At 68.9% G+C, this 57,671-nt stretch carries 46 protein-coding genes and 2 pseudogenes (1 of these 48 running past the window's edge); 32 read left to right on the top strand and 16 right to left on the bottom strand.

Going from position 1 to position 57,671, the window contains the following annotated elements; all coding sequences use genetic code 11:
* The 4 genes from FHP25_RS17530 to FHP25_RS17515 form a co-directional block, all read left to right on the top strand.
* Positions 1-1,398, top strand: partial view of a penicillin-binding protein 1A gene (locus FHP25_RS17530; protein WP_147848242.1) — the 3' portion only. The gene continues 1,098 nt to the left of window position 1, outside the view; only the last 1,398 of its 2,496 coding nucleotides appear in the window; its start codon lies off the left edge, out of view; it ends in the stop codon at positions 1,396-1,398.
* A 29-nt stretch (positions 1,399-1,427) separates the two neighbouring features.
* Positions 1,428-2,544, top strand: a protein-coding gene (prfB, locus tag FHP25_RS17525) for a peptide chain release factor 2 (protein ID WP_147848241.1) whose coding sequence is annotated in 2 segments (ribosomal slippage) — positions 1,428-1,496 and positions 1,498-2,544 — 1,116 coding nt in all. Because the reading frame shifts where the segments join, the coding sequence is not laid out codon by codon here.
* A 232-nt stretch (positions 2,545-2,776) separates the two neighbouring features.
* A complete protein-coding gene (locus tag FHP25_RS17520; protein WP_218578424.1) occupies positions 2,777-3,754 on the top strand; it encodes a D-2-hydroxyacid dehydrogenase in 978 nt (325 codons plus the stop codon).
* Between the two features lie 17 nt (positions 3,755-3,771).
* A complete protein-coding gene (locus tag FHP25_RS17515; protein WP_147848240.1) occupies positions 3,772-4,971 on the top strand; it encodes a diaminopropionate ammonia-lyase in 1,200 nt (399 codons plus the stop codon).
* 20 nt (positions 4,972-4,991) lie between these two features.
* On the opposite strand, the gene FHP25_RS17510 is transcribed toward FHP25_RS17515, so the two are convergent.
* Positions 4,992-5,702 (bottom strand): GntR family transcriptional regulator, encoded by a 711-nt coding sequence (locus FHP25_RS17510; protein WP_178133593.1) that lies wholly within the window; start codon positions 5,700-5,702, stop codon positions 4,992-4,994.
* 122 nt (positions 5,703-5,824) lie between these two features.
* Between FHP25_RS17510 and FHP25_RS17505 the strand changes: the two genes are divergently transcribed.
* Positions 5,825-6,742, top strand: a complete 918-nt coding sequence (locus FHP25_RS17505) for a TauD/TfdA dioxygenase family protein (RefSeq protein ID WP_147848238.1) — start codon at positions 5,825-5,827, stop codon at positions 6,740-6,742.
* Between the two features lie 145 nt (positions 6,743-6,887).
* Positions 6,888-7,877, top strand: a complete 990-nt coding sequence (locus FHP25_RS17500; RefSeq protein ID WP_178133592.1) for a Bug family tripartite tricarboxylate transporter substrate binding protein — start codon at positions 6,888-6,890, stop codon at positions 7,875-7,877.
* A gap of 17 nt (positions 7,878-7,894) precedes the next feature.
* Here the strand turns inward: FHP25_RS17500 and FHP25_RS17495 are convergent, their stop codons facing one another.
* Positions 7,895-8,692, bottom strand: a complete 798-nt coding sequence (locus FHP25_RS17495) for an alpha/beta fold hydrolase (protein ID WP_147848236.1) — start codon at positions 8,690-8,692, stop codon at positions 7,895-7,897.
* A gap of 89 nt (positions 8,693-8,781) precedes the next feature.
* Here FHP25_RS17495 and FHP25_RS17490 point away from each other — a divergent pair, with 89 nt between their 5' ends.
* The 3 genes from FHP25_RS17490 to FHP25_RS17480 all read left to right on the top strand — a co-directional run bounded on the left by FHP25_RS17490 (position 8,782) and on the right by FHP25_RS17480 (position 11,708).
* Entirely contained in the window at positions 8,782-9,597 is an 816-nt protein-coding gene (locus tag FHP25_RS17490; protein ID WP_218578423.1) for a dienelactone hydrolase family protein, read from the top strand.
* Between the two features lie 118 nt (positions 9,598-9,715).
* Positions 9,716-10,825, top strand: coding sequence for an LLM class flavin-dependent oxidoreductase (locus FHP25_RS17485; RefSeq protein ID WP_147848235.1), 1,110 nt, complete (start codon positions 9,716-9,718; stop codon positions 10,823-10,825).
* Positions 10,826-11,174: 349 nt separating this feature from the next.
* A complete protein-coding gene (locus FHP25_RS17480) occupies positions 11,175-11,708 on the top strand; it encodes a sigma-70 family RNA polymerase sigma factor (protein ID WP_147848234.1) in 534 nt (177 codons plus the stop codon).
* 119 nt (positions 11,709-11,827) lie between these two features.
* On the opposite strand, the gene bcp is transcribed toward FHP25_RS17480, so the two are convergent.
* Both bcp and FHP25_RS17470 read right to left on the bottom strand, forming a co-directional pair.
* Positions 11,828-12,292: a thioredoxin-dependent thiol peroxidase gene (bcp, locus tag FHP25_RS17475; RefSeq protein WP_147848233.1), complete on the bottom strand. Its 465-nt coding sequence runs from the start codon at positions 12,290-12,292 to the stop codon at positions 11,828-11,830.
* Positions 12,289-15,243: a bifunctional [glutamine synthetase] adenylyltransferase/[glutamine synthetase]-adenylyl-L-tyrosine phosphorylase gene (locus FHP25_RS17470; protein WP_147848232.1), complete on the bottom strand. Its 2,955-nt coding sequence runs from the start codon at positions 15,241-15,243 to the stop codon at positions 12,289-12,291. The genes bcp and FHP25_RS17470 overlap by 4 nt, the downstream gene beginning before the upstream one ends.
* A gap of 83 nt (positions 15,244-15,326) precedes the next feature.
* Between FHP25_RS17470 and FHP25_RS17465 the strand changes: the two genes are divergently transcribed.
* Both FHP25_RS17465 and FHP25_RS17460 read left to right on the top strand, forming a co-directional pair.
* A complete protein-coding gene (locus FHP25_RS17465; RefSeq protein WP_147848231.1) occupies positions 15,327-18,521 on the top strand; it encodes a YhdP family protein in 3,195 nt (1,064 codons plus the stop codon).
* Between the two features lie 245 nt (positions 18,522-18,766).
* Positions 18,767-21,499, top strand: coding sequence for a valine--tRNA ligase (locus FHP25_RS17460; RefSeq protein WP_147848230.1), 2,733 nt, complete (start codon positions 18,767-18,769; stop codon positions 21,497-21,499).
* Positions 21,500-21,563: 64 nt separating this feature from the next.
* Here FHP25_RS17460 and FHP25_RS17455 read toward each other — a convergent pair whose 3' ends face one another.
* Positions 21,564-22,181 carry a glutathione S-transferase family protein gene (locus FHP25_RS17455; protein WP_147848229.1) on the bottom strand — a complete coding sequence of 206 codons (618 nt, stop codon included), beginning with the start codon at positions 22,179-22,181 and terminating at the stop codon, positions 21,564-21,566.
* A complete protein-coding gene (locus tag FHP25_RS17450; RefSeq protein WP_147848228.1) occupies positions 22,120-22,983 on the bottom strand; it encodes an AraC family transcriptional regulator in 864 nt (287 codons plus the stop codon). Before FHP25_RS17450 ends, FHP25_RS17455 begins: the two co-directional genes overlap by 62 nt.
* Before the next feature lie 124 nt (positions 22,984-23,107).
* Here FHP25_RS17450 and FHP25_RS17445 point away from each other — a divergent pair, with 124 nt between their 5' ends.
* Entirely contained in the window at positions 23,108-24,298 is a 1,191-nt protein-coding gene (locus FHP25_RS17445; RefSeq protein ID WP_147848227.1) for an MFS transporter, read from the top strand.
* 157 nt (positions 24,299-24,455) lie between these two features.
* Here the strand turns inward: FHP25_RS17445 and FHP25_RS17440 are convergent, their stop codons facing one another.
* The gene (locus FHP25_RS17440) at positions 24,456-25,406 is read right to left on the bottom strand and encodes a hypothetical protein (protein ID WP_147848226.1); all 951 of its coding nucleotides are present in this window, start codon (positions 25,404-25,406) and stop codon (positions 24,456-24,458) included.
* 182 nt (positions 25,407-25,588) lie between these two features.
* Between FHP25_RS17440 and FHP25_RS17435 the strand changes: the two genes are divergently transcribed.
* Both FHP25_RS17435 and FHP25_RS17430 read left to right on the top strand, forming a co-directional pair.
* Complete coding sequence (locus FHP25_RS17435) at positions 25,589-26,551, top strand: 2-dehydro-3-deoxygalactonokinase (protein ID WP_147848225.1); 963 nt, start codon at positions 25,589-25,591, stop codon at positions 26,549-26,551.
* Complete coding sequence (locus FHP25_RS17430; protein ID WP_147848224.1) at positions 26,548-27,201, top strand: 2-dehydro-3-deoxy-6-phosphogalactonate aldolase; 654 nt, start codon at positions 26,548-26,550, stop codon at positions 27,199-27,201. The genes FHP25_RS17435 and FHP25_RS17430 overlap by 4 nt, the downstream gene beginning before the upstream one ends.
* A gap of 139 nt (positions 27,202-27,340) precedes the next feature.
* Here FHP25_RS17430 and FHP25_RS17425 read toward each other — a convergent pair whose 3' ends face one another.
* Together FHP25_RS17425 and FHP25_RS17420 are read right to left on the bottom strand one after the other, a co-directional pair.
* The gene (locus tag FHP25_RS17425; protein WP_218578422.1) at positions 27,341-28,666 is read right to left on the bottom strand and encodes an MFS transporter; all 1,326 of its coding nucleotides are present in this window, start codon (positions 28,664-28,666) and stop codon (positions 27,341-27,343) included.
* A 151-nt stretch (positions 28,667-28,817) separates the two neighbouring features.
* On the bottom strand, positions 28,818-29,693 hold the full coding sequence (locus FHP25_RS17420) for a phytanoyl-CoA dioxygenase family protein (protein ID WP_147848223.1): 876 nt from the start codon (positions 29,691-29,693) through the stop codon (positions 28,818-28,820).
* A 155-nt stretch (positions 29,694-29,848) separates the two neighbouring features.
* Here FHP25_RS17420 and FHP25_RS17415 point away from each other — a divergent pair, with 155 nt between their 5' ends.
* Complete coding sequence (locus FHP25_RS17415) at positions 29,849-30,823, top strand: LacI family DNA-binding transcriptional regulator (protein WP_178133591.1); 975 nt, start codon at positions 29,849-29,851, stop codon at positions 30,821-30,823.
* Positions 30,824-31,018: 195 nt separating this feature from the next.
* On the opposite strand, the gene FHP25_RS17410 is transcribed toward FHP25_RS17415, so the two are convergent.
* The 3 genes from FHP25_RS17410 to FHP25_RS17400 form a co-directional block, all read right to left on the bottom strand.
* Positions 31,019-31,564, bottom strand: a complete 546-nt coding sequence (locus FHP25_RS17410; RefSeq protein ID WP_147848221.1) for a GNAT family N-acetyltransferase — start codon at positions 31,562-31,564, stop codon at positions 31,019-31,021.
* Positions 31,565-31,653: 89 nt separating this feature from the next.
* Positions 31,654-32,124, bottom strand: a complete 471-nt coding sequence (locus FHP25_RS17405; protein ID WP_147848220.1) for a hypothetical protein — start codon at positions 32,122-32,124, stop codon at positions 31,654-31,656.
* 215 nt (positions 32,125-32,339) lie between these two features.
* The gene (locus tag FHP25_RS17400; protein ID WP_147848219.1) at positions 32,340-33,317 is read right to left on the bottom strand and encodes an ornithine cyclodeaminase family protein; all 978 of its coding nucleotides are present in this window, start codon (positions 33,315-33,317) and stop codon (positions 32,340-32,342) included.
* A 144-nt stretch (positions 33,318-33,461) separates the two neighbouring features.
* On the opposite strand from FHP25_RS17400, the gene FHP25_RS17395 reads away from it, so the two are divergent.
* Positions 33,462-34,388 (top strand): alpha/beta hydrolase, encoded by a 927-nt coding sequence (locus tag FHP25_RS17395; RefSeq protein ID WP_147848218.1) that lies wholly within the window; start codon positions 33,462-33,464, stop codon positions 34,386-34,388.
* An 8-nt stretch (positions 34,389-34,396) separates the two neighbouring features.
* Here FHP25_RS17395 and FHP25_RS17390 read toward each other — a convergent pair whose 3' ends face one another.
* Both FHP25_RS17390 and FHP25_RS42630 read right to left on the bottom strand, forming a co-directional pair.
* Positions 34,397-35,995, bottom strand: coding sequence for an MDR family MFS transporter (locus tag FHP25_RS17390; RefSeq protein WP_147848217.1), 1,599 nt, complete (start codon positions 35,993-35,995; stop codon positions 34,397-34,399).
* A 160-nt stretch (positions 35,996-36,155) separates the two neighbouring features.
* Positions 36,156-36,326 (bottom strand): annotated as a pseudogene (locus tag FHP25_RS42630) (MarR family winged helix-turn-helix transcriptional regulator); the annotation flags it as partial.
* Positions 36,327-36,726: 400 nt separating this feature from the next.
* Between FHP25_RS42630 and FHP25_RS17380 the strand changes: the two are divergent.
* From FHP25_RS17380 to FHP25_RS17350, 7 genes are all read left to right on the top strand, one after another.
* The gene (locus FHP25_RS17380; protein ID WP_147848215.1) at positions 36,727-37,698 is read left to right on the top strand and encodes an ABC transporter permease; all 972 of its coding nucleotides are present in this window, start codon (positions 36,727-36,729) and stop codon (positions 37,696-37,698) included.
* Positions 37,699-37,748: 50 nt separating this feature from the next.
* Positions 37,749-38,777 carry a sugar ABC transporter substrate-binding protein gene (locus FHP25_RS17375; protein WP_147848214.1) on the top strand — a complete coding sequence of 343 codons (1,029 nt, stop codon included), beginning with the start codon at positions 37,749-37,751 and terminating at the stop codon, positions 38,775-38,777.
* Positions 38,778-38,945: 168 nt separating this feature from the next.
* Positions 38,946-41,063 carry an ABC transporter permease gene (locus FHP25_RS17370; protein ID WP_147848213.1) on the top strand — a complete coding sequence of 706 codons (2,118 nt, stop codon included), beginning with the start codon at positions 38,946-38,948 and terminating at the stop codon, positions 41,061-41,063.
* On the top strand, positions 41,060-42,157 hold the full coding sequence (locus FHP25_RS17365; protein WP_147848212.1) for an SMP-30/gluconolactonase/LRE family protein: 1,098 nt from the start codon (positions 41,060-41,062) through the stop codon (positions 42,155-42,157). Before FHP25_RS17370 ends, FHP25_RS17365 begins: the two co-directional genes overlap by 4 nt.
* The gene (locus tag FHP25_RS17360; protein WP_147848211.1) at positions 42,154-43,650 is read left to right on the top strand and encodes a sugar ABC transporter ATP-binding protein; all 1,497 of its coding nucleotides are present in this window, start codon (positions 42,154-42,156) and stop codon (positions 43,648-43,650) included. The genes FHP25_RS17365 and FHP25_RS17360 overlap by 4 nt, the downstream gene beginning before the upstream one ends.
* 414 nt (positions 43,651-44,064) lie before the next feature.
* Positions 44,065-44,247 carry a hypothetical protein gene (locus FHP25_RS17355; protein ID WP_147848210.1) on the top strand — a complete coding sequence of 61 codons (183 nt, stop codon included), beginning with the start codon at positions 44,065-44,067 and terminating at the stop codon, positions 44,245-44,247.
* Between the two features lie 31 nt (positions 44,248-44,278).
* Complete coding sequence (locus FHP25_RS17350) at positions 44,279-47,119, top strand: PAS domain S-box protein (protein ID WP_147848209.1); 2,841 nt, start codon at positions 44,279-44,281, stop codon at positions 47,117-47,119.
* A 31-nt stretch (positions 47,120-47,150) separates the two neighbouring features.
* Here the strand turns inward: FHP25_RS17350 and FHP25_RS17345 are convergent, their stop codons facing one another.
* Entirely contained in the window at positions 47,151-47,489 is a 339-nt protein-coding gene (locus FHP25_RS17345; RefSeq protein WP_147848208.1) for a hypothetical protein, read from the bottom strand.
* Positions 47,490-47,536: 47 nt separating this feature from the next.
* Positions 47,537-48,340 carry an SDR family NAD(P)-dependent oxidoreductase gene (locus tag FHP25_RS17340; RefSeq protein ID WP_147848207.1) on the bottom strand — a complete coding sequence of 268 codons (804 nt, stop codon included), beginning with the start codon at positions 48,338-48,340 and terminating at the stop codon, positions 47,537-47,539.
* 165 nt (positions 48,341-48,505) lie between these two features.
* On the opposite strand from FHP25_RS17340, the gene FHP25_RS17335 reads away from it, so the two are divergent.
* The 9 genes and pseudogenes from FHP25_RS17335 (at position 48,506) to FHP25_RS17295 (ending at position 57,504) form a co-directional block, all read left to right on the top strand.
* Entirely contained in the window at positions 48,506-50,137 is a 1,632-nt protein-coding gene (locus FHP25_RS17335) for an ABC transporter substrate-binding protein (protein WP_147848206.1), read from the top strand.
* A gap of 92 nt (positions 50,138-50,229) precedes the next feature.
* A pseudogene (locus tag FHP25_RS42625) lies at positions 50,230-50,587 on the top strand (endonuclease domain-containing protein).
* A 99-nt stretch (positions 50,588-50,686) separates the two neighbouring features.
* On the top strand, positions 50,687-51,856 hold the full coding sequence (gene argE / locus FHP25_RS17325) for an acetylornithine deacetylase (protein ID WP_147848205.1): 1,170 nt from the start codon (positions 50,687-50,689) through the stop codon (positions 51,854-51,856).
* Between the two features lie 96 nt (positions 51,857-51,952).
* Positions 51,953-52,975 carry an ABC transporter substrate-binding protein gene (locus tag FHP25_RS17320; RefSeq protein WP_147848204.1) on the top strand — a complete coding sequence of 341 codons (1,023 nt, stop codon included), beginning with the start codon at positions 51,953-51,955 and terminating at the stop codon, positions 52,973-52,975.
* A 9-nt stretch (positions 52,976-52,984) separates the two neighbouring features.
* The gene (locus FHP25_RS17315) at positions 52,985-54,049 is read left to right on the top strand and encodes an ABC transporter ATP-binding protein (RefSeq protein WP_147848203.1); all 1,065 of its coding nucleotides are present in this window, start codon (positions 52,985-52,987) and stop codon (positions 54,047-54,049) included.
* Between the two features lie 171 nt (positions 54,050-54,220).
* Positions 54,221-55,087, top strand: a complete 867-nt coding sequence (locus FHP25_RS17310) for an ABC transporter permease (RefSeq protein WP_147848202.1) — start codon at positions 54,221-54,223, stop codon at positions 55,085-55,087.
* On the top strand, positions 55,084-55,884 hold the full coding sequence (locus FHP25_RS17305) for an ABC transporter permease (protein WP_147848201.1): 801 nt from the start codon (positions 55,084-55,086) through the stop codon (positions 55,882-55,884). Before FHP25_RS17310 ends, FHP25_RS17305 begins: the two co-directional genes overlap by 4 nt.
* Positions 55,885-56,017: 133 nt before the next feature.
* Positions 56,018-56,761, top strand: a complete 744-nt coding sequence (locus FHP25_RS17300) for an SDR family NAD(P)-dependent oxidoreductase (RefSeq protein WP_218578421.1) — start codon at positions 56,018-56,020, stop codon at positions 56,759-56,761.
* Positions 56,758-57,504: an SDR family NAD(P)-dependent oxidoreductase gene (locus tag FHP25_RS17295; RefSeq protein ID WP_147848200.1), complete on the top strand. Its 747-nt coding sequence runs from the start codon at positions 56,758-56,760 to the stop codon at positions 57,502-57,504. The genes FHP25_RS17300 and FHP25_RS17295 overlap by 4 nt, the downstream gene beginning before the upstream one ends.
* Positions 57,505-57,671 lie beyond the last annotated feature (167 nt).

Raw genomic sequence — 57,671 nt, 5'->3', positions numbered from 1 at the left:
ATCGGCCTGCAGGGCGGCGAGGAAGGCATCATCCCGCATGGCGACATGGCCGGCCGGGTGCGGCCGGTGAGCGCCGGCGACATCGTCGCCGTCGAGCCGCGCGCCAAGCCGGCGGGCACATATTCGCTGCGCCAGATCCCCGAGGTTGATGGCGCCGTCGTGGTGATGGACGTTCAGACCGGCCGCATCCTGGCGATGAGCGGCGGGTGGAGCTACCAGCGCAGCCAGTACAACCGCGCCACCCAGGCGCAGCGCCAGCCCGGCTCGTCGTTCAAGCCGTTCGTCTACCTCGCCGCCCTGAACGCAGGCATGACGCCGTCGACCTTGATCCTGGATGCGCCGATCGAGCTGCCCGGCGGTCCGGGGCAGGCGCCGTGGCGTCCGCAGAACTACGGCGGCGGCTCGGCGGGCGGCCCGATGACCCTGCGCCAGGGGCTCGAGCAGTCGCGCAACCTGATGACCGTGCGCATGGCCCGCGCCATCGGCATGGACAAGGTCGCCGCGGTCGCCAAGAAATTCGGTGTCGATGAGGACCTGAAGCCCTACCTGCCAATGGCGCTGGGGGCGGGCGAGACCACCCTGCTGCGCATGACGACCGCCTACGCGATGCTGGCCAACGGGGCGCGGCAGATCACGCCGAGCCTGATCGACCGCGTGCAGGACCGCGATGGCCATACCATCTTCCGCCATGACCCGCGCACCTGCATGAGCTGCGGCGGGCCGGGGTCCGCCGCCGACCAGATCCCGACCGTGGTCGACCGGCGGCAGCCCTTCTTCGATTCGGCGTCGACCTACCAAGTCGTGCATCTCATGCAGGGTGTCACGACCCGCGGCACGGCGGCGCGCCTGGCCAAGCTGGGGCGGCCGATCGCCGGCAAGACCGGCACCACCAACGATTCGCGCGATGTCTGGTTCATCGGCGCCACGCCCGAGCTGGTGATCGGCGTCTTTGTCGGCTTCGACGACCCCAAGCCTCTGGGTGGGCGCGAGACCGGCGGCTCCGTAGCCGTGCCGATCTACGAGAAGATCGCGCGCCAGCTCTACAAGGACAAGGCGCCGACGCCGTTCCGCATCCCCCCCGGCGTGCGCCTGATGCGCGTGAACCTGGCCGATGGCCAGCCGGCGCCGGGCGATCCATCGGCGATCTGGGAAGCCTTCAAGCCGGGCACCGAGCCGACCGGCTACGACTACCATGTCGTGGACGGCATGACCCGCTTCCGGCCCGGCGGCGCACCGGCGCCGCAGGGCGAGGAGCCGGTCGACCCGAATGCGATGATGCCGCCGGTGTGGTCGGTCGATCCCTCGGCGGATTCCGGTGATCCGGCGGTGCCGCCGGGCGTGATCCCGCCGCCGCGCACGAGGCGGCCGACCTTGACGGGCACCGGCGAGACCTACTAAGACGCCGCTCCCTTCAGGGAAGACGAGACATGCGCGCCGAGATCGAGGCTCTGGTGGACGAGATCAAGCAGTCGATGGCACTGCTGAGGAGGCATCTTTGACTTCGACCGGGCCGTCGACCGCCTGGCCGAGCTGAACGCGCGCGCCGAGGATCCCAGCCTCTGGAATGACGCCAAGCAGGCGCAGAGCCTGATGCGCGAGCGCGACCGCCTGGACAAGGCGGTGGGCGCGGTGCGACGCATCGAAGGTGACACCGCCGGCAATCTCGAGATGATCGAGCTGGCGGAGGCCGAAGGCGACCAGTCGCTGGTGGCCGAAGCCGAGGCGGCGATCCGCGCGCTGCGCGACGAGGCGGCGCTGATGCGGCTGGAGTCGCTGCTGTCGGGCGAGGCCGACGCCAACAACTGCTACGTCGAGATCAACGCCGGGCAGGGCGGCACCGAGGCGCAGGACTGGGCCGAGATGCTGGCGCGCATGTACATGCGCTGGGCCGAGCAGCACGGCTACAAGGTCACCTATCTGGAGGAGAGTCCGGGCGAGGGCGCCGGCATCAAGTCCTGCGCCATGAAGGTCGACGGACCCAACGCCTATGGCTGGCTGAAGACCGAGAGCGGCGTGCACCGGCTGGTGCGGATCTCGCCCTTCGACTCCAATGCCCGGCGGCACACCAGCTTCGCCTCGGTCTGGATCTACCCCGAGGTCAACGACGACATCGAGATCGAGGTCCTCGACAAGGACCTGCGGGTCGATACCTACCGCGCGTCGGGCGCCGGCGGCCAGCACGTCAACAAGACCGATTCGGCGGTGCGCATCACGCACATTCCCAGCGGCATCGCGGTCGCCTGCCAGCAGGAGCGCTCGCAGCACCAGAACCGTGCCAAGGCGATGCAGATGCTGAAGGCCCGGCTCTACGAGGTCGAGCTGCAGAAGCGCGAGGCCGAGCGGCTGGCGCAGGAAGCGGCCAAGACCGATATCGGCTGGGGCCACCAGATCCGCTCCTACGTGCTGCAGCCCTACCAGATGGTGAAGGACCTGCGCACCGGCGTCGAGCGCACCGATCCGCAAAAGGTGCTGGACGGCGACCTCGACGGCTTCATGGCCGCGAGCCTGGCGCAGCGCGTCGGCCAGGCGGAAACGGCGGCCTGATCGTTCCTTTTGGACCGCGCGCGTCCACGCGCGCAATCGCTCGCAGCGAAGCGAAGAGCCAACACGTGTCGGCGCTTGCGCGCCGATGCGCGCGTGGACGCGCGCGGTCCAAACGATGAAGCCAACAGTCCGATCCGCGGTGCCGGCCGGATCCACACCTCGTAGCGGCGGGTTGCCGACGGGACGATTCGCCTGCTAAGCGAGGTGACCGACCGGAAACGAGGGTGTCCCCATGGCTGCCGGCCTGCCGTCGCGCGATGATCTTACGATCTGCTTCGCCCACGTCGCCTATCGCATGGCCGAGCGCTTTGCGCTGCGCGGCACCAGCATCCGCCATGTCGAGGTGCGCACGCTCGAGGATTTCGAGGCCCAGATCCCGCAGGCCGATGTGGTTCTGGTCTCCGGCCTGTGGCGCAACACCCTGCTGGCGCGGGCGCCCAGGCTGAAGCTCATCCAGTCGATCTCGGCCGGCGTCGACCAGTACGACAAGGACGCCTTGAAGGCGGCCGGCGTGCGGCTGGCCAGCGCCCAGGGCGTCAACGCCCGCGCCGTCGCCGAGCATGCCATCGCGCTGGTCCTGGCCATGGCACGCCAGATCCATCTCGGGCGCGACAACCAGCACCAGCGCCACTGGCGCGGCATGATCGGCGATCTGGCGCAGCGCGAGGATGAGCTCGGCGGCAAGACCCTGGTGATCGTCGGCCTGGGCCGCATCGGCGGGCGGCTGGCGCAACTCGCCAAGGCATTCGACATGCACGTGATCGGCACGCGCCGCGACGTGTCGGCGGGCAGGGGCGCCGCCGACGAGGTCGTGCCGGACAGCCGCCTGTCGGAAGTGCTGCCGCGCGCCGATTTCGTGGCGCTGACCTGTCCGCTCACGCCGCAGACCGAGCGGCTGATCGACGCCAAGGCGCTTGGCGCGATGAAGCGTTCGGCGGTCCTGGTCAATGTCGCGCGCGGCCGTTGCGTCGACGAGCCGGCGCTGATCACCGCCCTCAGCGGCGGCGTCATCGCCGGCGCGGCGCTCGACTGCACCGTCGAGGAGCCGCTGCCGGTGGATTCGCCGCTATGGGCGATGCCCAACGTGCTGGTGACGCCGCACACCGCGGGCGAGACTCGCCGCTACGAGGACAACGTGCTCGACCTGCTGCAGGAGAACCTTGACCGCCTATGGCGCGGCGAGACGACGCTGAAGAACCAGGTCGTGTAGCGGGGCGGGCGGCAATCATGCTCGTGACGCCCTCCAGGAAGCACGATGGCGCGCTGCCGGAGGGCTGTGACGTCCTGCTGGGACGCGATGCGCCGTCGCTCGTGCGCGCCTATCCCAGCCTGACCGGTAGCACCGCGGCAACGCCGCTGCGCCGCCTTGCGCATCTTGCCCGGCGCCTGGGCATCGGGGCGCTGCATGCCAAGGACGAAGGCTTCCGCCTGGGCCTGGAAAGCTTCAAGGCGCTGGGCGGATCCTTCGCCGTCGCGCGGCTGGTGCAGGACTGGGCCGCGGCGGCGCTGGCGCGCGATGTCGCGCCGTCCGAGCTCACCAGTCCCGAGGTCCGCCGGATCGCGGCCGAGCACACAGTGGCCTGCGCGACCGACGGCAATCATGGCCGATCCGTTGCCGCCGGCGCGAGGCTGCTGGGATGCCGGGCGGTGATCTTCGTCCATCCCCATGTGAATGCCGAGCGGCTGGACGCCATGCGCGCCTTCGGCGCGACGATCGAGGTTGTGGACGGCACGTATGACGATGCCGTCGCCGCTTGCGCCCGCGTTGCCGCGGCACGCGGCTGGGACATCGTCTCCGATACCGCCTGGCCCGGCTACGAGACGGTCCCGGGTCATGTGATGCAGGGCTACACCGTGATGATCGACGAGGCCCTCGCCGCGCTGGAAGAGCAGGGCGAGCGCCTGACCCACGTCTTCGTGCAAGGCGGTGTCGGTGGCCTCGCGGCCGCGGTCGCCGGCCACATCCAGCTGCGCTACGGCGCCGATCGCCCGCGGATCGTGGTCGTCGAGCCCGAGCGCGCGAATTGCCTGCTGCAGAGCGCGCAGGCCGGCAAACCGGTGCAGATCCAAGCCGGCGCGCCCACCGTGATGGGCATGCTGGAGTGCTACCAGCCCTCGCTGCTGGCCTGGCGAGTGCTGGAGCGGGCCGCCGATGCGTTCATGGACGTCCCCGACGAGGCCGCCATCGCGACGATGAGGACGCTGGCGACGCCCGACGGCGATGATCCCGCGATCGTGGCCGGCGAGTCGGGCGGCGCGGGATTGGCCGGGCTGATCCGTGCCGCCGGCGATCCCCGGATGCGGGCCGACCTGGGCCTCGACGAGCATGCGTCGGTCCTTGTCATCATCAGCGAAGGTGCCACCGCCCCGAAACGCTACGCCGAGCTCGTGGGCCGCACGCCCGACGCGGTGCGCGCATCGACCTGATCCGGGCACCGCGGCGCACGCTATTCGGGCGAGGATCCCTGCAGCTCGGCGCGGACGGCCGCGGCGGAATGGGCCATCAGGCGCTGGGCAGCGGCTTCTGCGGCATCGGCATCGCCCAGCCGGATGGCGGTCTCGATCTGCCGCCAGTCCGTAGCTGATTCGCGCCAGCGGCTGGCACGCAGGAAGCTTGTGGCGCGGCCGCGGATCAGGCGCCACGTGCCGATGGTGGAAAGGTGCTCATAGAGCGCCGGCAGGCGGCGGTTGCCGCTGGCGCCGACCAGCAGGGCCTGGGCCGCGATCGATCGCTCGGAGAAGGTCATCGGGTCGGTGTCCGGTGCCGCGACCAAGGCCTCCATCTCGCTGACCAATGCGGCCAGCGCCTGGCGCGGCGCGTCTGGCGCGAGCGCGCACCGGCGCGCGGCGATCGCCAGGAGCGCAGCGCGTATCTCATAGAGGTCGAAGACGTCCTCCTTGGCGAAGGGCGCGACGCGCGCGCCGAAGCGCGGGATCTGCTCGACATAGCCGCGCTTGGACAGGGCGATCAGCGCCTCGCGGACGGTGGCCCGGCTGACGGCATGCTCGCGCGCCAGGGCAAGCTCCTTGAGACGATGCCCGGGCTCGAGGCGGCCGGCCATGATCGCTTCCAGGATCCGTTCGGCCAGGAGCTCGGGCAGCGATTTCGCCGCCTTGCCCAGGGGAAGAGCTTCATCCGACGCAGCGTTGGAGGACACGATCACACGCAAGACAGGTAGGGGAGGTGCACACTGGCAGACACATTCCCTGGTGTCCACGAAACTATTGTCTGACACCCGACAATCGGGTACAGACACCCGAAATGAGCCGGAGGGACGTGATGAGCGCACTGCAGATCCAGCCGCTGGGCTACGCGCTGGGCGCGCAGGTGACGGGTGTCGACCTGCGTCGGCCGCTCGATGCGCAGACGCGTTCCACCATCAACGACGCCTGGCTGCGCCATCTCGTGCTGGTGTTTCCGGGCCAGGATTTGTCGACTGCGGAGCAGATCGCGTTCTCGCGCGCGTTCGGCGAGCTGGATGATCATGCCTTCCAGCCGCGCTACACCCATCCGGAGCATCGCGAGATCCTGCTCGTCACCAACAAGCAGATCGGCGGCAAGCCCTCCGACACGCGCAACACGGGCCGCAACTGGCACACCGACCTGACGTTCACGGCACGGCCGGCGAAGGGGGCGTTGCTGCTGTGCCGGGAGAAGCCACCGGTCGGCGGCGACACGATGTGGGCCAACATGTACCTGGCCTACGAGACGCTGACGCCGCGCATGCAGCGCTTCATTGACGATCTCGAAGCCATTCATGACGCGTCGCTGGTCAAGGGCCTGGAGCAGCGCGACCCGGAGAAGGTCGCGGAGATGAAGCGGCTCAATCCGCCGGTCGCGCACCCCCTCGTGCGGGTGCATCCGGAGACAGGCCGCAAATCGTTGCTGGTCGGCCAGCGTATCCGCGGCCTGATCGGCCTGTCGGACGCGGAGAGCGCCGCGGTGCTGGGCTTCCTCAACGAGCACGCGCAGTCGCCCGAATTCGTCTATCGCCACCGCTGGAGCGTCAACGACCTGGTGATGTGGGACAATCGCTGCACCCAGCATATCGCCTTGCCCGACTTCGATCAGGCTCAGCCGCGCCTCATGCTGCGATGCTCGCTCAAGGGCGAGGCGACCGGCCGCATTCTGACCGCGACCACATCGGCGCTCAGCGATCGCGAGGCCCTGATGCAATCGCTTGCGGCGATCGCCTGATCCCGGCGCGCCGCACGGCTACCGCACTTGGTCCTTCTGTCATCCCGAGCGCAGCGGAGGATCTCCTGCGAGGGACGCACGGTGCGCCTTTCGCGGGAGATCCCTCGCTACGCTCGGGATGACGGAGAAGATAGGGAGGATATGCATGATCACACGACGTCGGCTGGCACGGATCGTTGCCGCTGTTGCGACGGCAGGCGCCGGCGCGCCGATGGCGCGCGCGACGCCGGCATTCCCGAGCCGGCAGGTGCGTATCATCGCGCCGTTTGCCCCCGGTGCCGCGACCGATACGTGCGCGCGGATCGTAGCCCAGCGTCTGGGCGAGCGATGGGGCCAGCCGGTCGTCGTCGAGAACCGCATCGGTGCCAGCGGCACGATCGGGGCGGCGGCCGTGGCGCGCGCCGAACCCGATGGACACACCCTGCTGCTGGGCACGGTCGGCACCAATGCCACGAATGCCAGCCTCATCCCCAACATGCCGTACGACACGCTGAACGATTTCGCGCCGATCTCGTTGTTTGCCGTCGTCTCGATGCTGGTGGTCGTGCATCCCAGCCAGCCGATCCATTCCGTCGCCGACCTGGTGGCCCTCGCACGCAAGGCGCCCGGCGGCCTGAATTGCGGCACCGCCGGTGTCGGCTCCTCGCCCCATCTGGCAGCGCTGCTGTTCGAGAGCCTGGGCAAGGTCAAGTTCGAGCACGTCGCCTATGCCGGCGTGGCACCGATGATTCCGGACCTGCTGCAGAACCGCGTCAACATTTCCCTGGGCGATGCCAGCTCGTTCCTGCCGCATGTGCGCAGCGGCGCCCTGCGGGCGGTCGGCGTGACGACAGCAACCCGCTTCCCGGGCCTGCCCGACGTGCCCACCGTCGCCGAGGCAGGCATCGCGGGATACGAAGCCGCGGCATGGTATGGCGTGCTGGCGCCGGCCAAGACGCCGCCTGACATCGTGGCCCAGCTCAACCGCGAGATCGCCGCGATCGCCCGCATGCCGGAGGTCAAGCAGCAGCTCGAGCCCCTGGCCGCCGTCACGGTCGGCAACACGCCGGAAGAATTCGCCGCCTTCATCCGTTCCGAGCACGCCCGGTGGGGCCAGCTGATCCGCGACAGCGGCGTGCAGGTGACCCGCAACTGAGCCGCGCCGTCGCCCGATCAGCCGAACCGCCGCTGCAGGAATTGCAGCGCTGCCTCGGCGCAGGCGCGGGCGTGCGAGAATGGCAGCCCGTGCCGTGTGCCGGGGAACACCATCAGCTCGGCATCAGGCACAAGGCCCTTCAGCTCGGCGGCCATTGTCGCGGGGATGAACGGGCTGCCGTCCGGTGACAGGATCAGCAGCGGCATTGCCAGCGTGCGCACCGCATCGGACATGTCGAGGCCGGCCAGCAGCTCGCCGAGCTGGATGATGGGGGCGGGGTCGCTCGCCGCCTGGGTGCGCGCGAACCAGGTCCGCTGCGCGGCGCTGATGGGCGAGTCGTCCGTGAAGCGCGCCGTCATCATGGCCTCGGCCCAGGGCGCGATGCCGTCACGGCCGATCTCCTCGCGCCAGCCGCGCACCCGCCCGATGCCCGTGCCGCGATGCGTGGCGTTGGAGATGATGACGCTGGCGATGCGCTCCGGATGCTTCAGGGCTGCCGCCAGCGCTACCGTGCCGCCCAGCGACTCGCCGATCAGATGCACCTTTGGCGCGCCGGCTTGCGCGACCGCCTGCATGAGATCGCCCACCAGTTCGTCCATGGTGGTGCCTGCATGCCAGGTGCCATGCGAGCGGCCAAAGCCACGGGTATCGAAGCGCACCACCCGGTGGTGCGGTGCCAGCACCGGCAGCCAGCCGCTCCAGATCGCGGCATTGGTGCCGATGCCGTGATGCATCACGATCGGCGCCCGCACCGTGTCCCATGGAGCCTTGAGCTCGGTGACGTCGCAGTGCAGGCCGGTGGGTGTGGCTGGCATGTGTATTCCTCGTTGACGGATGCTCGCGCGCGATGTGCGGCAGAGCGTACGATAGCTGGAACATCGGCACCATATCGCGAGGAGATGTGATGATCCGGCTGCTCATGTCCATGGCGCGCCGGCGCGTGGGGCGCGCCGGCGCGGCAGCGATGCTGCTGTGCCTGCTTGGATCGTTGCCGGCCGGCGCGCAGCCGGTGTTCGATGCGGCGCATGTCGGCCAGCCCGGCAGCGGCAACCATGCCGAGCTCTTCATGCCGGCGGCTGCGGCGCCGGTGCCGGCGCTGGTGGTGCTGCACGGCTGCGACGGCGTCGGGCCACATTATCGCGGCTGGGCGAAGGCTCTGCAGGGGTGGGGCTATGCGGCGCTGGTGGTCGACAGCTTCAGGCCGCGGGGCCAGGTCAATGTCTGCAACCACGGGCGGGACGTGCCGCCGCAGGACCGGGCGCAGGACGCGCTGCGCGCCGCCGCCTACCTGCGTTCGCTGCCCGCGATCCGCGCCGATCGCATCGGCGTGATCGGGTTCTCGCATGGCGGCTGGAGCGCGCTCCACGCCGCCCTGGAGGACGCATTGCCGGCGTCTCGCAGCCGCGCATTCGACGCTGCCATCGCCTTCTATCCCGGCTGCGACCAGCCGACGGCGCGGCTGGTCACCGACACGCTGATCCTGATCGGCGATGCCGATGACTGGACGCCCTGGCGGCGCTGCCAACGCTGGCGCGATACGGTCCAGTCGGGCGTCCACACGGCGAGGATCAAGGTCTATCCCGGCGCGCGGCACGGCTTCGACTCGACGATGGACCTGCATCGCTACGCCGGCCATCTGGTGGGACGCGACAGCGCCGCCGCCCAGGATGCGGAGATCCTGACACGGACCTTCCTCGCCGAGCGCCTGTCGGCGCGGTAGGGCGTGCCGCGATGCGATGCCTGGTCTGATGGCAGTTTTGGCGTGACTTGCGCCCGTATTGGCGAAACACTTCGGTTTGCCCGACGATTTGCGTTTCAAGATCGGGGATGGAGGAATCATGCAGCTCGGCTACTTCACCATGCCATCGCATCCGCCCGAAAGGTCGCTGAAGGCGGGCCATGAATGGGATCTGCAGGTCATACGCTGGCTCGACGAGCTGGGCTTCACCGAGTGCTGGATCGGTGAGCATCATACGGCCCCCTGGGAGCCGCACCCGTCGCCTGACCTGCTGGTGGCGCAGGGACTGCTGCAGACCAAGAACATCCGGCTCGGGCCGGGTGGCTTCCTTCTCCCGTACCATCACCCCGCCGAGCTCGCCAATCGCGTCGCGATGCTCGACCACATTTCCGGCGGGCGGTTGAACTTCGGCGTCGCGGCCAGCGGCCTGCCCAGCGACTGGGCGATGTTCAACGTCGATGGCATGTCAGGCACCAACCGCGAGATGACGCGCGAGGCGCTCGACATCATCCTGAAGATGTGGTCAGCGACCGAGCCGTTCGACTACAAGGGCAAGCACTGGCACGTGACGGTGCCCGATACGATGTTCGGGTTCCTGAAGCACCACATCCGGCCGCTGCAGACACCCCATCCGCCGATCGGCGTGGCCGGCCTCAGCAAGGGCTCCGACACGCTGAAGCTGGCCGGCGAGCGCGGCTTCATCCCGATGAGCCTGAACCTCAACCCGGCCTATGTCGGCAGCCACTGGGAGGCGGTCGAGATCGGCGCTGCGAAGGCCGGCCGCACGCCCGACCGCAACGACTGGCGCATGGTGCGCGAGGTGTTCGTCGCCGACACCGACGAGGAGGCGTTCAAGCTGTCTGCGGGCGCCATGATGGGCCGCATGATGCGGGAGTACTTCCTGCCGCTGCTCGGCAATTTCGGCTTCCTCGAGTACCTGAAGCACGCGCCCGACGTGCCCGACTCGGATATCACGCCGGACTACTGCGCGCGGCACAACTGGATCGTCGGCTCGCCGGCGACCGCGGCGCGCAAGATCGAGCAGATCTACGACGAGGTCGGCGGCTTCGGCTGCCTGCTGGTGTTCGGCTTCGACTACACCGAGAACCCGCAGGCCTGGCGTCGCTCGCTGGAGCTGCTGTCCAAGGAAGTCCTGCCCAAGATCCAGCACCTCAAGCCCAAGCGCCCGGTCGCGCGCGCCGCGGAGTAGGTATCGCGCCGGCGCATCAGTAACACCAGGATCCATAAGCGGCGCCGATCGAGCATCGGCGCCGCTTTTTTTTGCCGGCGCGATCCGATTGCACGGGCGTGCGCAAATCGCGTCTCGGCAATTTCTTCCGCGCTGCCGCATTTTCAACGGCCATTCCAACGCGCCTTCACACGGTAGGGGCGTAGTGGGCAGGGCATCGCGGTCTCACGGCCGCACCCAACGCAACCACCAACGCCTGCCGGCGCCATGCCGGGTCGTGACGTCACGCCGAGGCTAGAAGGCCATGACCAGCATCTCGATGTCTCTGGGAGTGCCCATCTTTCCCCGTCCGCGCCAGGAAACCGCAACGATGCCTGCTCCCTCGGACGAGACGAAGGATGTCGCCGACCAGCTGCCGCAGCACCTGCCGGCGTTGCGTCGCTACGCCCGCGCGCTCACGGGTGACGTCACCGCCGCCGACGATCTGGTGCAGGACTGCGTCGAGCGGGCCCTGTCGCGCGCCCATCTCTGGCGCCGGCCGGGCAATCTGCGGGCCTGGCTGTTCACCATCATGCACAACCTCAACGCCAACAATCGCCGCCGCGCCGCGGCACGACCGCGGCTGGCGGCGATCCAGGACGTGCCGGAACCGTCATGGCCGGCCGGCCAAGTCGAGCGCCTGACCGCCAGCCAGACCCTGGCCGCGATGCAGCGCCTGTCCGAGCCGCATCGCGAGGTGCTGGTCCTGATCGCCATCGAAGGCATGGCCTATATCGAAGCGGCCGCGGTGCTGGGCGTGCCGCCGGGCACGGTGATGTCGCGCCTGTCCCGCGCGCGCGAGCATCTGCGCCAGCTCACCGACGGACCGCGGACGACGCCGCTGGACCGCACCAGCGCGGCGTGACAGCCGGGAGCGCGTTTCGTCATCCCGAGCGCAGCGAGGGATCTCCCGCGAATGGCGCACAGTACATCCTCCCGCAGGAGATCCCTCGCTGCGCTCGGGATGACAGCAAGTGCGGTGGCCTACAAACTCTTCACTGCCTCCAGCACGGCCTCGACATGGCCGGGCACCTTCACCTTGCGCCAGACCTTGCGCACGACGCCCGACTTGTCGATCAGGAAGGTGGCGCGATCGATGCCCATGTACTTGCGTCCGTACAGGCTCTTCTCGATCCAGGTGCCGTACTTCTCACAGATCTTGCCGTCGGTGTCGGACACCAGGGTGAAGGGCAGGTCGTGCTTGGCCTTGAACTTGTCGTGGCGCTCGACGCTGTCCTTGGAGACCCCGACCACCGTGGCCTTGCTCTTGGAGAAGTCAGGCAGGCTGTCGCGGAAGCCGCATGCCTCCTTGGTGCAGCCGCTGGTGTCGTCCTTGGGGTAGAAGTACAGGATCACGGTCTTGCCCTGCAGGTCCGACAGCTTGAGCTTGCCGCCGCCATCGGTCGGGGCCGTGAAATCCGGTGCCTTCTTGCCTTCCGCGACGCTCATGTGCTGCTCTCCTCGGCTGCCGGCGGCGGCAGCGCCGCGGCTGGCTTCTCGATGATCTCGACGAACACCTCATACGCCTTTTCGGCGGCGTGGATCACCTGCCGCTTCAGGTCGTCGATATGCGCGGCGCCGGCGGCCTTGATCAGCAGCCGGCGCAGGCCTTCGGGCGCCGTCGCGACATCGAAGTCGGCTTCCGGGCCGTCCAGCGCCAGCCGCATCAGGCCCTGCAGATCCGTGAACAGCCGATAGGCTTGCGACAGGCGTGCGGCGTGGCTGCCGTCGATCAGGCCGGCCGGCGTCAGCGCGGCCAACGCATCCAGCGGATCGGGATGCAGGATCGCCGGATGCTCGGCGCCATGGCGCAGGCAGAGGTATTGCACCACGAAGTCGACATCGAACAACCCGCCGCGCACCAGCTTGAAGTCCCACGGCCCCTTGGGCGGCCGGTGCGTGGCGACGCGGGCGCGCATGTCGGCGACATCGCGCAGCAGCTTGTCGGGATCACGCCGGCGGCGCAGCGTGTCGCCGATCGCCGCCTCGACGCGGCCGCGGATCGCCGCCGGTCCCGCCGCCACGCGGGCGCGGCACAGCGCCATGTGCTCCCAGGTCCAGGCCTGGTCGACCTGGTAGGCGTCGAACGCCGCGAGCGAGCTTGCGATCGGCCCGGCATTGCCCGAGGGCCGCAGGCGCATGTCGACCTCGTACAGCGCGCCGTCGTTGGTCTGCACCGTCAGCGCGTTGAGGATGCGCTGGCTGAGGCGCGTGTAGTACTGGGTCGGCGCCAGCGGCCGCGCGCCATCGGACTGGTCCATCCCGGCCGGCACGTCGTAGACGAACATCAGGTCGAGGTCGGATGTCGCGGTCATCTCGCGGCTGCCCAGCTTGCCCATCGCGACGACGGCCATGCGCGGTCCGTCGAAGCCGCCGTGCTGGCCGGCGAACAGCGCCTCGACCCGCGCCGCCAGCTGGCTGACCACCGCCGTCGCGACATCGCTGTAGGCGCGGGCCGCGTCGCGCGGGCTGACCGCGCCGGTCAGCAGATGGACACCGACCTGGAAGCGCCGGTCGTTGGTCCAGCGCCGCGCGAAGTCGAGCAGATCCTGCTCGTCGGACGCGCCATTCAGCACGCGGCCCAGGTCGGCGGCCAGCGCATCCGCGTCGGGCAGGGCGGCGAGGAAATCGGTCGACAGGACGCTGTCGAGCAGGATCGGGCGGCGCGCCAGATGGTTGGCGATGCGCGGCGCGCTGCCCATGATCCGCGCCACCAGGTCCAGCAGCGACGGGTTCAGCTTGAAGAGCGAGAACAGCTGCACGCCGGCCGGCAGATTGGCCAGCAGCGTGTCGAAGCGCAGCAGGGCCTGGTCGGGGTCGACGGTGGCGGCCAGCGCCTTGAGCAAGGCCGGCTTGAGCTCGGTCAGCAGCTCGCGCGCGCGGGCGGTCTGGGTGGCGCGGTAGCGCCCATGGTGCCAGCGGCTGATGATCTCCCAGGCCACGCTGGTCTGCCGGAACCCGAGATCGGTCAAGGTCGTGAGCGTCTCGGGATCGGCGTCGGTGCCGGTGAACACCAGGTTGCCGGCGCCGGGGGCCGCCAGGCTCGGGGCGTCCTCGAACAGCTGGGCGTAGTGGCCCTCGACGGTGCGGAAGGTGCGCAGCAGCTCAAAGGCGAAGGCCTCGGGGCCGTCGTAGCCCATGAAGGCGGCGATGGCGGCGAAGCCGGCGTCGTCGGCCGGCAGGACATGCGTCTGCTTGTCGTCGACCATCTGCAGGCGGTGCTCGACGCGGCGCAGGAAGCCGTAGCAGTCGGCCAGCTCGTGCGCGACCTTGTGCTCGATCAGGCCGGCGGCGGCCAGCGCATGCAACCCCTCGATGGTGCCGCGCACACGCAGCGCGGCAGTGCGGCCGCCATAGATCAGCTGCTGCGTCTGCACGAAGAACTCGATCTCGCGGATGCCGCCGCGGCCCAGCTTCACGTTGTGGCCCGCGATCCTGACGGCGCCGGTGCCGCGATGGGCGTCGATCTGCCGCTTGATGGAATGGATGTCGTGGATGGCGGCGAAATCGAGGTGCTTGCGCCAGACATAGGGCCGCAGGATGCGCAGGAAGGCGTCGCCGACCGCGATGTTGCCGGCCACCGGCCGCGCCTTGATCATCGCCGCGCGCTCCCAGTTCTGGCCGACGCTCTCGTAGTAGGTCTCGGCGGCGATGGTCGAGATCGCCAGCGGCGTCGATCCCGGGTCGGGCCGCAGCCGCAGGTCGGTGCGGAAGACGTAGCCGTCGGCCGTGATCTCGCCCATGGTGCCCACCAGCGCCCGGGTCGCGCGCACCATCTTGGCGCCCAGCCCGTCGTCGCCGGCGACCGCCGGCAGCTCGCGGTCGTAGAGCACGATCAGGTCGATATCGCTCGAATAGTTCAGCTCGCCGGCGCCGAGCTTGCCCATGCCAAGCACGGTCAGCCCGGCCGCTGCCGGATCGCCGCCCAGCCGCAGCTGGCCCAGGGCGTCGAGGTCGAGCAGGGCGCGGTCCGCCGCCAGGCGCAGCGCCTGCTCGGCGAAGCCCGACAGGGTCTGCGTGACACGGGCCAGGGGCCAGATGCTGGCGATGTCGGCGACCGCGGTGACCAGCGCGACCCGGCGCTTGGCGCGGCGCAGGCTGGCCCTCAGCGACATGGTGTCGCTGGACGGCGCGGCGATGGCGTCCAGCGCGGCGGCGATCGCGGCGTCCGGGCCCTGGCGCCATAAAAGAGCCGTGAAGGCCGGGTCGTTTAGCACCTGCTCCGACAGAAACGGACTATTGCCGAACACCGTGTCGAGCAGGGCGGCGCCCGCGCTGTCAGCCTCCATTTCGCGAACGACCCCGGCATCGCTGCGCTCGCGCCAGCGCTCGCGGTAGGTCCGCCGGCGGTCGTCGTTATGTGGGCGTGGAAGGGCGGCGATCGGCCAAGGGAATGTCATCGGGAGGGTAGACGGTCTATGGTGTCTGTGTTTTGGCCACCGTGGGCGCCCCGGGCGCGCTGCGTCAAGGTTCGCATGAAGGTATGACGCACGTTCGTTTCACGATTCGCCTGCTGCGGTGGGTAGGGGCGGCGGTGGTCGGCGCCGCCGTGATCGCGGTGCTGCTGCTGTGGCGTCTGTCGATGGGGCCGCTGGAGCTGCATTTCGCGCGCGCCTACGCCAACCGGACGTTCGACACCTCCGAAGGGCGCATGGCGCTGGAGGCGCGCCGGGTGTCGCTGGTCTGGGGCGGATGGCAGGAGCCGCTGCAGCTGGTGCTCGCCGACATTGCCGCCACCGATGCCAAGGGCATGCGGGTGGCGACGGTGCCGGCCGTGGTGATCAACCTCAGCTTCAACGCCCTGATCGGCGGCGCCCTGCAGCCGACGGAGATCGACATCGACAATGTGCGGGTGGACGTGGTGATCACCCGCGAAGGCCTGATCGAGACCTTCCTGCCGCAGGACGACGACGCATCCTCGTCCCGGATCCTGCCCATCCTGCTGGAACAGCTGCTGAAGGAACCGGATGTGAATCATCCGCTGGGCCGCCTGAACCAGGTCCGGATCAGCTCGGCCCATGTGCGCGTCGACGACAAGACGACCGGCTTCGTCTGGGACGCGCCGGCAGCCCGGGCGCTGATGGTGCGGGACGAGGCGGGCGTGCGCATGCAGGGCGCGCTGACCGTCCAGGCCGGCGGGCACAACGCCGAGTTCCAGCTCTCGGCCCTGTACGGCCGCTCGCGCGAGCAGCTCGATATCAGCCTGCGCGGCCAGAACCTGCGGCTGTCGGCCTTTGCCTCGGCGGCGCCGCAGCTGGCGCCGCTGGCCGACCTCGACATGCCGATGGACGGTGCGATCCGCGTGTCGGCATCGGGCAAGGGCGAGATCCGCAACGTCGACCTCGACCTGCGTGGTGGCCCTGGCCGTATCGGCATTCCCGGCGTCCTGAGCCCGGCCCGGGACGTCGACCGGGCAACCTTGCGGCTCTCCTTCACGCCGGCCGAGAACCGGGTGCGGGTGGAGGAATTCAGTGTCGGCTTCAACGGCCCGACGGCCAGCCTGCGCGGGCTGCTGGAGCTGAAGCAGCGCGATTTCCGTTTCGAGGGCAGTGCCGAGCTCAAGGACGTGCCGGTGCCGCGGCTGGCCGAATTCTGGCTCGAGCCGCTGGCGGCCGGCGGCCGCGCCTGGACCATGGCCAACATCTCCGACGGCATGGTCAATGCCATCACGCTCGACTTCGCCGTCGGCGGCAACCTCGATCATCCGGAGAACCTGAAGGTCGAGCGCTCGCTGGCCCAGATGCGCTACGAGGGGCTGACGGTGCGCTACCTCGACCCGATGCCGCCGCTGCGGGGCGTGTCGGGCACGATGCGCTTCGACGGCGCGCTGATGCGCTTCGATATCGCCTCGGGCGCCGTCGGCAACATCAAGCTCGCCGGCGGCCGGGTCGATGTCCTGGGGCTGGAGGGCGGCGACAACCATCGCACCGAGATCGAGCTGCAGATCCGCAGCAGCGTGCCCGACACGATGGCTTTCCTGGAGCATCCCAAGATCGGCCTGGCCAAGGACCTGCTGTTCAACCCCAAGCGGACGGCTGGCGATGTGGCGGTCACGCTGCGCCTGAAGCTGCCGCTGCTGAAGTCGGTGGCCATGAGCGACGTCAGCTATTGGGCCGGTGCCGACATCGAGCGCTTCGCGCTGCAGAACGCCGCCCTGGGCCTGAACCTGACCGACGCGACGGCGCGGCTGGAGGTCGATGCCCGCGAGCTGAAGGTGACGGGCAAGGGCAAGGTCGAGGGCCAGGTGCTGGACGTGCAGTGGCGCGAGCTGTTCGGGCCCAAGCCGGCCTTCCGGCGCCGCTACGAGGTGAAGGGGCAGATCTCGCAGGCAACCCTGGCCAAGGCCGGCCTGGCGGGATTGGAGCCCTACATGTCCGGCAGCGTGATCCTGGCGCCGCTGGTCTACAAGGTGCCGGTGGCGGGGCCGAGCGAGCTCTCGATCAAGGCAGACCTCAAGCCGACCCGGCTGGAGATCCCCGACATCAAGTGGGAGAAGGCCGTCGGGAGCGATGGCCAGTTGACGGCGAGCGCGCGCTTCGCCGGCGGGCCGGTGCCGGCCAGCACCGACTTCGATCTGCGCGCGGGCGACCTGTCGGTCGCCGGCAAGATCGAGCTGCGGGCCACGGACGGCCAATTTCAGCGTGCCACGCTCAGCCGCGTGACATTGGGGCGCACCAATATCAGCGGCGAAGTCCGCCGCACCGACACCGGCTATGCCATAGATGCCCGCGGTCCCGCGCTCGACGTCGCCCGCTTCCTGGAGGACGAGAAGCAGGCGCCGCGGCCTCCCGACCCCAACGCGCCAGCCCAGCCGCTGAGCGGGCCGGTCATGGCGATCTCGCTCGATATCGGTCAAGTCCTGCTGAAGCGAGGCGCCCTGCCGGCCGTGAAGGGTGTCCTCACGCGTCAGGGCGAGCGTCTGCTGACGACCGATCTTCAGCTTGCCGCCAGCTCTGCCGGGCCGACGAAATTGACGCTCAAGGCCCAAGGCAACGGCCGCCACCTGGACGTGAAGTCGCCCGACGTCGGTGGCCTCCTGCGCGCTGCCGGATGGCTCGACGGCCTGGTTGGCGGCGAGCTCGGCATAACCGCGCAGTTCGACGACTCCAAAGCCGATCCACCGATGACGATCAACGTCGAGATGAAGAAGTTCCGGCTTGCGCAAACGGCGCCGACCCGCGACCGCGATGTCGGCACGCTCAACGACGTCATCGAGCAGCTCGGCAGGGCCGGCAATGCCGGCCAGGTGTTCGACAAGCTCGAAGCCCGCATCGACAAGGCCGGCGCCCGCATGACCATCCGCGATGGCCGGACCAGCGGCAATTCGGTGGGCATCACGGCTCAGGGCACATACCAGTTCGACCGCGATGAGATCTGCCTGGCCGGCGCCGTGACGCCGGCCTACGTGCTCAACGCCTTCCTGTCCAATGTTCCGGTGCTGGGCTGGATCCTGACCGGGGGCGAGGGGCGCGGCATGTTCGCCATCAACTATTCGCTGCGCGGACCGATCGACAATCCCAAGGGTGAGGTCAACGCCGCGACGGCGATCACGCCGGGCTTCCTGCGCCGCATGATGGAGGGCACCTGCGGCGTCACCAGCGGGGCGACCGACCAGGTCAGCGCTCCCGATGAGCGCCGCACGCTGGAGCAGCAGCAGCAGGAGAGGATCGGTCACTGACGCCCGCCGCGATGCCGAACGAAGCCGCTGCGCGCGTTCGGCATTGACAGGGCTCGGCGCGCGCTCACGCGGGCCAGCGGTGCTGCGTTCGCTTCCACGATAAGCACTCCAGGCATTGCCGCCGCGCCGGCCCGCATGATGCAATTGCATTTGCTCACTTGTGATGCAAAGTCGGCAGGCCGACGTGAGAGACCGTGATCCGGGGGGATTTGTGCTATAGGGCCGCTCCGTTTGTGGAATGCGACATGCTGGACAAGACCTACGACCCCAAGGATATCGAAGCCCGCCGCTATGCCGAGTGGGAGCAGTCGGGCGCGTTCGACTGCAAGCCTGAGTCGGGCAAGCCGCCTTACTGCATCGTCATTCCGCCGCCCAACGTCACCGGCAGCCTGCATCTGGGGCATGCGCTCGACAACACGCTGCAGGACGTGCTGATCCGCTGGCGGCGCATGAAGGGCGATGATGCGCTATGGCAGCCCGGCACCGATCACGCCGGCATCGCGACCCAGATGGTGGTGACGCGCCAGCTCGAGGCGAAGGGGATCGGGCTGGCGCTGGGGCAGGCCGCCAAGGAAGGCAATCAGAAGCTGCTGAGCCGCGACGAGTTCCTGGCCCGCGTCTGGGAATGGAAGGCCGAATCGGGCGGCACCATCACCCGCCAGCTGCGCCGGCTGGGCGCGTCGTGCGATTGGCGGCGCGAGCGCTTCACCATGGACGAGGGCCTCTCGCACGCCGTGCTGAAGGTGTTCGTCGACCTCTACAAGCAGGGCCTGCTCTACAAGGACAAGCGGCTGGTCAACTGGGACCCCAAGATGCTGACGGCGATCTCCGATCTGGAGGTCGAGTCGCACGAGGTCAAGGGCAGCCTGTGGTACATCCGCTACCCGATCGAGGGCGACGAAGGCCGCTACATCGTCGTGGCCACGACGCGGCCCGAGACCATGCTGGGTGATACCGCGATCGCCGTGCACCCCGACGATCCCACCTGGAAGCATCTGATCGGCCGCCACGCCGTCCTGCCGGTGGCCGGCCGGCGCCTGCCCATCGTCGCCGATACCTATTCCGATCCCGAGAAGGGATCTGGCGCGGTGAAGATCACGCCGGCGCACGACTTCAACGATTTCGAGGTCGGCCGCCGCCACAACCTGCGCGCGGTCAGCGTGCTGGACAAGTTCGCCCGGATGCTGCTGCGGGACAACGCCGACTTCCTCGAGGGCCTGCCGAGCGAGGCCGCCGCCGGCGTCGTGCAGGCGTATCACGGGCTCGACCGCTTCGAGGCGCGCAAGAGGCTGGTGGCCGAGCTCGAAGCGTCCGGCCTGATCGAGAAGATCGAGCCGCACACCCACAGCGTGCCCTACGGCGATCGCGGCGGCGTGCCGATCGAGCCGTTCCTGACCGAGCAGTGGTACGTGAACGCCAAGGAGCTGGCCAAGGCGCCGATCGAGGCCGTGCGCAAGGGCGACGTGGCCTTCGTGCCGGCCCGCGGCAAGGACGACTTCTTCCGCTGGATGGAGGACATCCAGCCCTGGTGCGTGTCGCGCCAGCTGTGGTGGGGCCACCAGATCCCCGCCTGGTACGATGCGCAGGGCAACGTCTTCGTCGAGCTCAGCGAGGCGGAGGCCAAGGCCGCGGCCCGCGCCAGGCACGGCCGGGACGTGCCGCTGACGCGCGATCCCGACGTGCTCGACACCTGGTTCAGCTCGGCCCTGTGGCCGTTCTCGACCCTGGGCTGGCCCGAGCAGACCAGGGAGCTCGAGCACTACTACCCGACCAACGTGCTGGTGACCGGCTGGGACATCCTGTTCTTCTGGGTCGCCCGCATGATGATGATGGGCATGCATTTCATGAAGGACGTGCCTTTCCGCACGGTCTACCTGCACGGGTTGATCACGGACGAGAAGGGCCAGAAGATGTCCAAGTCGAAGGGCAACATCATCGACCCGCTCGACCTGATCGACAAATACGGCGCCGATGCGCTGCGCTTCACGCTGGCCGCCATCGCCGTGCAGGGGCGGCCGGGCCAGCCGATGAAGCTGGCGCCGGCGCGCGTCGAAGGCTACCGTAACTTCGCCACCAAGCTGTGGAACGCCACCCGCTTCAGCCAGATGAACGGCGTTGCGATCCCGGCCGGCTTCGATCCGGCCACAGCGACGCTGACGGTGAACAGGTGGATCCTCGGCGAGCTGGCGCGCTGCGCCGCCACCGTCGACAAGGCGATCGCCGAGTTCCGGTTCAACGACGCCGCGAGCGCGCTCTACGCCTTCGTGTGGGGCACCCTGTGCGACTGGTATGTCGAGTTCACCAAGCCGATCTTCCAGGGCGCCGATGCGATGGCGATCGCCGAGACCCGCGCCGTCACCGGCATCGTGCTGCGCGACACGGTGAAGCTGCTGCATCCGATCATGCCGTTCATTACCGAGGAGATCTGGGACACGCTGGGCCACCGTGCCGAAAGCGGCGCGCTGATCGGCCAGCCCTGGCCCGGGACGGCGGCATTGGACGAGGCGGCCGGCAGCGAGATGGGCTGGCTGGTGAAGCTGATCACCGACATCCGCTCGGCGCGCTCCGAGGTGAACGTGCCGGCCGGCGCCAGGCTCAGGCTCGTGGTGCGTGACGCCGATGCCACCACGCAGGCGCGGCTCGAGGCGCATCGCAGCGCCCTGCAGCTTCTGGCGCGCATCAATGGCATCGAGCTCGACGGCGCGCTGCCCTCCGGCTCGCTGCAGGTGGTGGTCGGCGAGGCGACCTACGCCCTGCCGGTCGGCGCCGTGATCGACCTGGCGGCCGAGCGCGCGCGGCTCGACAAGGAGATCCGCAAGCTCGAGGGCGAGGTGTCGAAGATCGACGCCAAGCTGGGCAACGCGCAGTTCCTGGCGCGGGCGCCCGAGGAGGTCGTCGAGGAGCAGCGCGAGCGGCGCGAGGAGGCGCTCTCGGTCGCTGCCCGCCTGCGGCAGGCCACGGCGCGGCTGGCTGGCTGAGAGGGGGAGCGCCAGCTTCCAGCCGGCATGATCCGGCGTGGCGCCCCCGCCACTGTGGCAGCCGTCAGTCCTGCGTTGCGCCAGCGTAGGCGGTGGCCGTCATGGACGGTCGCCGGGCGAAGCCGTCGCACCACGCGCGCAACCGCGGGTGCTCCTGGTCGGGCGCCGGAAGATCGCGAAAGTCGATCCAGGTCAGGGCGGTCGCCAAGGCGATCTGACCGAGGTCAACCGGCCCGCCGAGGTCGACCTCGCGCTCCAGGAAGGCGTAGGCCGCCAGCAGCTTGCCGGTCTGCGCCTGGGCCATTGATTGCCAACGAAGGGCCACAGGCCGCCTCTCGGCATCCCAGCGCACCGCGATGCCGGCGTCGAGGATCCCGTGGGCGATCGCCTGCAGTCGAAGCGCCAGGAAGCGCGCCCGGCCCTCAGCCGGGATGAGGCGCGGTCCGTCGTGCAGGCTGTCGAGGTACTCGCAGATCACGGTCGAATCGAACAGCGCAAGCCCGTCGTCGCAGATCAGCACCGGGACCTTGCCCAGCGGATTGGCGGCGTGCACCGTTTCGTTGCGCCGGGTCGGGCTGGTCTCGTGATGCACGACCTGGAGCCTGTCGGCAATGCCGGCTTCATGCGCCAGCACCAGCACCTTGCGGGCATAGGGTGAATGCGTCTGGTAGAGAAGCTTCATCGTGCGAGCGCCGGAAGTAGCGGCTGGGCGGGGTGCCCAGCGCGCGCTTGAACATGGCCGCGAAGGCCGAGGGCGACTCATAGCCCAGATCGAGCGCGATGCGGGTGATGGCCTGGCCTTCCGCCAGCCGTGCCATGGCGGCCAGCAGGCGCGCCTGCTGGCGCCAGTCGGCGAAGCTCAGGGTCGTCTCGCGCTGGAACAGGCGGGCCAGCGTGCGGGCGCTGGCGCCGGCCTCGCGCGCCCAGTCGTCGAGCGTGCGGGCATCGCCGGGATCGGCCTGCAGGTGCCGGCACATCGCCTGCAGGCGCGCGTCGCGCGGCATCGGCAGGTCGAGCGCCAGCGAGGGCAGGGCGGCGATCTCCTCGAGGATCAGCGCCATCACATGGCCGCCGGAAGCGGTCTCGTCGTAGAGCACGGGCAGCGCGCAGGCGCGCAGGACCAGCTCGCGCAGCAGCGCCGAGACGGCGATGACGCGGATCGTGGCCGGCAGGCGCCCGCCGCGGGCCCGCGGATCGACATAGAGCGTGCGCATCGAGACCGCGCCGGCCATGCGAATCTCGTGCACCATGCCCGCCGGCATCCATAGCGCCCGCTGCGGCGGCACCACCCAGGCGCCGTGGCCCGTCGCGATCGTCATCACGCCGCGCGCGGCGAAGATGAGCTGCGCCCGCTGATGGCTGTGGGGCGCGATATGGTGGCCGTCGGCGAACTCCTTGGCCATGGCCGCCACCGGCCGCGGCAGCGACTGGTAGTCGAGCGGATCGATGGATCTGGCCGGGGCAGGGGTGAGGGCGCGCGCCATCGTGCCGTGCTGTCCGATTTGCGACAATCATTGTCGCTTTGTAGCATGCGCGACAAGCGGCGGCAGCCTACAGTCTGCTGCGAGCGAGTCGCGGCAGACCCCGGCGCCGCGCCCGGAGGAGGCAATGCGTAACACCAGTCCGACCGCGCTGCTGCTCAATCTCGGCCACGCCATGGATCACTGGGTGCTGGTGATCTTCCTCTACACGGTGAGCGTGCTGGCTGGCGTCTGGGGCACCGACTGGAAGGAGCTGACGCCCTATGCGTTCGGCGCCTCGTTCATGTTCGGCGCCGGCTCGATCGTGTCGGGCAAGCTGGGCGACCAGTGGGGCCGGCGCAGCATGATGATCGTCTTCTTCGCCGGCATGGGGGTCTCCAGCCTGCTGATCGCGCTGTGCCAGGACAAGTGGCAGATCGGCGTGGCGCTGACCCTGATGGGCGCCTTCGCCTCGATCTACCATCCCGTCGGCATCCCGATGCTGGTGCAGAAGGCCAAGAAGCCGGGCTTCACCATCGGGGTCAACGGCCTCGTCGGCAATCTCGGGGTCGCGCTGGGCGCCAGCGTGTCGGTATGGCTGGCGACGCGCTTCGGCTGGCAGACGGCCTATGTCGTGCCCGGCGTGATCTGCCTGCTGGCAGCGGTCGCCTTCGCGGTCGTGGTGCCGCGGGAGGAGGAGGCGCCGGCGCGGCGCAAGGCCAAGATCCTGGAGCTGCCGCCCTCGGTCATGGCGCGGGTGTTCCTGATCATGACCATAACAGCCATCACCGGCAGCATCGTCTTCAACTTCACCACCAACAGCAACGGCGAGTTCCTCAAGTCGGGCATCAAGGAGCTCGCCGAGAACCCGACGGCGCTGGGCGTGGCGCTGCTGGCGGTGTTCGCGATCGCGTCGCTGGCCCAGCTCGTGGTCGGCGCGCTGATCGACCGCTATCCCCTGAAGTGGATCTACCTGCCGATCATCCTGTGCCAGATCCCGCTGTTCATGCTCGCGGCCCATGCCACGGGCTGGGCGCTGCTGGCCACCGTGATCGCCTTCATGGTCTTCGTCTTCGGCGCCATCCCGTTCACCGACGCCATGATCGTGCGCTACATCGACGACCGGCTGCGCTCGCGCGTGACAGGCGTGCGGCTGGCGATCGGCTTCGGCATCAGCTCGATCGTCGTCGCCCTGATCGGCCCGTCGGTGAAGGCCGCCGGCTTTCCAACCCTGCTGATGATGCTGGCCGGCGTCGCCGCCGTGGCGCTGGTGGCATTGTCCTTCCTGCCCGACGAGCGCGCCGTGGCGCAGGCCGCGGCGCCCAGGCCGGCGGAATAGGCCTCCTGCTCCTCTCCCGCTTTGCGGGAGAGGAAGGGGCCCATCGTGCGAAGCACGATGGGAAGGTGAGGGGTTAAGGACGAGGTGCCGTGCGTGAGGCCCTCACCCGTCGCGCTTCGCGCGCCGACCTCTCCCGCCTGCGGGAGAGGTGAAGACGCTACCCGTCGATCAGCGCGTCGACGGCGTCGGCGTCGCGCCGGAAGGCGAGCCGTGCCGCATCCGGATCGGGTGTCGTGATCTGCCAGAACGAGTGCCAGTATTCGGCATGGTTGTTGTTGCCGATCGGCACGGCCGGCGGGATCAGCAGCAGCGCGGCACGCGCCAGGTAGAGGCTGAACTGGTCGTTGCGCTCCAGCAGGTTCTCCAGCAGGTGCCCGTCGGGGAAGGCGGCGCCGCGTCCGCCCGGGCCCCAGTCGGGCAGCGAATAGGCGCAGCGCACCAGTCCGGGCCATCCCAGCCCGGCGATATCGCCCAGCCGATGGGTGACCCGGTCGGCAGCGGCGCGCGTCAGGCGCATAAGGGCGTCCTTGGCGCGGTGGGCCTCGAACGGCACGATGCCGCGTCCCGGACCGGCGCCGTCCTGCATGTCCCGCGCGCCCTGACGGCGGTAGCGCAGCCGGCTGCCGTGCCAGGCCAAGTGCAGCAGGAAGCGCGCCACGTTCTCGCGCGCCGCTTGCGGCCGGTCGCCATGCAGGTCGGTCACGCAGGCACGCGCCATGGACAGGAACCGGGCGGCGCGCTGCGCATCGGGGGCGCCGGCCTCGACATTGGCGGCGCGTACCAGCGGCGGCGGCAGCACCGTGGCCGACGCCATCTGCCGCGCCAGCACATCGGGGATCGACACCGCGTGCATGGCGACCCGCGCGTTGAGCGAATCGACCATCGCGCCCCAGGATATCTGCGGTGCCGTGCGCGCCGGCTTTGCCGTCGCCCGGCGGGTGGCGCGCTTGGCCTTGACCTTGACCTTGACCTTGACCTTGACCTTGGGCTTGTCGGCTGGACGCCGGGCGGTCGGGGATTTGGTCGCCGCCCGTGTCCGCGCGGCCGTCGGAGGCTTGGGTGCCTTGGCGCGCGCCGTCTTGCCGCGAGTGGCTGATTTTTTCTTCACGGCGGTTTTCCTGCTTTTACCTTTGGCCATGCCAACCCCCACGCTCCGCCGGTATCGGGGCGCAAAGTGCCGCAGACCATGGCTCCGAGTCTAGCATCGCGCGGCCGGCAGCTCGGCGTGGCGCTTGTCGCCGCGATGCCGCTGCGGCCATGGTTGGAGCCGACACGGCAACAGGAGCTTGCATGACTGCCGGCGACAACACCAGGACCGCCTCGGCGAGCGCCGCGCTGATCGCCATCGACTGGGGCACCAGCGCGCTGCGTGGCTGGCTGCTGGCGCCTGACGGCACGGTGCTCGACCGACGCGCCGGCGCGCAGGGCATTATGGCCGTGCCTGACGGCGGTTTCGATGCCGCCTACCGCGCGTTTACGGCCGAATGGCGGGCCCAGTGGCCGGCGCTGCCGGCGCTGGCCGCCGGCATGATCGGCAGCCGTCAGGGCTGGGCCGAGGCGCCCTACGTGGCATGCCCCGCCGGCTTTGCCGATCTCAGCGGCCGCTGCATCGTGGTCGGCGTGCGGGATGCCGTGCTCACGATCGTGCCCGGCCTGTCGTGGCAGGCGCCCGATGCGATGATCGACGTCATGCGCGGCGAAGAGACGCAGATCTTCGGCGCGCAGCAAGCCGGTGAGAAGGATGGCCTGTTCATCCTGCCGGGCACGCACAGCAAGTGGGCGCGGGTCGAGGCTGGCCGCATCGTTGCGTTTGCCACATGCATGACCGGCGAGCTGTTCGCGGTGCTGCGCGCGCACTCGATCCTGGGCCGCATGATGCCGGCGGACGGATCGATGGGGCACGATCCTGCCGCCTTCGACGCCGGCGCCCGGGATGGGCTCGACAATGGCCATGAGCTGCTGCGCCGCCTGTTCGGCGTGCGCACGCGTGGCTTGTTCGGCCGGCTCGCGCCGCAGGCGGCGCCCAGCTTCCTCTCGGGCCTGCTGATCGGGTCGGAGGTCCGCGCCGCGCGCGAGGCCGGGCGGGCAGGCGAGGGCGTGTCCGGCGCCACGCTGATCGGCGATGCGGTGCTGTGCCAGCGCTACGCGCACGTGCTCGCCATGGCCGGCATCGCCGCGCGCAGCGCCGATGCCGATGTGACGCCGCGCGGCCTGTGGCTTCTGGCGCGTGCCGCGGGCATGATCGGCGCATGACCGCCGCCACGCCACTGCCTGCGAGCCCCGACCTGCGCACGGCGCTCGCCGCCTGTCCGCTGATCGCCATCCTGCGCGGCCTCACTCCGGCCGAGGCGCCGGCCATCGGCGCGGCGCTGGTCGGTGCCGGGTTCACCGTGCTCGAGGTGCCGCTGAACTCGCCGCAACCCATCGACAGCATCCGGCGGCTGGCGGCGGCGCATCCGACCGCCCTGGTCGGGGCGGGCACCGTCATGACCACCGCCGAGGTCGATCAGGTGGCGGCGGCCGGCGGCCGGCTGATCGTGATGCCGCATGCCGATCTGGCCGTGGTGCGCCACGCCCGGGCGCGCGGCCTCGTCTGCGCGCCCGGCGTCGCGACGCCGACCGAAGGCTTCGCCGCCCTGGCGGCCGGCGCCGAGGCGCTCAAGCTGTTTCCCGGCGAGATGCTGACGCCCGCGGTGCTCAAGGCGCTGCGCGCCGTCTTTCCTCGCGACGTGCTGATGGTCCCGGTTGGCGGCGTCAGCGAGGCGACCATGCCGGCCTATTGGGCGGCCGGCGCCGACGGCTTCGGCATCGGCTCGGCGCTCTACAAGCCGGGCGCCACCGCCGCCGACGTCACGCGCCGCGCCGGCGTCCTGATCGACGCCGCGCGGGCGCTGCGGCGCTGAAGCCTGTCTTTGGACCGCGGGCGTCCACGCCCGCATTCGCCCGGAGCGCCCTCATTCGCCCGAAGCGAAAGCGTAGGGCGACATTTGTCGGCGCGCCGCGCCGATGCGCGCGTGGACGTGCGCGGTCCGAAGCAAGGCGCTACCGCGCCGACGCGTCCTGGCTGATGTCGTCGCGATAGGTCTCCGGTCCCATCCAGACGGCGATTGCGGTGATCAGCGACAGCACGATCATGTACAGCGACACGGCCCAGGTCTGTCCGCCGGCCAGCAGCACGAAATAGGCGGCGAGGAACGGTGCCGGGCCGCCGGCGATGATCGACCCCAGCTCGCGCGCGAAGGCGAAGCCGCTGAAGCGCCGCTTGGGGCCGAACAGCTCGGCGAAGTAGGCTGCCTGCGGCCCGAACATCGCCGCGGTGCCGACCGCGCGCGCCAGGATGAAGGCGATGGCGATGAGGTACGCCTCCTTGGTGCCGACCAGCCAGAAGAACGGGAAGGCCAGCGCCGCCGAGAACAGCGCCCCGAAGATGTAGACCGGCCGCCGCCCGATGCGGTCCGACAGCATCGAGAAGGCGAGCAGGGCCACCAGCTCGACGCCGAAAGCCACCATCAGCGCGGTCAGCGCCGTGGAGCGCGGCACGCCCAGCGTGTTCACGACATAGTTCAGGCCGAACACGGGGATGAGATAGCCAAGGCCGTTCTCGGCGATGCGGGCCCCGACCAGCACGAAGAAGTTGCGGGGCTGGCGGCTGATGGCCTGCCATACCGGCGCCTTCTCGGGCTTGCGCTTGGCCACCGCCTCGGTGAAGACCGGCGTCTCCATGATGTTCGAGCGGATGTAGAGGCCGACCACGATCAGCACGATGCTGACCAGGAAGGGGACACGCCAGCCCCAGCTCAGCAGCTGCTCGCGCGGCAGCTCCGACACGAGATAGAAGACGCCGGCCGCCAGCAGGTTGCCGACGCTGACCCCGATCGGCGCCCAGCTGCCCCAGAAGCCGCGCTTGCCGTGTGGCGCGCTCTCGACCAGCAGGATCACGGCGCCACCGTACTCGGCGCCGGCGCCGAAGCCCTGGATCAGCCGCAGGACGATCAGCAGGATCGGCGCCCAGATGCCGACCTGCTCATAGGTCGGCAGGAAGCCGATCAGCATGGTGCCGAAGCCCACCAGCAGCAGCGTGATCACCAGCATCGGCTTGCGGCCGATCTTGTCGCCGAAATGGCCGAAGACGAGGCCGCCTACCGGCCGCGCGAAGAACCCGACGCCGAAGGTCGCGAACGCCAGCAGCGTGCCCACGGTGGGGTCGCTCCTGGGGAAGAACAGCTCGCCGAAGACCAGCGCCGCGGCCATGCCGTAGATGAAGAAGTCGTACCACTCCAGCGCCGAGCCGATCGCCGAAGCCAGGATCACCCGGGTCCGGCTCTGGCCCGCGGCCATGCCGGCGGCCCCAGCGGTTGCCATTGCCATCCGTTTCCTCCTTTTGTGCATTGTCGTTGGTTGTTTCGGAACGCGGGCCTCCCGGCCCGCATTTCGCTCGCAGCGGAGCGGAAATCGAAGATCGGCGCTCACGCGCCGATGCGCGCCAGGAGGCGCGCGGTCCGAGCAAGCGAGAATATTTTCAGCCCACCGCCTCGGCGGTGGCGAAGAAGCGCTGCCGGCTGCCGGTCTGGTTCTCGTAGATCGAGCCCTGGTGCGCGGCCGGCGGCAGCGGCATGCGCACCGGCACGGGCGTCACGCGCGGCGTGATCGTGCGCTCGCCCGCGACCATGCGGCTGTCGAACTCCGCCAGGTTGGCGACGCCCATCAGCGGCCAGGCATCGGCAGCGGCGACCTCGTAGAGCAGAAGCTGGCGCCGCCGGTTCGACGTGTTGAGCGCCGATCCATGCAGCAGCCGCACGTGATGGAACGACATGGATCCGGCCCGGCCCGTCAGCGGCACGGCGCGGCGGGCTTCGTCGGCGATCGCCTCGGGGGCGATGGCGCCGCAGAAGGCGCCGCCGGCGTGGTGGTCGAAGATGGGACCCTTATGCGAGCCCGGCACCACCAGCAGCGGACCGTTGCTGAGCTCCATGTCGTCGAGCATCACGCCGATCGCCAGGATGTCGTCGTTGGTGTGCGGGTAGAAGGCCCAATCCTGATGCCACTCGACCGGCGAGCCATAGCGCGGCGCCTTCATGTTCAGCTTCGAGCCGTGCAGCCGCAGGTCGGGGCCGATCAGCCGCGACAGGATCGCCACCACGTTGGGGTGGCGCACCAGGTCGTTGAAGCGCCGGTCGATCTTGTGCGGCGTCTTGATGCGCCGCACGCGCGGCTGCGCCCGGGTGTGCGACGGCTCCAGGTCGTAGACATCGTCGTGCCGGTCAACTGACGCGGCGCGCGCGATCCAGTCGTCGATCACCGCCTGCAGCGCGCGCAGCTCGCCGGTGTTCAGGACATCGGGGACGACGAGATAGCCGTCACGCCGATAGATCTCGATGTCGTGCTGCGAAATCATGGCCGTTCCTATGAAAGCGCTTCCATGGTCGGTGGAAGCGCTTTCATTGTCAAGCTGCGCCATGCTGCCCACTGTCTGGCGATCGGTGGTCGTGCTTGAGTGGCGCCATGAAACCGAAAACCCGAACGCGGGCTGTGCCCACCGGGCGCCCGCGCATGGAAGACGTGGCACGGCTGGCCGGCGTGTCCCTGGTCACCGTCAGCCGGGTGCTGAACACGCCCGATGCCGTGGCGGCGCCGACCCGGCAGGCCGTGATGGAGGCTGTGCGCCGGATCGGCTACGTGCCGAACCTGACCGCGGGGGCGCTGGCGGGCAGCCGCAGCCGGATCATCGCGGCCGTGGTGCCGACGATTGCGAACTCGATCTTCGCCGACACGGTCCAGGGCCTGTCGGACCGGCTGGAAGGCGAGGGCTACACGATCCTGCTGGGCCAGACCGGCTACGATGCCGGACGCGAGCGCAGCCTGGTGACGGCGATGCTGGGGCGGCGGCCTGACGCGCTGATGCTGGTGGGCGCGCCGCTATCGGCCGCGACCGGCCGGCTGCTGGCGGCGGCGAAGATCCCGATCGTGCAGACCTGGGAGATGGTTCGGCGGCCGATCGACCATGTGGTCGGCTTCTCGAACGCGGCCGCCGGCCGTGTCGTGGCCGAGCATTTCGTCGCGCGCGGCTATCGCCATGTCCGCTTCGTGGGCGGTGCCGACGCGCGCTCGAAGGCGCGGCAGGCCGGGTTCGATGCCGCCTTGCGCGCCGCCGGCATGACGCCGCTGCCGGCGGTCACGGTGCCCAGCCCCGGCACGCTGGGGCATGGCCGCGACGCCTTGTGCCGGGTCCTGGACGAGGGCGGGCCGACCGACGCGTTGTTCTTCTCGACCGACGTGCTGGCCATCGGCGCGCTGCTGGAGTGCCAGCGCCGCGGCATCGCGGTGCCGGGGCGGCTGGCGATCGCCGGCCTCGGCGACCAGGATCTGGCCCGCGAGATGGTGCCGCCGTTGACCACCGTGCGCATCAGCGGCCTGGAGATCGGCCGCCGGGCCGCCGACCTGCTGCTCGACGCCATTGCCGGCCGGCGCGGCGGCGCCCAGCGCATCGATCTTGGCGTGCAGCTCATCGAACGCGCCACGACATGAGCCCGCGGCGCGGACGTCTCGCCTATAGGTCTGAATTTTGACCTACGGCGACGTGTGCCGGACCGCGCGCCTCCCGGCGCGCTCATGGTATTGCCGCGACAAGACGAAGAGCGCGGCAGGAGCCGCGCGGTCCGTCCGCGCAATCGTGCGTCAAAGTCAGCGCCTATGGGCGAGACGCCCCCGCTCCGGGCATGCTCAACGGTCAGGCCGTTCCGGCGGCGCCGAGGCATCGCCGTCGCCCAGGGCGCGCTGCATCAGCACGCTGTCGACCCAGCGGCCGTGCTTCCAGCCGATCGATGTGAACGTGCCCACGGTCCGGAAGCCGAACTTGGCGTGCAGGGCGATCGAGGCGGCATTGGCGCTGTCGCCGATGACGGCGATCATCTGGCGGTATCCGCGGGCCGCGCAGCGCTCGATCAGCGCCGGCAGCAGGGCCGAGCCGATGCCGCCGCCGCGGTCGGCCTGGTCGATATAGATCGAGTTCTCGACGGCGAAGCGGTAGGCCGGCCGCAAGCGGTAGGCGGCGGCATAGGCGTAGCCGACAACCCGTCCGTGCCGCTCGGCCACGATGTAGGGATAGCCCTTATCCAGCATGTCGGCACGGCGGCGTCCCATCTCGCCGAGCGATGGCGCCTCTTCCTCGAACGAGGCCAGGCCATGGCGCACATGATGGCCATAGATGCCGGTGATGATGGGAATGTCGGTGTCGCGCGAGTCGCGGATCAGCAAGGGCAGGGGCATCGGTCAGATTCGGTTCGAGCCGTCCGAACCTGCCGCAGCGCCCGGCTGGTGTCGAGAGAAGGAAAAGGCGGCGTCGCTGTCTCGTGTTCCTACGCTGCCGGCTCGGTGCGCGGGCGCGCCATGCGCAGGATGGGGTCGGTGAAACGTCCGACCGCGGGGTGGATCACGATCTCGGCTGTCGACTGGTCCTCGGGGTCGTCGAGGCGGGCGTTGATGGTGAGCGCCGTGCGGATGAACTGGCACAGCGCAGCCATCCGCACCGGGGCGCGGATCGAGGCGATGATCAGGCGATCGATGTAGTGCACCTCATCCTTGGCCGACGCGCTGCTCGACAGCACGATGACCATCGGCGGCTCTTTCAGGCTGCGCAGCGGGTAGAACATCGACACCCCGGCCGCGCTCGGCCGGCACACCACGATGCGCGGCCGCAGCTCGCGGATCAGGTCCATGACCGGCTTTTCGGGTGTCTTGTCATCCGGCGGCGGCGGATAGGCTTCGATATTGCTGGCCTGCAACGCTGCCACTGTTTCCTGGCGACGGGCCAAGTCGTCATCGGCCACGACTACGATATGCCGGCGCACTATAGGCCCCCATCGATGATTAAAATCACACGCTTTAAAATCGACCAGGCACCATGCGGTAACCTGAAAATATGCAATACATTTACCCCATGGGGACGCGCATAGAAAGATAGAATTTGAACCAATATGGTAAGAAGTCTGAAATAAGATAAAAATCCATGATTTTCAAATTGATATTGGCTATATTTAACTTTCTAAGTTAGAAAATTGATCGTGCGTTCCAGGCCTTCGGCGCGGGCGCGCTGGTAGACCAGCCAGCCGGCCGCGAGATCCTGGAATGCCAGCCCGACGCTGCCGAAGATCGTGATCTGTGACGCCTCTGTCCGGCCGGGCCGGGTGCCGGCCAGCACCTGGCCCAGCTCGGCATGGATCGCTTCCGGTCCCAGGCCGACGCCGCCCAAGGCGCCCATCGACAGCGCGAGCGCAGGGTCGTCGCAGACGAACAGGCCCGCCTGGATCGCGTCGGCGGCGAGCTCGGCCTTGCCCGGCTGGTCGGGGCCCAGGGTCGTGACATGGGTGCCCGGCCGCAGCATCGCGGCGTCGATGAAGGGAGTGGTGGACCAGGTGGCGGCGATGACGATGTCCGCAGCCTGCACCGCCCGGCGCAGTTCCGGCTCGGCGCGCATCGGGAGGTCCAGCTCGGGGCCGAGCTTGGCGCAGAACGCGACGGCCGCAGCGTGGTAGGTGTCGTGCACCACCGCGCGCTCGAGCCGGCGGACGCCGGCCAGCGCGCGCAGCTGCAGCTCGCCTTGGGCGCCGGCGCCGACAATGGCGACGATGCCGGCGTCGGGGCGGGCCAGCGCATCGGTGCCGAGCGCGCCGGCGACGCCGGTGCGCATTGCCGTCAGGTGCGACGACTCCATCAGCGCCAGCAGGTGGCCGGTCTGCAGGTCATGCAGCGCCAGCACGCCCGTGATGGCCGGCTTCTGCGCCGGGAACTTGGCGTGGACCTTGATGCTGTAGGCTGGAATGCCGTCGATCAGCCCCGGCGCCAGCAGCATGCCGTTGGCGCCGGCCGGCGCTGCTGCCGGCAGCGGCACGACGAAGCGCTGCGCCGCCACGCTGCGGCGGAGCGAATAGGCGATGAAGGCCTCATGCAGCGCCGTGCGCAGCGCATCCGGCTCGAGCAGGCGTGCTACCTCGGCGCGGGTGAGGAGCAGGGTTTCCGGCATGCGCCTTTGTACCAGGGTTGCACCCGCCGATTGCGCGAATTCGTCTACGTTGCCGAGGGGCGTCGGCCGTCCATCGCGTCGACGCAGGGATGGCCCCGGCCGCGGCTTCGTACTCGCCTGTTGATGCAGGCGTCGGAGATTCTCATGCAATCGCTGCCGGCAACCATCGCCAGCCATTTGAGGCGCAACATCATTGCCGTCCTGGGGCTCGCGCTGCTCGCCGGCCCACAGGGAGCCGCTGCCCAGGGCGGGCTGGGGGTGGCGCTCGAAGACGATGGCGGGTCCGGCGGGCCGATCGCATTGCCGCCGGGAGCTCGCGTCATGCGTGACGTCGCCTATGGGTCCGATCCGGCGCAGCGAATGGACGTCTACCTGCCGGCGCAGCCGCAGCGCGCGCCCGTGATCTTCATGGTCCATGGCGGCGGGTGGGCTGTCGGCGATAAAGCGGCGGCCAGCGTCGTCGCAAACAAGGTTGCGCACTGGCTGCCCGCGGGCTTTGTCCTCATCTCGGCCAACTATCGCCTGCTGCCCAGGGCCGATCCGCTCGGGCAGTCGGACGACGTGGCTGCTGCGCTCGCCGCGGCCCAGGCCCGCGTGCCGTCCTGGGGCGGCGACCCGGCACGCTTCATCCTCATGGGCCACTCCTCCGGTGCCCATCTCGTGACATTGCTTGCGGCGGACCCGTCCATCGCCGCCCGCCGCGGTGTCGTCCCGTGGCGGGGGACGATCGCTCTCGACAGCGCTGCCTTGGATGTCGTCGAGCTCATGAAGAGCCCGCACCACCCGCTATATGACCGGGCGTTCGGGGCCGATCCGGACGGCTGGCGCCGCGCCTCGCCGATCCATCGCCTGGCGATGCCGCCGTCGCCGATATTGCTCGTATGCTCGAGCATGCGCGCGAATGCCTGCCCGCAGGCGCGGGCTTTCGCTGCCAAGGTCACCGGCCTCGGCGGGCGCGCGGACGTCCTGCCCGTTGCGCTCCGCCATGGCGAGATCAACAAGGCGCTTGGTCTGCCCGGAAGCTACACGGAAAGCGTCGATGCCTTTGTGCGGCGACTGGCGAACCTGTAGCGCCGGCCTCACCGGTGCGTTGTGCGCAGCTTGCGCTCGGGCAGGAACAGCAAGGTGGTGAGCGCGAGCGCCGCCACGGCGACCCCAACCACGAACGTCGTCGCGATGCCGTGGCGGTAGATCGCGGCTACCGCGTCATGGGCAGCCGGGGGCAGGGCGGCGATCTCCTGCGCGCCGCCCCTCAGCAGCATCTCCGGCTTGAGCACGCCGGCGAAGGCCCCCGACGCCAGGGCGTTGTGCAGGTGGTTGGTGAGTATGGCGCCCGAGCCGGCGACGCCGACGACGCCGCCCAGCGAGCGGAAGTAGCTGGCCGAAGCCGTCGCCGCGCCCATGTCGGCCGGCGGCGCCGCGTTCTGGATCGCGACATTCATGTTGGGCGTCACGAAGCCCAGGCCCAGGCCCAGCAAAAGGATGGCGGGCTCCAGGACGACCAGCGGCTGGTCGGTCCATGACGCCCAGGCCAGCCAGGCAAAGCCGGCCACCGCCATGGCGAGCCCGCGGATCTGCGCCGGCTTGTAGCGGCCATGGGCCAGCAGCAGGCGGCCATTGATGCGCGCCGAGATGAAGGTGCCGACCGCCAGCGGCGCGATCAGCAGGCCGGAGCTCGAGGGCGACAACCCCATCACGACCTGGAAGAACAACGGGAAGAACGTGCTCGAGCCCAGCAGCGCCATGAAGGTCAGCGCCAGCACCAGGCTGCCCAGGCTGTAGACGCGCTCCTTGAAAAGGTGCAGCGGCAGGATCGGCTCGGGCGCGACCCGCTCGCGCAGCACGAACAGCACCGCCAGCACCACGGCGCCGATCGCCAGGCCCAGGAGCTCGATGGAATCCCAGGGCAGCTGGGTGCCGCCCAGGGTGAGCGTGAACAGGAAGCAGGCCGTCGCGCCCGACAGCAGCAGGGCGCCGAGATAGTCGGTCCGGCTGCCGGGCACGCCGGCGCGCGATGAGCGCAAGGTGATGGCGATCACCACCAGGGCGCCGATGCCGATCGGCAGGTTGAAGAAGAAGATCCAGTGCCACGACAGCGTGTCGGTGATGATGCCGCCGACCACCGGACCCAGCACGCTGCAGAACGCGAACACGGCGCCGATCCAGCCCTGGTAGCGGCCGCGCTGCCGCGGCGGCACCAGGTCGGCGACGATGATCTGCGCCAGCGGCAGCAGCCCGCCGGCGCCCAGGCCCTGCACGGCGCGGAACAGGATGAGCTGGGTCATGCTCTGGGCGCAGCCGCTGAGGATGGAGCCCAGCAGGAACAGGCCGACGGCGCCGTAGAGCAGCGGCTTGCGGCCGTACTGGTCCGACAGCTTGCCGTAGAGCGGCATGGTGGTGGTCGTCGCCAGCACGTAGGCCGTCACCACCCAGGAGATATGCGCCACGCCGCCCAGGTCGCTGAGGATGCGCGGCAGCGCCGTGGCCACGATGCTCTGGTCGATGGCGCTGAGCGCCATCACGATCATCAGGCCGATATAGACGGTGCGGATCTCGCGATGCGTCGGCTCATGCGCCGGACCGGGATCGTTGGCCGCGACGGCAGCGGCGATCTCGGCCTCGGGGCGGCGGTCGGGCGCGTCGTCGGAAGCAGAAGGGCGGCGGGCCGGCTCAGTCATGGCACAGCGCCTCCAGGGGCTCCAGCGCCGCCGCCACGGCGCGCCGTCCTTCGGCCGGCAGGTCGGCCAGCCGCGTCGCCAGCCAGTCGACCCGGCGCTGTTGCGCCGCGGCCATCATCGCGCGGCCGGTGCGCGTGATGAACAGGCCGACGCGGCGCTTGTCGTCGGTTGACGGCCGGCGCTCGACCCAGCCCTCGGCCTCCATCTGGTTGATGTGGGCGGTTATCGTCGGTCCGCGCAGCTTCTCCTGCGCCGCCAGCTCGCCGATCCCCAGGCCTTCCTGCTGCGCGATCGAGTTCAGCAGGCCCATGTGCAGGGGCGAGGTGCCCATGGCCTGGTTCTGGCGCCGCAGGTGGCGCTGCAGGCGCTGCAGCACCGGCCGCAGCCGGTCAGCCAGCGCCTCCGTCTCGGTCTTCATGGTCGACGCCGTCACCTTGGCCGTCATCGTCTCTCTATCAATAGATAGATGATCTAAGTAATCGGACCAAGGATCCAGCGCAAGGGCAGGTCATCGGATCCGGCCGGTCAGGTCGGTGTCAGCAATCCATGTGGCGGCACGAATAAAAATGAATTGCATTCATTTACGGGAACGACTTACCGTCCATCATCCAGCCGCATTGATCATTGCGGCATGGTCCCGGTTCCGGCGGACTGACGCTGGCGCCCAAGAAAATTGGACCCTCATGGGCGATCGTTCATGAGGGCGATGCCAGCGTAGGTGAGGATCGCTGATGTCCAGTGCGCGGTTGTCTCAGCAGACTATCGTCTTCGGCATATTCATCGTTCTCTTCCTTGTATTCTCCTTGCTCCTGCCGGGCTTCTTCAGCGCCAGCAACATCGTGGCGCTGCTGCAGAACGTGGCGATCCTGGGCATCCTGGGGCTGGGGATGGCGATCGTCGTCATCGGCCGCGGCATCGACATATCGATGATCGCGGCGCTGGCGGTGCCGCCCGGGCTGGTCCTGCAGATGGTCAATGACGGCTATCCCGTCAGCGTTTCCGTTGCAGCGGCGCTGGCGCTGGTCATCGTCTTCGGGCTGGTCAATGGCTGGCTGATTGCATACGCCGAAGTGCCGTCGTTGTTCACGACATTGGCGTCTGGGCTTTTCCTGGCGGGCCTGGGACAGGTCGCCTTCTTCAAGCTCGATCTCGTGCCGTGGCCGCCGCAGCTCGACGCCATCGCCGGCTTCGGCCGTGGCAGCATCGTCGGCATACCGATGCCGGTGGTGATGTTCGGGCTCACGATCCTGGTCTGCGCCTTCCTGCTGCGCTACACGCGCTTCGGCACCTATCTCTATGCCACCGGCGACAATCCGCTGGGCGCGCGGACCATCGGCATCCCGACCCGGCCGCTGATCCTGCGCCAGTACGTGTTCGCGGCGCTGATCGCCGCCTTCGCCGGCATGGTGATGGCCGCGTCGATCGGCACCATGCAGACCCGCATCTACAACTCGACGATGATCTACGACGTGATCCTGGTCGTCGTGCTGGGCGGCATCGGGCTGAGCGGCGGCCGCGGCGGCGTGCTCAACGCCGTCACGGGCACGCTGCTGATCGGCACGCTGCTCAACGGCATGACGATCCTGGACATGTCCTATTCGGCGCAGAACCTGATCAAGGGCGTCATCCTGCTGATCGCCATCCTGATCGACTCGGTTCTCAACCCGCGCAACGAGGAGACCGCCCAGCAAGGCGACATCTGACGCCTGCGACCGCTCGCGCTCCGAACCACAACAGCAGAGGAGGAAATGCCATGTCGTTCAATCACCGCCGCCACCTGTCGCGGCTGCTCGCCGGCGGCATCCTGTGCGCCGGCCTGGCGGCCGGTGCCGGGCAGGCCCTGGCGCAGGGCAAGGGGCTCGATGAGCCGTTCCGGCAACCCTACCTGAAGGCGCTCGAAGGCAAGACCGTGGCCTACGTGCCGCTGGCGATGAATGTCGACCTGATGCAGGGCTGGTACGCCGGCCTGAAGAAGGAGCTCGAGCCGCTGGGCGTGAAGTTCGTGCTGCGCGACGCCAACTGGAGCACCAATGCCGGCGCCCAGGCCGTGACCACACTGCTGTCCGAGAAGCCGGATGTGATCGTGGTCCAGAACCCCGACGTGCAGACCTACGCCAAGCTGCTGCAGCGGGCCGAAGCCTCCGGTATCCATGTCGTGCAGATCAACATGCGCTCCAGCTACAACTCCTCGGCCTATGTCGGCGCCGACTGGATCGAGATGGGCGAGAAGCAGGCGGCGGCCGTCATCAATGCCTGCAAGGGCAAGTCGAACAAGATCGCCATCATGCAGGGCCAGCTCTCGGCCGCGGCCAGCGCCTATACCCTGACCGGCGTCGAGAACGTCCTGGCCAAGCATCCCGAGATCAAGGTGGTGTCGAGCCAGGCTGCCGACTGGGATGCCACGAAGGCCAAGGGCATCGCCCAGACCGTGCTCAAGCAGCACCCCGACCTGTGCGGCATCATCGGCTTCTGGGACGGCATGGATGTCGGCACGGCCGCGGCCATCCAGGAGGCGGGGCTGACCGGCAAGGTGTTCCTCGCCACATCGGGTGGCGGCGAGCAGACGCGGTCCTGCGACCTGGTCAAGAGCGGCGCCTTCGACGTCGACTTCAGCTACGACGTGCCGTCGCAGGCCGGCAGCATGGTGACGATGATCAAGTGGCTGCTGCAGTCCGGCGTCAAGCCGGGCACCGCCAAGGGCTCGATCTACACGACGCTGATCCCGATCACCAAGGAGAACGCGTCGCTGCCCGGCACCTGCTGGTCGCTCGGCAAGTCCTAGTCCTGAATAAGACCAACCACAGAGGCACAGAGAAGCACAGAGGTTCACAGAGATAAGAAAGAACTGCGCGCCGTAGGCGCGCGCAGATCATCCTCTGTGTCCCTCGGTGCTCTCTGTGCCTCTGTGGTGAATTCTTTCCCAGAGCCGCACTATCGTGGTGATGCGACAATGAATGAGACGCTGACGCGGCTGCGGTATCGCTACTGGCCCGACCACATGTTGGGCGAGATCCTGTCCAAGCGCTGGACCGAGACGGCCATCCCGGTGATGGTGCTGATCGCGGTGGCCTTCGGGCTCAACCAGGCGATCGACGGCTTCCTGTCGCCTGCCAGCCTGACCGCCGCCTCGCGCCAGGCCGGCGAGATCGGCTTCATCGTGCTGGGCATGGCGCTGGTGATGATCGTGGGCGGCATCGACCTGTCGGTCGGCTCGAGCTTCGCGCTCACCAATTTCTGCGCCCTGTTCCTGATCCACGTGCTGAAATGGCCGGTCGCCGCCGCCATCCCGGTGACGCTGCTGTTCGGGGCGCTGCTGGGCGCCATCAACGGCATCCTGATCGGCTATCTGCGCCTGCGCGCGTTCATCACCACGCTGATCACGTTGATCGTCTACCGCTCGATCTACGACCTGCTGATCCTGCAGTACTCCAACGCGATCGCCGGCTACCTGCCGGATTCCGAGGCCTGGAACTTCATCGGCGATGGCGACATCCTGGGCGTGCCGCTGATCGTGCTGGTCTATGCCGCGGTCGCGATCTTCGGCCACGTCTTCCTCACCCGCCTGCGTGCCGGCTGGCACATCACCGCCATCGGCGGCTCGCGGCGCTCGGCCTACAATTCCGGCATCGCCGTGCGGCGCACGGTGGCGATGTGCTACGTCGCCTGCGGCGTGCTGACCGCCGTCGCCGGCATTTTCTTCGCCGCGCGCCTGAGCACCACCGGCAGCGACATCGGGCTGGGTCTCGAGGTGACGGTTCTCACAGCGGCCGTGCTGGGCGGCATCAGCCTGGGCGGCGGCAAGGGCTCGGTGGCCAAGGCTCTGGTCGGCACCCTGATCGTGCTCTTCATCACCAACGGCCTGGTGTCGCTGTCGGCGCCCGGCGGCATCAACCGCATGGTGCTGGCGGGCATCCTGATCCTGGCGGCGGTGGTCGATATCCGCTGGCTGAAGAACCGCCACCGCATCATCAGCAAGGTCTATGTCAGCCCGACCTACCATGCGCTGCCGCCATGCCCCAGCACGGCGCCCGACAGCGACACGGCGTTCGCGCAGAACGACAAGCTGCGCAATGTCGATGCCATCGGGCTGGGCCGCATCGAGGCGCCGGAGGACGTGATCCTCGACCGCCATGACAACCTCTATGCCGGCTCGCGCCACGGCGACATCATCCGCTTCTTCCCGCCCGACTACGAGCGCATGGAGGTCTATGCCCATATCGGCGGCCAGCCGCTGGGCATGGCGTTCGACCGCCAGGACAATCTCTATGTCTGCATCGGCGGCATGGGGCTCTACCGCATCACGCCCGAGCGCAAGGTCGAGAAGGCGACCGACGAGACCAACCGCAGCTGGCGCTCGGTCAACGACGACAGCCGCCTGCGGTTGGCCGACGACCTCGACATCGCCGACGACGGCCGCATCTTCTTCTCCGAAGCCACCGTGCGCTACGAGATGGACGAATGGCCGGTCGAGAGCGTCGAGGCGCGCGGCAACGGCCGCATCATCTGCTACGATCCCAACACCAACTCCACCCACACAGCGGTCAGCGGCCTGAAATTCCCCAACGGCATCTGCATCGCCAGCGACGGACGGTCGATCCTGTTCGCCGAGACCTTCGGCTGCACCGTCAAGCGCTACTGGTTCGACGGCCCGAAGAAGGGGCAGGTCGAGATGGTGATGGACAACCTGCCGGGCTATCCCGACAACATCAACCTCGCGTCCGACGGCAACTACTGGCTGGCCATGGTCGGCATGCGCTGTCCGGCGCTCGATCTGGCCTGGCGCATGCCCGGCTTCCGCCGCCGCATGGCCAAGCGCCTGCCGGTCGACGAGTGGCTGTTCGCCAACATCAACACCGGTTGCGTCATCAAGTTCAACGAGAAGGGCGAGGTGCTGGAGTCGCTGTGGGATCTGGGCGGCAAGAACCATCCCATGATCACCTCGATGCGCGAGCATAAGGGCCATCTCTATCTCGGCGGCATCCTCAACAACCGGATCGGCCGCTACAAGCTGGCCGACGCCGACCCCGGTTACGTGCAGTACGACAAAAGGTGGGGGAAGGCGTCGTGATCGCCGTGCTGAAGGATCTCACCGACCGCTTCTTCGGGCGCGGCGATGCGGCCATCACCGTGCCGCCGTTCGACGGCGCGCTGAAGCCCAATCAGCTGCTGGAGCAGGCCGCCGTCGTCTGCGAGCTGGAAGCGCCGGAGGACCTCGCGACCGACGGCGCCGCCGTCTTCGTCGCCGACGGCAGGCGCATCCTGCGGCTGGATGCCGGAGGGCCGGTCGAGGTGGCGGCGCTCGATGCCGCCATCACGGCGCTGGCCTGCCTGCCGGGCGGCGGCTTTGCCGTGGCCCTGGACGGCAGAAGCGTGCGCCTGGTGGGGGGCGCGCATGACGGCCGCGCATGGGACGCCGCCAACGGGCGCGCCTTCAGCGCCGTCAACGCGCTCAGCGCCGCGCCGGGTGGCGGCCTGCTGGCGACCGACGGCTCGCAGACCCGGCCCTACGCCCAGTGGTCGCACGACCTGATGGAGCTGGGCCGCAGCGGCCGCCTGGTCGCCCTGTCGCCGGCCGACGGCGGTGCCCGCGAGATCGCCACCGGGCTGGCCTACGCCTTCGGTGCCTGCGCTGCGGGCGACGGCGCCTGGGTCAGCGAGACGTGGCGGCATCGGCTGGTGCGGTACAACGGCGGCAGGTCGGGCTCGGCCGTGGTCGACCGTCTGCCGGCCTATCCATCGCGGCTGACGCCGGCGGCCGGCGGCGGCTACTGGCTGACCGCCTTCACGGCGCGCACCCAGCTCATCGAGTTCATCCTGCGCGAGCCTGCCTACCGCAAGCGCATGATGGCCGAGATCGACCCGCGCCATTGGGTGGCGCCGTCCCTCAGCGCCAGCAGCAGCTTCATGGAGCCCATGCAGGGCGCGCACATCAAGACCATGGGCATCCTCAAGCCGTGGGCGCCGCCGCGCTCCTACGGCCTGGTGATCCGGCTGACGCCGGAAGGCCTGGTGCGCTACTCGCTGCACAGCCGGGTGGACGGCACGCACCACGGCGTCGTGGCGGCGGTCGAATGCGGCGGGGCGCTGAGCGTGCTGTCCAAGGGGCGCGGCAGGATCCTGCGGCTGGACGTGGCCGAGATCGAGCGGAGTCTCCAGGCATGAGCACACCCATTCTGGAGCTGCGCAAGGCGACTAAGAAATATGCCGGCGTGCCGGCGATCGAGGACGTCGATTTCACCCTGATGAAAGGCGAGGTTCATGCCCTGGTCGGCGAGAACGGCGCCGGCAAGTCGACGCTGACCAAGGTGATGGCCGGGGTCGTGAACCTGACCTCGGGCCAGATGCTGGTCGACGGCCGCGAGGCGATGCCGCGCACGCCCAACGAGGCGCGTGATCTGGGTGTCGCCATGGTGTTCCAGGAGAACAGCCTGGTGCCGACCATGACCGTGGCCCAGAACCTGTTCCTGGGGCAGGAGAAGTTCTTCAACCGCCTGCGCGGCATCTATATCGCCGCCCAGCAGTTCCTGCAGTCGCTGAACTTCGATGTCGCGCCGACCGCCACCGTGAGCCTGCTGGGCGCCGCCAAGAAGCAGATGGTCGAGATCGCGCGCGCCGTGCTGCACAACGCCAAGGTGATCATCTTCGACGAGCCGACGGCATCGCTGACGCCGGAGGAGAAGAAGTACTTCTTCGACCTGGTGCGCGACCTGAAGAAGCGCGGCGTGTCGGTGATCTTCATCTCGCACGCGCTGGAGGAGGCGCTGCTGATCGCTGACCGCATCACGGTGCTGCGCGACGGCAAGCACGTCGTCACCGACGATGCGTCCAAGTTCGACCGCGCCCGCATCGTGCAGGCGATGGTCGGCCGCGACCTGTCGCAGACGCTCTATGGCCAGCGCAAGACCACGATCCGGCCGGCGGGCAAGCGGGTGCTGTCGGTGCAGAACCTGCGCATGGCCTCGATGGTGAAGAACAACTCGCTGTCGGTGTTCGCCGGCCAGATCACCGGCGTCTTCGGCCTGGTCGGCGCCGGCCGCACCGAGACGTTCAAGGTCGTGTCAGGCGTCATCAAGCGCGACTTCTTCCACGGCGGCGAGGTCCTGCTGCACGACAAGCCGGTGCGCTACCGCGTGCCGGCGCCGGCCGTGCGCGACGGCATCGCCTACATCACCGAGGATCGCAAGGTCGAGGGCTTCTTCGAGACCATGTCGATCGCGCGCAACATCTACATCGGCCAGCTTGCCAAGCTGCGCCGCAAGCGCGGCCTGATCTCGGGCAAGGCGGCGAGCGCCGTGGGAGCGCTGTGGACCAAGGCGCTCAACATCCGCGCCATCAGCCCCGACGTGAAGGCGGTCGAGCTGTCGGGCGGCAACCAGCAGAAGATGGTGATCGCCAAGTCGCTGGTGCAGGAGCCCGAGCTGCTGATCTTCGACGAGCCGACGCGCGGCGTCGACGTCGGCGCGATCGCCGAGATCCACCGGCTGATCAATGATCTGGCCGACCAGGGCAAGGCCGTGGTGGTGATCTCGTCCTATCTGCCCGAGATCATGTCGCTGTCGGACCGCATCCTGGTCAGCCGCCAGGGCAAGGTGGTGGAGGAGTACTCCGCGCTCGAGGCCACCGAAGAGAAGATCATGTACGCCGCCATCCACTGATCCTTTCCGACCACCGGACGGACGCGGCGCGCCAAATGTGAAGGAAACGTTAAATCAAGCGCGCTAACGGAGGCCCGGCTTCGTTATGTGATCTGTGCTGTGCGGGGTTAATGTTATATAAATGATAAATAAAACAATACGTTACTGATAGTATCTAGCATTCTACATCATCGGAGTTCCGGCAGAGAAAACAGGTCAATGGCCCGAGGGGTGAATTGCCTCGATCGCGCGCTCGTGGCGGTCGATTCTCAACTCACTCCTCGCAGTTCATTGTTAATAAAGGATAATTAGACAGATCTGCTCACCCTTCAGCCGAGGGTGTAAAGTTGATCCGTTTCGAACTGTTTTTTCTCGAAATTTTCACGATTGTTTGGCAATATCGCCAAATCGCGTTGTATCGGATAGAGCGTCCCCATGTACGAGCCAGCCACTCAACCGACTTTGCGCGCCCTGCGTCGCGCTTGGACAAGCGCGATGTGGCCGATCGGCCTGGTTCTGGATGAACCGCCCGATCCGGTGGCGCGTTCTGCGACAGGTCAGATTGCGGATATCCCCGACGCCAGGCGCATTTCGCAGAACGAGCGCAAGTCGACATAGACTCGGAGGCGATTGGCACCCAACGTAAGGCATGAGGTTGGGTCTGGCCATCATGGCGTGCGGCACGCTCGCGGCCGCCATTCTGGTAGTGACGTTCAGCCATAGGATTGCCGCGGAACGTCGGCTCGCGGAAGAAGAGACGCTACGGCAGCTCCAATCGACATCCCGGGAGCTCGACCAGCATGCCGCCCGTGCTTTCGGCGAGGCGGCGCTGGTCCTGCTGACGATACGCGACGAGCTGGCCGATCCCGTGGACGCCGATGCGCTGGGCAAGCCGCGGCTGGGCAGCCTGCTGCGCGACCAGCTCAAGCGCGTCGGCACGCTTTCCAACATCATCGTCGCCCGGCCCGACGGCACGATCGTGCAGGCAGCACGCGGCGTCGCCCGGGATGACCGGCACCTTTCCGAAGCGGTGAGGCAGGAGGCCCTGTCGCGTCCGGACGGAGGTCCCGCGGTTTCGGCGGCGCCGCCGCCCGATGCCGCGGGTGCGGCCGTGCTGTCCGTGAGCCTGCTGCTGACGGACGCCGGCGGGCGGGCGGCCGCCATCGTGCTGGCCACGATACCGGCATCTCACTTCGAGAGCATGTATCAGGCGATCCATGCCGAGGGGCGGGGCGCCGTGGCGCTGTGGCGTGGCGACGGCGCCAGGCTGCTGCAGTATCCGTCCGGCGAGCCGGTGGGGCGGTTGGGACCGGCGTTCGATCGGGTGCTGGCCCGGTCGGAGGCGGGCACCGTGCGCGAATCCATGGCGGATGGCATGGCGCGGGTCACGGCCTGGCGGACGGTGAGGGGATGGCCCCTGACCATCACCGTGTCGGCCAGCGATGCCGATTACCTGGCCCAGTGGCGTGACAATTCATGCTGGAATGGCATCAGCGCCGGCATCGGCGTGGTGATCATCCTGGGCCTGGCGGCGCTGCTGGCCCGCTATGTCCGGCGCCGGGACCTGGCGCAGGCCGAGGTGGCGCGCAGCCGGCGGCTGCTCGCTGACGCCGTCGACTCGCTTCCCGACGCCTTCATCCTGCTCGACAAGGATGACCGGCTCCTGGCGGTCAACCGGCGATACCGCGAGGACTTCGCCCAGCTCGCGCCCCTGCTCGAGCCAGGGGTGCGCTTCGAGGCGATCCTGCGCGTGGCGCTGGAACACGGCATCTTTCATGACGCCATCGGCCGCGAGGAGGCGTGGCTGGCGCAGCGCCTGCGCGCCCATCGCCAGCCCGGATCGCCATTCGAGCTGGCCCTCGCCGACGGCCGCTGGTTCCGCGTCAGCGAGCACGCCACCGCCGACGGCGGCGTCGTCGGCGTGCGCGTCGACATCACCGCGCGCAAGCGCGACGAGCGCCGGCTGCAGCAGAGCGAGCGCCAGGCGCAGGCGATCATGGATGCCGCGGTCGACGGGCTGGTGGTGATCGACGAGACAGGCACCATCAAGCGCGTCAACCGGTCGGTGACGGCGATGTTCGGCTATCGCGGCGACGAGCTGATCGGCCGCAACGTGAAGATGCTGATGGCCGAGCCGTTCCGGTCGCAGCACGACCTCTACATGACACGCTACCGCGACACCGCCGCCGCCCGGATCGTGGGGAAAGGCGGCATCGAGGTCGTGGGCCAGCGCCAGGACGGCACCACGTTCCCGGTCGACCTGGTGGTCGGGGAGCTGATGCTGGACGAGCGCCGGTATTTCATCGGCGCGATGCGCGACATCTCCGACCGCGTCGCCATCAAGGAGCAACTGGCGCACGCGCAGAAGATGGAAGCCGTCGGCCAGCTGACCGGTGGGCTGGCGCACGACTTCAACAATCTGCTGCAGGTCGTGATGACCAACCTCGAGCTCGTGCTGGATCGCGGCGGGCGCGATGACGATATGGCGCTGCGCGCCGCCGACGCGTTGCGGGCGGCCGAGCGCGGTGCCGAGCTCACCGGCCAGATGCTGGCCTTCGCGCGTCGCCAGACCTTGTCGCCGCGGCGCACCGACCTGGGCGCGCTGATCGAGGCCCTGGTCGGACTGCTGCGGCGGACGCTGGGCGAGAACATCGCGATCGACCTGCGCCTGGCAAGCCCGCTGCGCGATGTGATGATCGACCGCGGCCAGCTCGAGAACGCGCTTCTCAACCTGGCGCTCAATGCCCGGGATGCGATGCCGCATGGCGGCTGCCTGCGCATTGCCGCCGACAACGTCGACTTCGATGACGAGCGCGCCGACCGGCATGCCGAGGCGCGGCACGGGCGCTTCGTCGCCATCACGATCGCCGATACCGGTGTCGGCATGTCGGACGCGGTGCGCATGCGCGCCTTCGAGCCGTTCTTCACGACCAAGGACATCGGCAAGGGCTCGGGGCTGGGGTTGTCGATGGTCTACGGCTTCGTGAAGCAGTCCGGAGGGCATATCGAGCTCGACAGCGTGCCCGGCGGCGGCACCACGCTCACGCTCTACCTGCCCGAGGCGGTGCCTCCCGCCGCCGCCGATGCCGGCGCCAGGCCTGCCCCCGAGCCGCCCGCGGACGGACGCGGCGAGGCCGTGTTGGTGGTCGAGGACAATGACGACGTGCGGCGGCTCGCCGTGACGCTGCTCAAGGCGCTGGGCTACGGCGTGATCGAGGCGGCGGACGGCCCGGCTGCGCTCGGCGTGCTGGACACAGGTGCGGACGTCGATCTGCTGCTGACCGACGTGATGCTGGCCAGCGACATGAGCGGTCCTGATGTGGCGCGCGCCGCCCGCGCCCGTCGGCCCGGGCTCAAGCTGGCTTACATGTCGGGCTACACGGGCGCCGCCCGCGGCCAGCCGGCGCTCGATCCCGGCGTGACGCTGATCGCCAAGCCCTTCACGCGCGCCGGCTTTGCTCGTGCGATCCGCGCGGCGCTCGACGGCTGAGCCGCCGGCGCGCCGGCGCGGGGGGCCTGCGTCAGCCCAGCCGCTGGCAGGATTCGCCCTCGCGCGTGTTGATGCAGCAGCGATTCTTGCCCGAGGGGATGTAGCCCGTGACCGTGCCGCGCCGGGTCTGGAAGGCGCAGCGATCGCCGCTGCCATAGCCACCGCCGCCATAGTAGCGGGGCGGGGGGTCGTAGTATCCGCCGCGTGGAGGAGGAGGGCCACCATAATAACCCTGGTCCTGAACGCAGCCGGCCATGCCGACGGCCAGCAGCGGAAGAATGACCCAACGCATCGCACCCTCCTTGGCGAAGCCGCTGCCGGCACGATGGTGATCGCGGGCAGCGGCGGCATCCGAACTCAACACAACCATTGCGTCCAATCCAGGACGGATTCAGGGCGATGGCTGGGCAGCGGCTTCTATTGCGCGGTGTAGCCGCCGTCGACGACGAGGCCCGAGCCGGTCATGAAGCCGGAATCGTCGGAGGCGAGGAAGACGATGCCGCTGGCGATATCGGCGGCAGTGCCCAGCCGCCCGATGGGATGCGCCGCGAGCGACAGCTCGCGCGCCGCGTCGACGTCGTTGGTGTCCATGCGCTGGGCGCGCACGGCGAAGGTCTGGGCGCCCATGTCGGTCTCGATCACGCCGGGGTGGATCGAGTTCACGCGGATGCGGTAGCCCTTGCGTGCGAATTCCAGCGCCGCCGACTTGGTGAAGCTGGTCACGCCGCCCTTGGTCATGGAGTAGAGCGGGTCGAGCTGCGAGCCGACCAGGCCGGCGACCGAGGCGAGGTTGACGATGGCGCTGCCGTGCGCGCTCGTCCGCCCGCGCTCGCGCAGGGCCGGCATCGCGATCTTGGTGCCGAGGAACACGCCGGTGAGGTTGACGCCGCACAGCTTCTGCCAGTCCGCGAGGCTCGCCTGCTCGATGCCGCGGCCGAGGAACACGCCGGCGTTGTTGACCAGGATGTCCAGGCCGCCGAAGCGCGACACCGCCTGCGCCACGGCGTTGTCCCAGTCGTCGCTGCTGGTCACGTCGAGATGCACATAGAGCGCCTCGCCGCCTTCCTGCTCCAGCGCCCGCACCGTCTGCTGGCCGGGTTCGTCCAGCACGTCCGCGATCGCGACCTTGGCGCCGGCCCGCGCCATCTGCCGCGCCGTCTCGGCGCCGATGCCGCGCGCGGCGCCGGAGATCAGTGCCACCTTGCCGTCCAGGCGATTCATCTGCTGCCTCCCATCGCATCGCAAAGCCTAAATCATAAGCACGGCTGCCGGCTTGCGCGCCACTGCGCCGGGGCACGTGGCATTGATCGGCTGCAGGGGCGATGCCATGGTTTGAGGTTGGCCGCGCCAGGGGGTGGCGGCGGCAAGGCGCGTAGGAGAGTGACGATGAAGCGTGAGCTGCTGCTGCGACGATGGGGCCTGGCGCTGGTTGCCGCCGTGGCGCTGGCCGGCGCCGGACTCGCCGGCGCTGCACCGGCGGCGGCCAAGACCTTCCGCTGGGCCAATGCCGGGGACACCAACTCGATGGATCCCTACGGCCGCAATGAGACCTTCCTGCTGCAGTTCAACGCCAACATCTACGAAAGCCTGCTGCGCCGCAACCGCGACCTCAAGCTCGAGCCGTCGCTGGCCGTCAAATGGGGCCAGATGTCGCCGACCCGCTGGTTCTTCGATCTGCGGCCGGGCGTGACTTTCCATGACGGCACGCCGTTCACCGCCGACGACGTGGTGTTCTCCTTCGGCCGTGCCACCCACGTCAACTCCGGCATCATCTCGTACTTCCCCTCCGTCAAGGCGGCGGTCAAGGTGAGCGACCTGCGGGTCGAGTTCGAGACCAGGTACCCCGACCCGCTGCTCGACCAGAAGTTCGCGCAGTTCATGATCATGTCGAAGGCCTGGTGCGAGAAGAACAACGCAACCGTGCCGGCCGACCTGCGCAAGAACGAGGAGAGCTACGCCTCGCGCAACGCCAACGGCACCGGTCCGTTCATGCTCAAGGAGCGCAAGGCCGGCGAGAAGACGATCCTCGTGCCCAATCCCAAATGGTGGGACAAGCCCGAGCACAATCTCACCGAGGTCGTCTTCTCGGTGGTCGCCAATCCGGCCACGCGCGTGGCCGCGCTGAAGGCCGGCGACATCGACATGATGTACGAGGTGCCGCCGCAGGACACCGAGGGCCTGCGGCGCGATGCCAACGTCAAGGTGATCGAGGGGCCGGAGACGCGCGTGGTCTATCTCGGCTTCGACCACTATCGCGACGAGCTGCCCGACTCCAGCATCAAGGGCAAGAACCCGCTCAAGGACAAGCGGGTGCGCGAGATCATCTACCGCCTCATCGATGTCGACCTGATCAAGCGCACCGTGATGCGCGGCCAATCCTACCCGACGGCGCTGATGGTGGCGCCCGGCATCAACGGCTACGTCAAGGAGCTGGACAAGCGGCCGGCGCTGCTGAAGCCGGAGGAGGCGAGGAAGATGCTGGCGGCGGCCGGCTATCCCGACGGCCTGGAGTTCAGCCTCGACTGCCCCAACGACCGCTACGTCAACGACGAGAAGATCTGCCAGGCGGTGGTGTCGATGCTGGCCAAGGCCGGCATCAAGGTCAACCTGCTGGCGCAGACCCGGCTGAAGTTCTTCGCCAAGATCGCGCTGCAGACCGCCAACCCGGTGCCCAACATCGACATGTACATGCTGGGCTGGTCGCCGAGCTCGACCTACGACGTGCACAATGTCTTCGAGCAGCTGATCGAGTGCTACGACCTGGAGCGGCGCAAGGGCCAGACCAACAACGGCCGCTACTGCAATCCCAGGTTCGATGCGCTCGCCGACAAGGTCGAGCAGGAGGTCGATCCGGCCAGGCGCAACGCCATGATCCGCGAGGCGACGGCGATCTACCTGGCCGACTACGCCTACATCCCGCTGCACCAGCAGGCCATCATCTGGGCCGCGCGCAAGAACATCGACCTGGTCCAGATGGCCGACAACTACTTCCCGCTCAGGTTCGTGAAGGTGAAGTAGGGGGTTTATCTCCTCTCCCCCGCGAGAGCGGGGAGAGGAAGGGGCCCATGCCGAAGGCATGGGAAGGTGAGGGGTAGGAACGAACGGATCTCATGCGAAGCTTCAGAGGCGCCCAGCTCGGAACGACCACCCGTGCCCGCGAGCTCCGTCGCGACGCGACGGATGTGGAGAAACGACTGTGGCAACGGCTGCGCGGTCGCCAGATCGAAAACCTGAAGTTCGTCCGCCAGCAGACGATCGGTCCGTACTACGCGGACTTCGCGTGTGGTGATCGAGCTGGACGGCGGGCAGCATGCCGATAGCGAGTACGACGCACGCCGCGACGCGCTCATGGTCGAACAGGGCTACACCGTGCTGCGATTCTGGAACACAGAAGTGACCGAGAACATCGAGGGGGGCATCGAACGCATTGTCGAAGCGGTAAGGAAGCGGTCTGAAAAGCGGGACTGATCGTTCGTACCCCTCACCCTCCCATTGCGCGGCGCGCAATGGGCCCCTCCCTTTCCCCGCTCTCGCGGGGCGAGGGGTTAAACGTCGGAGTTGTTTCAAATGGCGGCTGAAGTGGTGAGCTCGATCGAGATGTTGCGGCGGCTGGTGGCGTTCGACACGACGTCGCGCAACTCCAACCTGGCGCTGATCGAGCATGTCAGGGCCTACCTCGATGCCCATGGCGTCGGCTCGACCCTGGTGCCCGACGAGGAGGGGACCAAGGCCAACCTCTATGCCAGCGTCGGCCCGGACGTCGAGGGCGGCATCGTGCTTTCCGGTCATACCGACGTGGTGCCGGTCGACGGCCAGCCCTGGGACACCGATCCGTGGACGATCGCCGAGAAGGACGGCAAGCTGCACGGCCGCGGCACGGCCGATATGAAAGCCTTCTCGGCCGTGGCGCTGGCGCTGCTGCCCGAGTTCCAGCGCGCCGGCATGAAGGTGCCGGTGCACCTGGCGCTGAGCTACGACGAGGAGGTCGGCTGCCTGGGCGCCCACGGGCTGGTCGAGCACCTGATGCGCCATGTGCGGCGGCCGCGCGCCGTGATCATCGGCGAGCCGACGATGATGGGCGTGGTCAATGCCCAGAATTCGGGCGGCGGCCTGATCACGACGTTCACCGGCGTGGAGGCGCATTCGTCGATGACCCATCTCGGGGTCAGCGCCGTCCACTTCGCCGGCGACTTCATCCACTTTTTGAACGGGCTGCAGGACGAGCTGGCGGCGCGGCCGCGCCCCGACATCGACATGGTCCCGGCCCATACCACCATCAATGTCGGCGTGATCCATGGCGGCACGGCCGGCAATATCCTGGCGCGCGAATGCGTCGTGAACTGGGGCTACCGCACGTTGCCGGGCGGCGACGTCAGCGAGGTGCAAGACCGCGCCGAGGCCTTCATCGCCCAGACGCTGCTGCCGGCGATGCGGCGGCGCCATCCCGACGCCGACATCACCACCCGCCGGCGCTCGTTCGTGCCCGGCATCAAGCCCGAGGAAAACCAGGAAGCCGAGGCTTTGGCGCTGCAATGGACCGGCGGCAACCGCACCTACGCCGTGCCCTACGCCACCGAGGCCGGCATCTTCCGGGCCGCCGGCATCCCGACGGTGATCTGCGGTCCGGGCGACATCGCGCAGGCGCATCAGCCCAACGAGTTCATCCTGAGGTCGCAGATCGAGGCGTGCGAAAGCTTCATGCGCCGACTGATGGCGTGGGGCGCGCGGCAGGCCTGATGCGCGCCGGCGCACGCATCATCGGCGTTGAACGCGTCCCGACACTGCTCCATGGTTCGGCCTGCAACGAACGCCGATGACCGTGGAGGGGGAACGATGAAGCGTGTTGGGGCAGCGGCCGCCGTCGCCGCGTGCGTACTGGTGGCGGCCTCCGGTGCGGCCGCGCAGGAGCTGGTGCTGGGCATCTTCGGCGGCACCTTCGCCGACAACACGCGCGCCTGCGCCGTGGCGCCGTTCGAGAAGGCCACCGGCGCCAAGGTGCGCTTCGTGCTGGGCAGCTCGGTGCAGAACCTCGCCAAGCTGCGCGCCACCAAGGGATCGCCGGAGATCGACGTCGCCTACATGGACCTCGCGATCGCCACGCAGGGCAAGGGCGAGGGGCTGCTGTCCACGCTCGACACGGCGGCGATGGCCAACTACGGCGCCATCTACGACAACGCCAAGGACAAGGACGGCCGCTTTGTAGGCATGATGTATGGCGCCAGCGCCATCGCCTACAATCCCAAGCTGGTGAAGACGCCGCCGACCTCCTGGCATGACCTGTGGAAGCCGGAGTTCAAGGGCAAGCTGGCGATCGGCGACATCTCCGGCACCACCGGCATCCATTTCGTGATCGCCGCCTCGATGATCAACGGCGGCTCGCAGGAGAACACCGACCCGGGCTTCGAGGCGATCAAGAAGCTGAAGCCCAGCGTGGTGATGATGTACAGCCAGGCCGACCAGGTCGTGCCGCTGTTCGAGCGCGAGGAGATTGCGATCGCCGTGTGGTATCCCGATCGCGTCGGCGCCGCCGCCGCCAAGGGCCTGTCGGTGGCGACCGCCTTCCCCAAGGAGGGCGCCATCGGCATCCTGCCCACCGTGTCGGTGCCCGAAGGCGCCAAGAACAAGGCGCTGGCCCAGAAGTACATCGATCAGGTCCTGTCGGCCGAGACCCAGAAGTGCTTCGCCGAGAAGCAGTATGGCGGCCCGGTGAACAAGACCGTGACGCTCGACGACAAGCTCGCCGCGCAGCTGCCCTACGGCGCCGCCGTCGACCGCATGCATTTCCCCGACCCCGAGACGACCGCCAAGCTGCTGCCGTCGTGGAGCGAGCGCTGGGGCCGCGAGATCGCGCGCTGAAGGGCCGGCATGTCGGATCTGCGCCTGGAGCGGCTGGTCAAGCGCTACGGATCGCTCGCCGCGGTCGACGGCATCAGCCTGGCGGTCGACGAGGGCAGCTTCCTGTCCCTGGTCGGTCCCAGCGGCTGCGGCAAGACCACGGTGCTGCGCATGGTGGCCGGGCTGATCGAGCCTGACGGCGGCCGCATCCTGGTGGGCGGCGACGACCTGACCGATGTCGCCGTGCACAAGCGCAACCTCGGCCTGGTGTTCCAGTCCTACGCCTTGTTCCCGCACATGACCGTGGCGCAGAACGTCGCCTTCGGCCTGCAGCGCCGCGGCGTGCCCAAGGCCGAGATCGGGCAGCTTGTGCGCAAGGCGCTGCAGATGGTGCGGCTGGAGGGCCTGGCGGAGCGGGCGCCCAGGCAGCTGTCCGGCGGCCAGCAACAGCGCACGGCGCTGGCGCGCGCCCTGGTGGTCGAGCCGCGCCTGCTGCTGCTCGACGAGCCGTTCAGCAATCTCGACGCGCTGCTGCGCGACGAGATGCGCATCGAGATCAAGCGCCTGCAGCAGGAGGTCGGCATCACGACCCTGTTCGTGACCCACGACCAGGGCGAGGCGCTGGGCATGGCCGACCAGGTGGCGGTGATGAACCGCGGGCGGCTGGAGCAGGTGGCGCCGCCGCGCACGCTCTACCGCGCGCCAACCAGCGCCTTCGTGGCGCACTTCATCGGCCGTGCCAACCTGCTGCGCGGCCGGGTGGCGGGCCGCGACGGCGAGGATCTGGTCGTGGCGCTGGCCTCGGGCGCCACGGTGCGCGCCCGCGGCGCCGTCGCGGGCGAGGCCTGCCAGGTGGTGCTGCGGCAGGAGAGCGTGCGCCTGGCGGCGGCGCCGGACGCGGCCGCCAACAGCCTGGCCGCGACGGTGGTGGTGGCGTCGTTCGCCGGCGCCACGGCGCAATACCTGCTGCGGCTGGCCGACGGCGCCGAGCTGCACGCCCAGGTCCCCGGCGCGCGCGCCGACCTTGCGCCCGGCACAGCGGTGTTCGCCGAGTGGGATGCGGCCGACACCACGGTGGTGCCCGATGCCGCGTAGGGTGGACGCCTATGGCGCAGCACCGCGCTGCCACGCTTTCTGTCATCCCGAGCGCAGCGAGGGATCTCCCGCGAGTAGCGCACCGTGCGCCTTGCCGCAGGAGATCCCTCGCTGCGCTCGGGATGACACTGTGAACATGGCAGCCGCTGCCGCGGGCAGAGGAGGTGGCGTATGAGCACCCGCCTCGCCAGGCGCCTGGAGCGCAACGGACTGGGGCTGCTGTCGCCGCCGCTGGTCCTGCTGCTGCTGGTGTTCCTGCTGCCGCTGCTGGCGATGGTGCCCACCAGCCTGCATCCCTACATCCCGGGCAAGGGCATCGGCGAGGGCTTCACGGCGGAGCACTACGTCAAGGCCCTCACCGACACGTACTACCTGGAGATCATCGGCCGCACCCTGGCGCTGGGCCTGATCGTGACCCTGATCTGCCTGGCGCTGGGCTATCCGCTGGCCTTCTTCCTGGCGCGCACGCAGTCGCGCTGGCGGCCGTGGCTGATGCTGCTGGTGGTGTTCCCGCTGCTGCTGAACCTCGTGGTGCGCACCTTCGGCTGGATCGCGCTGCTGGCCAATCGCGGCCTGGTCAACGACACCCTGGTGGCGCTGGGCATCGTCGAGACGCCGGTCAAGCTGCTGTTCAATTTCAGCGGCCTGCTGATCGCGCTGTCCCACATCTTCCTGCCGTTCATGGTGCTGGTGCTGGTCGGCGTCATCCGCAATCTGCCGCGTGATGTCGAGGATGCGGCCCGCACCCTGGGCGCCGGCTGGGCCACCACCTTCCTGCGCGTGACCCTGCCGCTCAGCCTGCCCGGCATCCTCGCCGGCTCGATCCTGGTGTTCGTGCTGACGGTGAGCGCGCTGGTGACGCCGCGCCTGCTGGGCGGCCCCACCTACAAGGTGATGTCGACCCTGATCTACGACCAGTTCCTGCAATTGCTGAACTGGCCGGCGGGTGCGGCGCTGTCGTTCATCCTGACCGCCATCGCCGTGGGCCTGATCAGCCTGTCCAGCGCCGTCGCGCGGCGCCTGGGAGCCGGCGCATGAGCGCCCGCGCCGCCGAACGCTGGCGGGCCCGCGGGCTGGCGGCCTTCGCGGGCCTGATCCTGGCCTTCCTGATGCTGCCGGTCGTGGTCGTGGTGCTGGCCTCGTTCACCAGCACGTCCTATCTCACGATCCCACCCAAGGGCCTGACCCTGCGCTGGTACGAGGCGGTGTTCAGCGATCGCGAGTACATCGATGCGCTGTGGTTCAGCCTGCTGCTGGCGATCGTCGTGACGGCGGTGTCGATCGTGCTGGGGACGATGGCGGCCTATGCGCTGTCGCGGCGGCAGGTGCCCGCGGCGCCGGCGATCTCGGGGCTGCTGATGTCGCCCCTGGCGTTCCCGGGCGTCGTGATCGGCGTGGCGCTGCTGCAGTACTACAGCCTGACTGGCCTGCGCGGCAGCTTCATAGGCCTGCTGCTGGCGCATCTCGTGATCACGCTGCCCTACACGGTGCGCACCATCCTGGCCAGCATGGCCGGCGCCGATCCCGAGATCGAGGCCGCCGCGCGCGTGCTGGGCGCCAATCCCTGGGTCGCGTTCTGGAAGGCGACCCTGCCGGTGATCCGGCCCGGCATGATGGCCGGCGGGCTGTTCGCCTTCATCACGTCGTTCGACAACGTGCCGGTGACCATCTTCATCCTGGGCACGCGGCACATGACCCTGCCGGTCAAGATCTTCACCGCCATCGAGTACGGCGTCGACCCCTCGATCGCGGCCCTGTCGACGGTGCTGATCGCCGGCACGGCGATCTTCCTGGTGCTGGCGGAGCGGTGGGTCGGCTTCCACCGCTTCGCGTGATGGGAAGGCAACCGCATCATGTCGCATCCCGGCATCTGGCTCGCGCGCCGCGGCCAGGGTGCCGACGCGGTGCGACCCTACCTGAAGGAGCATGATATGGTGATGGAACCGGTGGCGTTGCGGAAGCCGCCCCATGGCTGACCTCATGGACCTCGCCAGACGCCGCATCCTGGTGACCGGCGCCGCCTCCGGCATCGGCCGCGCCACGGCCGAACTGTTCATCGCCCGAGGCGCCAGGGTGGCGCTGCTCGATCGTGATCCTGCCGTCGCCGCGGTCCCGGGCGCGACGGTCGGGCTGGTGGTCGATGTCGCCGACGAGGCAGCGGTCACGCCGGCCGTCAACGCCGCGGCGGCCGCCCTGGGTGGCCTCGACGGCGTGGTGAACTCGGCCGGCATCGACCTGGTGAAGTCGATCACCGACATGACGCCGGCCGAATGGAACCGGCTGCTGGGCGTCAACCTCAACGGCCCGTTCCATGTCTGCCGCGCGGCGGCGCCGTTCCTGCGCGAGGCGCCGGAGGCGACCGTGGTCAACGTCGCCTCCGGCGCCGGCCTGGTGCCGCTCAGGCACCGCACCGCCTACTGCGCCTCGAAGGCTGGGCTGGTGATGTTCACCAAGTCGCTGGCCATGGAGCTGGCGCCGGTGCGCGTCAACGCCTTCTGCCCCGGCATCATCGACACGCCGTTGTTCCGGCTGTCGTTCGAGAACGAGCCCGATCCCGAGGCCGAGCTGCGGCGCATCCTGGACCGCTACCTGATCAAGCGCGCCGCCACGCCTGAGGAGGCGGCCCATGTCGTGTTGTTCCTGTCGAGCCGCGCATCGTCGATCATGACCGGCGTGGCGCTGGCCGGCGATGCCGGGAGGACCTTCCATTGAGCACCTCGCGTCTGGCCCTGGTGACGGGCGCCGCCAACGGCATCGGCCGCGCCACCGCGCTGCGCTTCGCCGACGACGGCTGCGACCTGGCGATCGTCGACATCGAGGCCGAGCCGCTGGCCGAGGTGGCGGCGGCGATCGAGGCCAAGGGGCGGCGCTGCCTGCAGCAGGTGGTCGATTGCCGCGACCCGGCGGCGATCGCGGCGGCGGCGGCCGCGATCGAGGCGGCCGGACCGGTCGATATCCTGTTCAACAATGTCGGCCAGAGCGGCCGCGAGCGGGCCGCCGAGTTCTGGAAGTCGGACCCGGAGGTTTGGCGCTTCGTGGTCGAGATCTCGCTGATGTCGACCATGCACTGGTCGCGCCGGATCGTGCCGGGCATGCGCGAGCGCCGCCGCGGCCGCATCGTCAACATGTCGACCGAGTCGGCATTCTACGGCGATGTCGGCCTGGTCGACTATGCCGCCGCCAAGATGGGCGTGGTCGGCTTCACGCGCTCGCTGGCGCGCGAGCTGGCGCCGTTCCATGTCACGGTGAACGTCGTGGGCCCGGGGGCCATCCGCACCCGGGCCCATGACCGCCTGCCCAAGGAGACCATCGACAAGGTGCGCAACAGCGTGCCCATGGGCTTCGTCGGCACGCCCGAGGACGTGGCCCATGTCGTGTCGTTCCTGGCCAGCGACGGCGCCCGCTACGTCACCGGCCAGACCATTCTCATCGACGGCGGCCGCTGGATGATCTGATCTTTTTCCCTCGCCCCGCGAGAGCGGGGAGAGGGAGGGGTGTACAGACCGATTAGATCGGTGACGGAATAGACCGGATACATCGGTAACAGTTTTGGCATGGAGGTGAGCATGCCGTGGCTGGAGACCGATGCGATGAAGGAGCGTAGGCGAGTGGTGCTGGATTG

It is taken from the genome of Vineibacter terrae (genome assembly GCF_008039615.1).
GTDB lineage: Bacteria > Pseudomonadota > Alphaproteobacteria > Reyranellales > Reyranellaceae > Vineibacter > Vineibacter terrae.
The sequence above is the reverse complement of the archived record's forward strand: the minus strand, read 5'-3'. Positions and strand labels throughout refer to the sequence as shown.

Coding starts and splice junctions, on each gene's coding strand:
- FHP25_RS17450 (WP_147848228.1), bottom strand. CDS start 22,983: ATGGCGCGCGCCCTCACCCCTGCCCCGGCCAGATCCATCGATCCGCTC.
- FHP25_RS17315 (WP_147848203.1), top strand. CDS start 52,985: ATGTCGGATCTGCGCCTGGAGCGGCTGGTCAAGCGCTACGGATCGCTC.
- FHP25_RS17485 (WP_147848235.1), top strand. CDS start 9,716: ATGCAGCTCGGCTACTTCACCATGCCATCGCATCCGCCCGAAAGGTCG.
- FHP25_RS17390 (WP_147848217.1), bottom strand. CDS start 35,995: ATGACTGAGCCGGCCCGCCGCCCTTCTGCTTCCGACGACGCGCCCGAC.
- FHP25_RS17470 (WP_147848232.1), bottom strand. CDS start 15,243: ATGACATTCCCTTGGCCGATCGCCGCCCTTCCACGCCCACATAACGAC.
- FHP25_RS17320 (WP_147848204.1), top strand. CDS start 51,953: ATGAAGCGTGTTGGGGCAGCGGCCGCCGTCGCCGCGTGCGTACTGGTG.
- FHP25_RS17345 (WP_147848208.1), bottom strand. CDS start 47,489: ATGGTTGTGTTGAGTTCGGATGCCGCCGCTGCCCGCGATCACCATCGT.
- FHP25_RS17445 (WP_147848227.1), top strand. CDS start 23,108: ATGCGTAACACCAGTCCGACCGCGCTGCTGCTCAATCTCGGCCACGCC.
- FHP25_RS17495 (WP_147848236.1), bottom strand. CDS start 8,692: ATGCCAGCCACACCCACCGGCCTGCACTGCGACGTCACCGAGCTCAAG.
- FHP25_RS17395 (WP_147848218.1), top strand. CDS start 33,462: ATGCAATCGCTGCCGGCAACCATCGCCAGCCATTTGAGGCGCAACATC.
- FHP25_RS17380 (WP_147848215.1), top strand. CDS start 36,727: ATGTCCAGTGCGCGGTTGTCTCAGCAGACTATCGTCTTCGGCATATTC.
- FHP25_RS17375 (WP_147848214.1), top strand. CDS start 37,749: ATGTCGTTCAATCACCGCCGCCACCTGTCGCGGCTGCTCGCCGGCGGC.
- FHP25_RS17335 (WP_147848206.1), top strand. CDS start 48,506: ATGAAGCGTGAGCTGCTGCTGCGACGATGGGGCCTGGCGCTGGTTGCC.
- FHP25_RS17460 (WP_147848230.1), top strand. CDS start 18,767: ATGCTGGACAAGACCTACGACCCCAAGGATATCGAAGCCCGCCGCTAT.
- argE (WP_147848205.1), top strand. CDS start 50,687: ATGGCGGCTGAAGTGGTGAGCTCGATCGAGATGTTGCGGCGGCTGGTG.
- bcp (WP_147848233.1), bottom strand. CDS start 12,292: ATGAGCGTCGCGGAAGGCAAGAAGGCACCGGATTTCACGGCCCCGACC.
- FHP25_RS17420 (WP_147848223.1), bottom strand. CDS start 29,693: ATGATTTCGCAGCACGACATCGAGATCTATCGGCGTGACGGCTATCTC.
- FHP25_RS17500 (WP_178133592.1), top strand. CDS start 6,888: ATGATCACACGACGTCGGCTGGCACGGATCGTTGCCGCTGTTGCGACG.
- FHP25_RS17425 (WP_218578422.1), bottom strand. CDS start 28,666: ATGGCAATGGCAACCGCTGGGGCCGCCGGCATGGCCGCGGGCCAGAGC.
- FHP25_RS17350 (WP_147848209.1), top strand. CDS start 44,279: ATGAGGTTGGGTCTGGCCATCATGGCGTGCGGCACGCTCGCGGCCGCC.
- FHP25_RS17310 (WP_147848202.1), top strand. CDS start 54,221: ATGAGCACCCGCCTCGCCAGGCGCCTGGAGCGCAACGGACTGGGGCTG.
- FHP25_RS17455 (WP_147848229.1), bottom strand. CDS start 22,181: ATGAAGCTTCTCTACCAGACGCATTCACCCTATGCCCGCAAGGTGCTG.
- FHP25_RS17415 (WP_178133591.1), top strand. CDS start 29,849: ATGGAAGACGTGGCACGGCTGGCCGGCGTGTCCCTGGTCACCGTCAGC.
- FHP25_RS17520 (WP_218578424.1), top strand. CDS start 2,777: ATGGCTGCCGGCCTGCCGTCGCGCGATGATCTTACGATCTGCTTCGCC.
- FHP25_RS17490 (WP_218578423.1), top strand. CDS start 8,782: ATGATCCGGCTGCTCATGTCCATGGCGCGCCGGCGCGTGGGGCGCGCC.
- FHP25_RS17355 (WP_147848210.1), top strand. CDS start 44,065: ATGTACGAGCCAGCCACTCAACCGACTTTGCGCGCCCTGCGTCGCGCT.
- FHP25_RS17400 (WP_147848219.1), bottom strand. CDS start 33,317: ATGCCGGAAACCCTGCTCCTCACCCGCGCCGAGGTAGCACGCCTGCTC.
- FHP25_RS17430 (WP_147848224.1), top strand. CDS start 26,548: ATGACCGCCGCCACGCCACTGCCTGCGAGCCCCGACCTGCGCACGGCG.
- FHP25_RS17340 (WP_147848207.1), bottom strand. CDS start 48,340: ATGAATCGCCTGGACGGCAAGGTGGCACTGATCTCCGGCGCCGCGCGC.
- FHP25_RS17465 (WP_147848231.1), top strand. CDS start 15,327: ATGACGCACGTTCGTTTCACGATTCGCCTGCTGCGGTGGGTAGGGGCG.
- FHP25_RS17505 (WP_147848238.1), top strand. CDS start 5,825: ATGAGCGCACTGCAGATCCAGCCGCTGGGCTACGCGCTGGGCGCGCAG.
- FHP25_RS17370 (WP_147848213.1), top strand. CDS start 38,946: ATGAATGAGACGCTGACGCGGCTGCGGTATCGCTACTGGCCCGACCAC.
- FHP25_RS17300 (WP_218578421.1), top strand. CDS start 56,018: ATGGCTGACCTCATGGACCTCGCCAGACGCCGCATCCTGGTGACCGGC.
- FHP25_RS17515 (WP_147848240.1), top strand. CDS start 3,772: ATGCTCGTGACGCCCTCCAGGAAGCACGATGGCGCGCTGCCGGAGGGC.
- FHP25_RS17360 (WP_147848211.1), top strand. CDS start 42,154: ATGAGCACACCCATTCTGGAGCTGCGCAAGGCGACTAAGAAATATGCC.
- FHP25_RS17480 (WP_147848234.1), top strand. CDS start 11,175: ATGCCTGCTCCCTCGGACGAGACGAAGGATGTCGCCGACCAGCTGCCG.
- FHP25_RS17410 (WP_147848221.1), bottom strand. CDS start 31,564: ATGCCCCTGCCCTTGCTGATCCGCGACTCGCGCGACACCGACATTCCC.
- FHP25_RS17305 (WP_147848201.1), top strand. CDS start 55,084: ATGAGCGCCCGCGCCGCCGAACGCTGGCGGGCCCGCGGGCTGGCGGCC.
- FHP25_RS17435 (WP_147848225.1), top strand. CDS start 25,589: ATGACTGCCGGCGACAACACCAGGACCGCCTCGGCGAGCGCCGCGCTG.